The following is a 57,671-nucleotide window of genomic DNA, read 5'->3' as shown; positions in this document are numbered from 1 at the left end:
ATACGATGCATTAGTGGATAAGTACGGGTCGGTGAATGTCAAAACCGTTACCGAAGCGATAGCCAATAACGAGTTTTCTATGGGGTATACGGATCCCTTTGCCAGCTCAACAGGTTTGAACTTTCTCGTAACAGCGCTCAATACTTTCGATAGCTCTGATATCTTAGGAGAAAAAGCGGTTCAGGGGTTTGAGAAATTCCAAGCGAATGTGCCCTTCATTGCGTCTACTACCCTGCAAATGCGCGAAGCGGCTAAGTCGGGTATGTTAGACGGGTTTGTACTGGAGTACCAAACTTATGTCAATGCGGCGGACTTGAAGAGCGGCTATGTGTTCACTCCTTTTGGTGTAAGGCATGACAGTCCGTTATACGCTTTGGGTGATCTCCCTCAGGATAAATTAGACATCATTAAGAAGTTTGCGGACTTTGTTACACAGGATAAATATCAAGAATTAGCGCAGGAGAAGGGCTTCAACAGTTTGGAGGAATACGAGTCGGAGCTGGCCGTCGTTGACGGTAACCTTCTGTCATCCGCGCAGAAGCTGTGGAAAGAGAAAAAGAACGGAAGCAAACCTATTGCGGCTGTATTTGTAACCGACGTATCCGGCAGCATGGATGGCGAACCTTTGAACCGCTTGAAAGAGTCCTTATTGAAGGGTCAAAAATATCTAGGGAAAGACAATAGTATCGGTCTTGTCTCCTATTCAAGTGACGTAACGATTCATTTGCCTATTGGGAAGTACGATACTAATCAGCAGTCCATGTTCGTTGGTGCGGTGAACGGTCTCCACGCTAGCGGCGGTACGGCTACCTTTGACGGAATTGTTGTCGCGTTGAAATTGCTTCAAGATGAGTTAGCCGTTAATCCCAATATAAAGCCTATCATCTTCGTCCTGAGTGATGGGGAGACGAATGAGGGCTACTCGTTAAAGGACATCAGGGAAGTCGTAGAGACCTACAAAATTCCCATTTACACCGTCGGGTACAATGCCAATATTAAAGCACTTCAAAGTATTTCGAGTATCAACGAGGCGGCTAGTATTAATGCAGATACAGATGATGTTGTCTACAAGATCGGAAACTTGTTTAATGTTCAAATGTAAGTAAATGTAATTAGCCGAAGGGGGATTACCATGTCATTTTCGATGGAAGTAGCAAGTCCGGAAGAGATCAAGGTTGCAATAGAAGAGGCGGCTAAGCCCGTTCCAGAGGAAATGGCAAAGCTTAAAGAGGCAGCGGAAACAAATGTCGCAGCGATCATGGCACTAGAAATCGAGTCGCTGGAGAAGCGGAAGGAAATACTGCAATCCATCGACACCTTTGGTCTAAATACAATGAAATTATCCTCGGATAAAAATACTTTGCTTCAGGTTTCGGTAGGCAATCTCTCAAAAACGGGAGACGAGGGTGGTCAAGTAGCTAAGGGTTTAACCGAACTGCATACGCAATTGAAGGATTTGGACCCGAGCGTAATAGACTTTGCTAAGAGGGGTTTTCTCGGTAAGCTGTTCAATCCGCTGCGTGCTTACTTCCACAAGTATCAAAAAGCCGATGGCATGATTGCGGATATTGTTATCTCTCTAGATAAGGGTAAGTCGACCCTCAAGAACGATAACACCACACTGGAGATCGAGCAGCAGACGCTCCGGGATTTGACCAAAAGGCTACAAAAGGAAATTCAGCTCGGAGTATTGATGGATGAGTCCATCGAGTCGCAAATCGAAGCGGCAAAGCTGCGTAACGAAGACCTGGAGAAGATTCGGTTCATCACCGAAGAAGTGCTCTTCCCTCTGCGTCAGCGGGTTATGGACTTACAGCAGATGCTGGTCGTTAACCAACAGGGGATTATGGCCATCGAAGTGGTAATCCGAAACAACAAGGAACTGATTCGCGGGGTAGACAGAGCTAAGAATGTTACGATTTCGGCGTTGAAGATTTCCGTAACTGTAGCTAGTGCTCTTTACAATCAGAAGATTGTCTTAAAAAAGATCGAGCTCTTAAACCAAACCACGAACGAGCTGATCGCCAGCACATCCAGAATGTTGAAGAACCAAGGGGCTGAGATCCATAAGCAATCGCTTGAAGCTAGCATCTCGGTAGACACTCTTAAGCAAGCCTTTACTGAAGTGTTGTCGGCTCTGGATTCTATCAGCACCTACAAGCAGGAAGCCCTGCCTAAAATGCGTGAAACGATCAATCAGTTCCGGGAATTGGCTGATAGTGGCGAGAAGCAGATTCAGCGTCTGGAGAAAGGTCATAAGTTGGGTCTGTAATTGTTTATTTACCGTCGGATGATTTCCGGTTTTCTTCCGTGAATATGGCTAAATATTTTACCTGTGCTGACAACGGGATTACGAGGTGCTCTTCCAAGGAATTAAAGTATACGCCGTCTCCGGCATTCATTTCATATTCCAGATTGCCAACCCTGTATTTCATTTTGCCGGAGAGCACATAGATGAACTCTTCCCCTTCATGGGAAAACACGTGGCTCTTGACCTCATCTTTCTCTGCGACAAACATATACGGCTGCATAGTCTTGTCCCTTCGTCCAGATGCAAAAGCATAAAAGGAATAACCATTACTTGTCTTAATCCACTTATTAACGTCATTGTATTCCGCTGCAGTCGTAAACACGGTTCCATTGCTTACATCGGGTTCAAGCAGGTCAGAAACCTTCACGCCAAGCGCTCCGGCGATTTTCATGAGTGTCGCGACGGCTGGCATGGTGCTTCCGCTTTCGATCTTGGACAGCATGCTCTTCGTGAATCCGCATGCGGTGGCAATCTCACTTTGCGTGCGCTTCTGCTCCTTGCGGATCAAACGGATTCTCTTTCCTAATTCCATATCCATACCTCGCAACATAAAAGTTTATCGTCATTAAACTTTACCCATGTTAGTATAAAAAAGCTAGTCCATTAACGATTATCATGATTGCAGAAATTACTGGTCTATGTTATGTTGAAGTTAATTCAACCTAGTTGAATATAAGTAAATAAAATTGAACGAGGTGAATGGACATAAAGAAGTTTAAAGTCGGTTTGGTCGGGGCAGGCGGAGTAACAGAGCTGCATCTGGAGGGATACAAAGGCGATCCAGAACGTATAGAGTTTACGGCCATTTGCGATCCCAACGAAGAAATACTTAAATATCGAGCAGATAAATATGGTATTCCCCAGCGATATACGAATTTGGATGCGTTCATCAAGGAAAGCGGTGTCGATGTCGCAGTTGTCTGTACGCCTACATCGATCCGCAAGCAAATTGTTCTGCCGCTGCTAGAAGCCGGATTCCCGTTATTCGTGGAGAAACCTTTCTCCGACACGTTGAGCGATGCTGTAGAAATCACTGAAAAAGCTAAGCAGCTTGGTATCCCGGTTGCCGTGAATCAGAACTTCAGACGACATTATACATTCGATATCGTGAAGAAAATCGTTGCCGAGAATACGATTGGCAAAGTAACCATGATTACCTTCAACAATATGTTTTTCCGTCAAGACACCGGTTGGCGACTGGATTGTGAACGGCATGCGCTGTCCGTTATGGGGATTCACTGGTTCGACGGGTTCCGGCAGGTTCTCGGGTGTGAAGCTGAATCGATCGTCAGCTTGATGAGCTCTTCTGCAGCAATCGATTGCAAGGGAGAAACGGACGCGACCGTGCAGATTAAATTTGAGAACGGCGCCATTGTAACGTATACTCAAAGCTTCTCTTCGACGGTAGGGAGAACAGAGATGATCGTGATCGGCGAAACGGGAACCCTCCGCTGCGACCACGGCCTCGTTGAATTATTCCGTGTAGGCGACAAGGAGCCGTCTCAAAGATGGGACAACAATTGCTCCAGGGAAGAGAACAGTCTGGAAAATATCAAACAGCTGTTGTCTTGGATTGAAACCGGCGTAAAGCCGGCTAACAGCGCTGAAGACAACTTGAAGATCGTGGCTATGCTCGAAGCAGCTTATGTATCAGCGAAAGAGAGCCGGATCGTTCAGTTAAGAAACGGAGTATTGATATGACGCTGAAGTTTGCTTTTTCAAGGCCTACCGCAGCAGACGAGGAACGGAATCGGCTGTTTAATAACTTTAGGCCAGCTGGATACCAGGGCTTGCAGCTCAAGCACGGCCAATATGCACCCTATCTGAAGGAGCCAGAGCGTTTCCTGATGGAGTGGGGTCATCTGGATGGTGTAGGATCCGCCTTGATTACTGGAGGAAACCTGGATGAGACAGGATTGGAAGCGCTTCGAGAGATATTTCGTTTCGGCCGGAAAATCGGTACGGAATTAATCATATTCTGCCATGGTGTATCCAGGGGCAAGGTGACGGCGGCGGATATCCGGAAGTATGCAGATGTATTGTCGGATATGGGGGAGGAAGCAGGGCAGCATGGCTTAAAGCTTTCCTTGCATCATCATTATGATCAGCCTGTCATGTACCGGGTGGACTTTGACATTTTCTTCGATCGCGTGCGGGAGGGAAGCGTTGGTTTGACAATCGATACCGCACATTTGGTTAAGTCGGGACTCGACGATTGCGCGGAGCTCATCAGAAGCTTCAAGTCTGTCATTGACAACTACCATATGAAGGACTTCACAGAGGGCGAGTGGCAGATTCTTGGGCGGGGAAACATTGCATTCCAACCAATCTTTGAAGCGATCAGGGATACAGGGTACAGCGGATGGGTATCGGCAGACGAAGAAAGCGGCGGAGGGATCGAAGACGGATTGGCCGAATGCTTATCTTTTCTGAAAAGCGGATTTGGAATGCATACTTAGGAGGAGAATAGAAATGGCTACAATCACGGATTTGCGCAAGCAGGAAGAAGGCCGGATATTGCCGATGGACTGGGGAAAGATCCAGTGGCTGTGCGGTAAGGATATTGATCCGGATGCGGAAATGACGTTCGGCATGGTCTATATAGATGCTGGAAAAGCCAACAGCAGGCATATCCATCCCAATTGCGAGGAAATTATATTTGTATTAACCGGCGAATGCGACCATTCGCTTGGGGACGAGGTGTTCCACTTGGAGCCGGGAATGATGCTGAGGATTCCAAGAGGCATTCCACATCATGCCAAAGTGACAAGCTGGGAGCCCTGCCGTATGATTATTGCGTATTCCGCACCTGATCGACAAACGATCGGAGAATAGTGGAGAAGGGTTAATGATGTCTCTGCCACCGCTTCAATGAGAATACCGTGTGATACATAGCTAGATGAATACTTTGCAATATCAAGTAGATGGGGATCGAGTATAACAATTTGTAACCGTTTTTGTAGTGGAATAAACCGACCTTCACGCCCAACCATTCGATCAGAATAGCCATGCACGTCCATAAAATAATATATCCGATTGTCATAATCCCGTAAATTCGAAGCCGTTCTATCCCATAAATAAATAAGTATCCGTATGGTGCATACATCAGATAAGAGATAAAATCAAACATTTGATACGTCGATTTATCTCCAATATCGTACAGATCAAATGGCGGCACGAAGATCGTATGGTCAAAAATAAGCCCGAACGTTACGCCAATGAACATATTAAAGATCATCTGTAGAGGAGAAAATGTCCGCGGCAATAACCAAACCGCTGCGAAGCCTACAAACATTAGCCCAATAACGAACCACTCATTGCCGTTAAATTGATTGTCGTAAATGATTTCCATTATCGGATCCATCCTTCCTTTGAAGCCATTCGCTGAAAGATCCTCCCCCAAAGCAAAGTATAAGCCATCACAAATATGATCATGATGGACTCTTTGAGAAAATTCCATTCTTTATCAATAAGTACATGGTTCCAACGGAGTGCAAAGCCGACCAGTATCTGAAATAAGAACGTATAGATCGAGATGCCTATGCAAACGCTGGCTCTCTTGGTCGTAAGAAACACATTAGCAAAGGCAAGCAGGACGAACGTAACGGTGAAGTCATTGTGTAGAATTAAGGCTATAAAATGAGGTATGCTCATGTTAATTTTAAATATTTTAAGATTAATACTGCTAATAGTCAGTTTGTTAGTAAGTACGACTTCAATAGCCATAAATAAAAGGAAATTGACGACAAGCGGGAGCTTGCGAGGCAGACCTGTTAGGACGTGAATACAAAACCACGCGAATATTACAAATATAACAACGACCATAGGGGCCGCCCATCCTTCCTTATATAACTCTTAATGGTAACTTTCCCCTTGAACAAATATGATATCCGTGATTTTCATAAACCTGCATTTTAGTGGGATATGGGTTCGCAGATTGCGCTGTATAGAGGTAAAGAATAGTGGAGAGGATGGAGGTATCTTTAAGTATTTAAGGAGGCACTAAGCTCATGGGGTTTGTGGTCATCTTCGTTATGGCTTGGTTAGCTGTATTTATATTCTATACAATGGACAAAAGCTTATCGATTATTGAGAATGCGTTTGTCTATTTAATCATCTTAACGATCGGAATAAATATATCGTGGGTTGTCGCGGAAGAGCTCAAGCTAGTCGAGTTGACCAAGGATGGGCTGTTGTACGCGGGTTTTATTTTATATAGAAGTATAGTAATCCCGATGATCTTCGTTATTATGTTTAATGCGGTTTACAAAGTGAGATTCACTATACTAGTTATATTGTTAATGGGAGTGGCGTTAGGGACAATCCTTGCCGTGAATGGATTGATGCTTTTCTATGGGATATTCCATTATAAGCAGTGGTATCTATTTTACGACCTAATCCTAATCGTGCTGATGCAAGCGGCAAGCTTTGCGTTGTTAAAGCTCTATAGGAGAGTTATTCAAGGTGAGGTGAAAGTATCGTGATTTTATGGAAAAATTTCGATTGGAATGAATGGTTTGTGTTAGTGGTGCTGATCGTTTCTTATGCTGCTGTTATTAGGCTGCCAAAGAGAGTTCCTACGAGCTTGATGATCCTGGGTTTGGTTTGGGGATTTGCCAGTTCAACGTTATTCGACTTTACGATTGGCGGGGGTTTGATGGATTTCTATCGGGTGAATGACTCGAATCATTACGAATTAACCGACTTGTTTACATACTTCATGTTTGCGCCTTTTAGCTACTTCTTTATCTACTTCTACGAAGTGTTAAAGGTTAGCAAAAAGACGCTTATGTATTATATTAGCGGGTGGACCGTTGTGGGAGTTGCGTTTCAGTGGGCAGCAGAGTGGATGAGAATGACACATTACCAAAAAGGATACAAGCTCGAATATAATATAGCTGTTTTTCTAATTATTCAAACGATTACAGGATTGTTCTATATTTATATCAAAGGTCATCCAGGCATAAGCGGTGCTCGGGGCGGTATCCGTAGAAGGACATAAAAACCGGAAACACTAGCGCAGTCCTTCCACATGGGATAAGAAATCTTGCAATACAAGCTTCAATCCATCCGGGTTGCTAAGCATCGGTAAATGTCCGGTTTCCAGACTTTGCACCGATTGCGGCGAAAGATTCGAGATCATTTTATTTTGCAAGGACGGACTGAACTCCTTATCCTTGGTTAGCTTCACATATAGCTTCGGTACAGCCGGAGGGGACACATCGACGCGATCTGTATATACCCGAACGGACTCGGGAACGAAACCTCGTACAATCTCCGACGCCTGCTCGGGGGAAAGGTCATTGCATAAGCCCGTACGGATCGCGGACTCGGGAGGTTTCGTACCCATTTTCCGCAGTATAGCAGACATCAGGATCCTCTTGGGGAATGGCAGAATGGATAGGAATGACCCGCCTTTCTTCGGAATGGCCGCCCCAACAGCGACAAACCCTGCCAACCGATCGGATAGTTCGGATGCAAGTCTAAGAGCGAGAACTCCCCCAAGCGAATGTGCTACGATAACAAACCTCCGAGTCTCCCACTCATCCACCTGCCTTCTCATATGGGACACATAATCCGCCAAAGCAAGCTCCTTCCTCGATTCAACGGTACCCTTCCTAAGTGGAAAATCAATAAGTAAACAAGGATGATGAAGTCCCTCTTGAACTTTGCCCCAGATTCCGCTTTCCAGACCTGCTCCATTGACGAATACGAAACCCATCTTCTCTTGAATAAGCTCTTGTTTATTCAATTTTATCTCCTTTGAATATTCCTTGACTTGAATATTCCATATGGGGTATATTGTAAGTGCAAGTACGGTAAATACCAATCGAAACGAGGTGGCCTGATGTGACTAGAACAGGAAGAGGAGCCCATGCCGTACGCCATGTAAATATTCGATTCATTAGAAGAACACCCGAACCATGGATATAACGACATTTAGCGCACTGTCCGAACCGAACCGCTTACGCATTGTAAAGCTCTTACAAGATGGCCCCTTAACCGTAGGGGAGATAGCCGATCGGCTCGAGCTCCGCCAACCTCAAGCCTCGAAGCATCTGCGTGTCCTGCTGGAGGCCGGACTTGTCGAGGTGCAGGCTGTCGCCAATCGTCGGAACTATAAGCTCCGAATGGAGCCGTTCCAAGCAATGGACGCTTGGCTTGGAAGTTTCCGTGATTGCTGGGATGAACGGCTAGACGCTCTGGAGAATTACCTCCAGAAGCTGCAAACCAAAGAAACAAACAAACAAAACTAAATTTCAGGAGGATTTTCAATGTCGAATAAAATGATTTCCAGGGTAGAGGATCAGGAGCTTATTCTGGAGCGAGTTTTTGATGCACCGCGCGAACTTGTATTCAAAGCGTTCACAGAGGCTGATTGATGGGCGGGGGTTTAAGTAACCCATTGAACAAGCCATAGCTGCGGCTTCCAATCGGAATCAGTACAAGTAGTGCTGCCAAATCATTCGCGAGCTCATGAAGGCTGGTGGGGAACAGACTGCTAGGGATATCATTTCTAGTATTCGGCTTCGTTATCCTAACCGATCTGCTCTGATGGATGAATTAAATGCGATATGAGGAAGTTAGGGCAGAAAATAGAGCTTCCAAAACTCCTGTTACTATGGTAGATTAGGGTTAATATTCCAGAGGTAAAGCATACCCTGACTTGACGTCTATGACGTCCGGTTGGGGTTTTTTGTCGTTATCACCTCGGGAAATCTAAGGAGGTAAATGATGAGACCAGCACGTTTATACGATGCGCCTGAGCAATTCGCTGAGATGATGATGAAGCATCTGAGCGAGAGCATGAATGTCCTTGTTCAGAAGACGGAGGAGCCACTGTTGCTTGAAATCAACGTGAATCTCAATGATCCGCAGGAGAAAATACAAGTGAGTCTTCACAATACTTTCCGGACGTATATGGCCAGCGGTGATATGAATACGGCGATTGATTATTTGAACGACACCATTCGCTGTACGGAATTGATGCGTACGAAGAAGGACGATGTAGTAAAGCTTGACTCCGCCTACATTTATCCGGCCATTCGGGATACTCGTTATGTAGAGGAGGCCGGTAAGAACGTTAAGTTCATTTCAGAAGCTTATTTGCCGGGATTAAGCGTTATTTATCTAGAGATCAAGGATAGCTGCTCCAAGATTATCACAGAAGCTAGTCTGGAATATAACCCTCGGCTTACTGAGGAAAGGGTTAAGCATCTGGCGTATCGAAACTTACGAACTGCGGGCTGGCAATCATCTCGGCTTACCTTACAGAGTCCGTTTCGTGAATCGTGCTGCATCGAGGTATTTATGGATAATTCTCATCCCATTGAGTGTCAATTTCTACTCCCAGAGATGGCAACGAGCAATTTGCCGAAAAGTTGCCTCATCGCTTATACGAACAGAAAAACCGCGATGATCATGTATTCGAATGAGCGGATGGAGACTCTGTCGCAAGTGATGCGTTTAGCTGACAAATCAAGATTCAGGGACGTTGTGAAGCGAAGCTGCCTCTTTAGGCCTAATCCGGTTTCTGAGCAAATTTATTGGATTCATAACGGTGAAGCAAAGCTGTTGGAGGAAGTGTGATTCTCAAGAATGGGATGCAAAAGTCCGTTTTGTTGGGATGTGATGAATTCCTATTTTATGATCTATATGTTATAATTTATGCGCGAATACAGCTGGAACAAATCATTTACTGTCTGAACAGATTAGAGGATAAAGGTACACGTGCTGGAGAAAAGTTTACTAAGCGAATTAAAGGTGAAATTTGGGAGTTGCGACCAGGTAATAATCGTATCTTTTTCTTTGGCTGGAAAGGTAATCAATTAGTACTGCTACACCATTTTTCGAAAACGTCTCAAAAGACGCCCTCAAAGGAGATTGCAATAGCTGAGAAACGTATGGTGACTTGGTTGCGAAACATGCAGAAGGAGTGAGAATATCATGAAAAGCTGGAACGAAAAGAAAAAGGAATTGAAATCAATCGATTCTAATCGATTGAATGAGCTTGAAGCAGTTGCCCAGTTCGTTAATGCGATCCATAGAAGAAGGGTTGAGCTAGGTTGGACACAACAGGAACTCGCCGAAAAAGTGGGGCTTCATCAGGAGTCGATTGCTCGTATTGAAAATGGGGGAACAGTTCCTCGTTTGGATACAGTCCTAAAATTAGCACTAGCGCTTGGAATGAAATTGAATTTAGTTGGAAATGAAGAAGCTGTAGCTGCTACTATTGGATAAAAGCAAGCTGATTTCTCATGAAGCTTCTTTAGAAAGAGCTTAATTCTGAATCTAAATACCCCGGCCTGAAGCTGGTCACCGATAAAGTTGCTTCAGATGCGATCCAATTATTCAAGTTGGCAGCGGACAATCCGCCCGTTACGATAGCATATTCTCCCGTATCCGATCCTAAGGAAAATGCAGATCAGTATAAATTCTAAGATTCCTTCTTAAAAGTAAACCGGCCAATCTCCCTACCAGGCATCTGTGATGCAGGAGATTGGCTTTTTTTCTGCGTTTATTTTCCATTTCCCGCTTTTCCCCGTTATGTTTATGTTAGATATACTATCACGAATAAAAAATACATATTGACACAGGGCGAAACCCCAATTAAACTCAAGTAAATAAACAACAATACACATGAATCAACAATAAACAACTAAGAAGGTGTGGGATATTGGGGAAAACGATTGTTATAGTGTTGGACGGCCTTCGCTATGATGTTATGTTGTCTTCCATGGGATACATAAATCATCTAGTTGAAAAGTCGATCGCTGCGCTTTATAAAGTAAAATCCGAACTGCCGAGCTTGTCCCGCCCGCTATACGAAGTGTTGCTGACCGGCACGCCGAGCTGTATGAACGGCATCACTGCCAATCAGGTCGTCCGGTTGTCCCAATACGAGAGCGTCTTCCATTTGGCCAGAAAGAGCGGACTCAGAACGGCGGCTGCGGCTTATTACTGGGTGAGCGAGCTGTATCAGCGAGCGCCCTTCGATTACTTCGCCGATCGTATTCAGAACGACGACACCAAGCCCATACAGCGGGGTATGTTCTATTTCGACGATCGTTATCCGGATTCGGATTTACTCGCAGATGCAGAATATTTACGCAGGTCGTTCGATCCCGATTTCCTTTATATACATCCGATGAATATTGACGACACCGGGCATAAATTCACGTCCAATTCCGCCGAATACCGCGGAGAAGCGCTGAGAATGGACAGCTTGCTGGCACTGCTTCTGCCGGAGTGGATCAAGGAAGGATATCAGATCCTGATCACTTCCGACCACGGCATGAACGAAGACGGGCAGCACGGAGGAACGGGCGAAGGGGAAAGGGATGTAGGCCTTGTGGCTATTGGCCACAGCTTCAAACCAGGCGTATATACCGAGTCTTATCTGCCTCAATTGGCGATTGCACCTTTAATTTGCAGTCTGCTGGACGTTCCGGTGTCCAAAGAAATGGTTGGCATCCCGATTCCGGGTTATCGGCAATCGGTTTAACCATACAAACAATTTTTGCCGGTCTGAACGATATCGATTCCGGCAATATCATCGTCGGCGGCCGGGATATTACCGCGCTTTCCCCGAAGGACCGACAGGTAGGTATGGTATTTCAATCCTATGCGCTCTTCCCTAATATGACCGTATTCGACAACATCGCCTTCGGTTTGAAGATGGAGAAGATGAAGAAAGCCGAGTATACGCCGCTTGTGGAACAAATGATCGAGATCATCGACCTCAAAGGCAAGGAAAATCAATATCCCGCTCAGCTGTCGGGGGGACAGCAGCAAAGGGTTGCTCTCGGACGATCTTTAGTCAAACGTCCGAAGGTGCTGCTGCTCGATGAACCGCTCAGCGCATTGGATGCCAAGATTCGGCGTTCACTGCGCAATGAAATCCGGCAAATTCAGAAAAAACTGAACATGACAACGGTGTTCGTCACGCATGATCAGGAGGAGGCGCTGACCATTTCCGACCGGATCATCGTGATGAACCACGGCCATATCGAACAGGAAGGTATTCCGGAAGAAATTTATACGTCGCCCAAGACAGAATTTGTGGCGAGTTTTATCGGCAGTTATAATGTATGGACCGCACAGGATATGCAGCAGGCTGGTCTTACGCCCGTTCCGAATGGACAATTGATCGCCGTCAGGCCCGAAGTCATCTCTATCGTCCCGGAGACTGAAGCCGCAGGGGAAACCGCGGGATGTATCGTTGCTGCGGGTAAAGTGAAGCAATACGCCATCTTGGGCAACGTCATGCGTTATTGGGTGGATATTAACGGGTTGCAAGCAACGGTGGATGTATTGCATGATTCGGATATGCACCGGATTCAGGAAGAAATGGCAGTCCGTTTATCGATCCCAATCGAAAAATGCAAGCCTCTCAAAAAGATTTCATAGGTGGGTAAAGATCATGTCCTTATCGTATGAAGACCGAAAGAAGAAGATTCTGGAGCAGCTCTCGCTAGAGGAGAAGGTTCAAGTACCTGTCCTTGCGGATGTGCTTAGCGTATCAACCGAAACGATCCGCCGCGATTTGGAACGATTGGACAAGGAAGGCAAATTAAAAAAGGTTTATGGCGGCGCGGTCAAAGCGGGATCCGACTCGTGGGAGCCTCCCTTCGAACAGAAAACGGCAATGAACGCGAAGGAAAAACGGGCAATTGGGAAAATGGCGGCTTCGCTTGTTGAGGAAGGCGACAGCATTATGATCGGCAACGGGACGACTACGCTTGAGATCATCCGTTATCTCGGAAACAAGAAGAACGTAACGCTGGTTACCCATTCTACCCCGGCGATGCTTCTGGCGATGGAGCTTTTTCACGGACGTATTATTATGATCGGCGGCGAAGTGAACGTCAGCCAGAAATCGGCGAACGGGCCTCTTGCCGAATTGATGCTGCAGCATCTGAAGGTCAACAAAGCCTTTATTTCGGCTGGAGGAGTATCCAGCATTGACGGGATTACCGATTATGATTTGGACGAAGCGAATATTTCCCGGAAAATGGCGAGCCGTGCCGACGATGTCATCATTTTGGCGGATCATAGCAAAATGGGAAAAACGACTTTTGCGCATATTTGCGGGCTTAATGAAGTATCTGTAATGATTACCGACAAACATTGTCCGGAAGAATGGAAGCAAACATTGGCGAATAAAGAAATCGAACTGCTGATTGCGGACGAGGAGGCGACGTCTTGATTGTTGATTTCCATTTTCATCTTGAAGAAGGCCCCTATTCGATCGACTGGTTAAGGCGAACGGCGAAAACAATAGAAACACTGGAAGGAAAAGCAGGTGAATTAGCGAATCGTCCGCATTCGTTGGCATGGATCAACGAGATGAATGCGAAGCTCACGAGGCGACTGGAGCAAGGGTGTTTCTCTGCGGAGTGGCTTAATTATTATTTGGATAGGGGCAAACAACTCGGCATCCAGCGTTTCGGCATTGTGGATCATTTATATCGGTTTGACGAGTTTCGCGCTTATTATGAGAAGCATATGCTGCTCGACGATTCGGAGCTTGGAGAGCTGCAGCGGTATTGGCTGGACCGGGTGTGCATCGGATCGATCGAACCGTTCCTGGAGCTCGTTCGCCAATCGCAACGGGAAGGCAGCCCTGTTTCACTGGGAGTCGAAGCCGATTACTTTCCCGGCGGCGAAGAAGAGCTGCGGACATTGCTTGGAAGATACGAGTTGGATTACGTGATCGGGTCCGTACATTTCATAGACGGCTGGGGATTCGATAATCCGCAGACGCAGTACAAGTTCGAAGGACGGGATCTCAACGCAATGTACCGGAGCTTGTTCGATCATGTATTGGGAGCTGTCCGCAGCGGGCTTTTTGATATCATCGCCCATCCAGACAACCTGAAGGTGTTTAATTACCGTCCGGATGAAACTGTGCTGCTCCCTATGTATGAAGAGGTTGCGGCGGCAATGAAGGCCGCCGACGTTGCTACGGAGATCAATACGGGGCTTGCCTACCGTTACCCTGTTAAAGAAATGTGCCCAAGTCCGGCCTTCCTGGACATCATTTGCAAACACGGCGTTCCGATCACGCTAAGCTCCGATTCGCACTATCCGGACGATATTGGCACCATGCTTAAGCAAGCCGCCGATTTGGCCGTACGCACGGGCTACGAAGAGGTTGTTTACTTCGAACGCCGGGAGCGCAAAATTTTGAAGCTAAAGGGATGACCGACAATGGCACTAACTTTGAACCCCGATGTTTGGCATATCGATAATGTGGAATTGACGATTCGTTTGGTCCTAGCAATCATTCTTGGCGGGCTTATCGGACTCGAGCGGGAGCTTGGAGGACATTCGGCAGGGTTCCGCACGCACATTCTTGTTTGTCTCGGGTCGGCTTCCATCATGATATTGTCGATGTACGGTTTTTCCCAGTATGCCGACGAACCCAACGTCCGGATCGATCCGGCCCGTTTGGCCGCACAGGTGATCAGCGGCATCGGTTTTCTGGGAGCGGGTACCATTCTGCGCACGGGCATGACCATCTCGGGTTTGACAACAGCGGCGTCGCTGTGGGTCGTGGCGGCCATCGGTCTTTCGACCGGGGCTGGTTTTTACTATGGAGCATCTATTTCCGCTCTACTGGTGGTGATCAGTTTGTTTTTTCTGAATAAAGTGGAGAAGAACTTCTCCCGAACCAAAAAGGACAGGGAAATTATCTTTATACTGCATAGAAAAACAGCCAGTCTCCAGCAGATCGTGACACGTCTGAATCAACATGGCATTCAAATCTATAAGTTGATAATAGAAAATGGAGAGGCGGCAGATTCGTCTGCGGAGCCTTTAATCATACGCATAAACGTCAAGCTGAAAAAAGTGAAAGCTTTCGATGCCGCACTGCTTGAAATCGCCCAAATTGAAGGGGTAATCCGCCTGGAGACGGGGGGTGACGCCTTGTGACGGCGGCAGACGAAGCGTGTGACGAGTGGATCACGAGCGTCGGTATCGATCTGGGCACCAGCACGACCAAGATGATCGTCAGCCGGTTGCGGATCAGCCGGATTTCAAACGCATTTTCCATGCCGGCATTCACGATATCGGAACGCGCTCTGGCATACTGCAGCGAGATTTACACCACGCCATTGAAAAGCGGGGATGAGCTTGATTACGAGCAAATTTCCGGCATTCTTCGGCGGGAATACGACAAAGCCGGCATTCGGCTTGAGGATATTAAAACCGGAGCGGTTATCATTACCGGGGAGACGGCGAACAAGAAGAATGCCCAGCACATCCTGCACGAATTGGCTGAGAGGGCCGGGGATTTCGTGGTAGCTACGGCCGGGGCCCATTTGGAAGGAGTGCTCGCAGGCAAAGGCTCGGGAGCGGAAGCTCGTTCCTTGCATACGAGAAAGACGGTAGTCAACGTCGACATCGGCGGAGGGACGGCCAATGCGGCTTTTTTCCGGGAAGGAGCCTGCATCTGCACGGCTACGCTGAGAATCGGAGGCCGATTAATCCGGATCGATGCGCAGGGGAACGTGCTGGACGTGGCTCCATCGTTTGCTCCATGGCTTAAGGCCCGAGGGTATAAAATTGCGGCAGGCGGGAGAGTTAGCTTTGCCGATATCCGTGAAGTATCCGAACGGATGGCGGAAAGCCTGATGTCTTTCCTTGCCGGGGAGGGGGGCGACGAATTCGTCCATTTGCTCGTTGTCGGCGAGATGCCAGGCCCGCTTCCAGAGGCCGCAGAGCTGATGATTTCGGGCGGCATTGCCGACCTGCTCCAGTCGAGTGAGCCGCAATTGCTGGAGCAGGCGGCCTTACACGAAGACATCGGCCCGCTGCTGGCTCATGCGGTGAAGCGCGCGGCTGGCAAATACCCGTTCGCATGGGTGCCGGCCCGGCAAACGGTGCGGGCGACCGTTATCGGCGCCGGAATGCAATCGACGGAAATTTCCGGTGCTACGGTATATATCAGTCCCGGTGTGCTGCCGATCCGCAATTTGCCTGTCGTTAAGCTGCAGCTATCCGAATCGCTATTGGAGGATGAAACCGCATTGGGCGAGAGTGTGACGGGAGCGATGGAAACGGGCAAGAAGCTTCACTCTGAAGAGATATCGCTCCCGTTCGCGTTGTCGCTGTCCGGGATCGGGTACTGTTCCTATTCCCGGCTGCAGCGTCTAGCCGACGCGATTTGCGGCGGATATATCCGTTATTTCAAACAGAGCGGCACGATAGCTGTCATCTGCCATAACGACATGGCGCAAGCGCTTGGTCAGGCGATGGCGATCCGAATGGGAGGGAGCATCCGGATTGTGTGCGTCGACCAGATTGCGGTTGAACACGGCGACTATATCGATATGGGCGAGCCAATCGCGGGATCGCTCGTTCCCGTCATTATCAAGACGCTTGCTTTCTCGGCGCCTGTTGATCAGGCTATCGGTTTTGCAGACAAGGAGGGGCTGCCATGAATTTGAAAACATTGGCCCGCGGCCGCACGTATCAGTTCCGCGATCTGAAGGAACTGATGGCGAAAGCGAATGAAGTGAAGTCGGGCGATCAGCTTGCCGGTATCGCCGCGGAAGACGCGACCGAACGTGTTGCTGCCAAGATGGTTTTGTCGGAGCTCACGCTGTCGGAGCTTCGCGAGCATCCATTACTCCCGCCCGAGACGGATGAAGTGTCGCGCGTCATTGAATCCGGCATTCAGGAAGACGTGTATGCAGAGATCAGAAATTGGACGGTGGCGGGACTGCGGGAACGGCTGCTCCGCCAAGACTGCGGGAATGCGGAAATCCACAGAATCAGCCGCGGATTGACCAGCGAGATGATCGCCGCCGCTGCGAAGCTGATGAGCAACCTCGATCTCATTCAAGCGGCGGCCAAAATCGAAGTCATCACGCACTGCAACACGACCATGGGACAGAAGAGGGTGCTGGCGAGCCGAGCCCAGCCCAACCATCCATCCGACGATCTGCGGGGAATTCGGGCATCGCTGTACGAGGCGTTATCTTACGGCATTGGCGATGCGGTGATCGGTATCAATCCAGTTATCGATACGGCGGAAAGCGTCAAAAATATTTTGTCGCTTACGAAGGAAGTAATGAACCGCTGGGAGATTCCGACCCAGAACTGCGTGCTCGCTCATATCACCACGCAGATGCGCGCGATCCAGCAGGGGGCGCCTGCGGATTTGGCGTTTCAGAGCCTGGCAGGCAGCGAACTGGGTAACAAGGCTTTCGGCATTGACATCAAGCTGCTCGATGAGGCTGACGAGCTGATCCGCACGAAAGGCAGCGCTGCGGGACCGAACCGATGGTACTTCGAGACGGGGCAAGGCTCGGAATTATCCTCGGAAGCCCATCACGGCATCGACCAGGTTACGCTGGAGGCTCGCTGTTATGGACTGGCGAGGCATTATCGTCCGTTCATGGTCAATACGGTCGTCGGCTTTATCGGGCCGGAGTATTTGTACGACAGCAAGCAGGTGATCCGAGCCGGCTTGGAGGATCATTTCATGGGGAAGCTGCATGGACTGCCAATGGGTGTGGACGTTTGTTACACGAACCATATGCAAGCTGACCAGAACGACATGGATAATCTGGCTGTGCTGCTCTCGGCCGCAGGCGTCAACTTCATTATCGGCGTTCCGATGGCGGACGATTGTATGCTGAACTATCAATCGACCAGTTTCCACGATATCGCGACGCTGAGGGAAACGCTTGGTTTGCGTCCCGCTCCGGTTTTCGAACAGTGGCTGGAGCGGATGGAATTGATGCAGGACGGTAAGCTGACTGCCCGAGCCGGGGATCCAACCCTATTTGTGTAAGGAAGGAGAGGGACTAATGGAATCGTCTGATTCAACCCGCATAGAGGTTTTGGCCGATTTGACGCGAGTGACGCCGGCGCGCATTGGTGTAGGACGCGCCGGAACGCGTCCGACTACGGCAAAGATACTGCAGCTGCGGTTGGATCACGCGGCGGCGGTCGATGCCGTATACGGCGAGGTTTCGAAGTCGTTGTTGGATGAAATGGGTTTTTTCTCCGTGGAAACAATGTGTGAAAACAAGGAAATCTATTTGAAAAGGCCGGATCAAGGCAGAAGGCTCACGGAAGAAGGGGAGCTGCTCATATCCTCCGGATGTATCCTGGAGCCCGAAGTGCAGATTGTGGTTTCAGACGGTTTAAGTTCCGCTGCGATTGAAGCCAACATTCGCGATGTCTACCCGGCGCTGCTTGATTCCCTCCGCATATACGGGCTTTCGTGGGGGACAACTTTTTTCGTGAAAAACGGCAGGGTGGCTTGCATGGATCCCATTGGGAAAATCCTTCGGCCGCAGGTTCTTGTACTTCTGATTGGCGAACGCCCGGGTCTTGTGTCCGCCCGGTCCATGAGCGCTTATATGTGTTATCGGCCGAGAATAGGTATGATGGAGTCCGAGCGCAATGTCATTTCCAATATCCATATCGCCGGAACGCCCCCGATAGAGGCGGGAGCGCATATCGGCACAGTTCTTAAGGCCATGCTCGATCAGCGGACCAGCGGTACGAATCTTGTAATGGGTCTTCCATCGGATGCCGTTTAGCGGCATATCTGGTATAGTTGGCTCAAAGGGACCCTGGTTTGATTTGCCGACGGGATGAGGGAGATTTAATGGAACATGTCGACTTAACATGGCTGTTTATTATTATGGCTGGAGGATTTCTCGCCGCGTTCGTGGATTCCGTTGTCGGGGGAGGCGGACTTATCGCTTTGCCGCTGCTGCTGGCAACCGGAATGTCTCCGACGGCAGCGCTTGGAACGAACAAACTGGCGGGCACGATGTCATCTTTGACAAGCACACTTTCCTTCATCCGCTCGGGTAAAGTAAATCTGCGGCTCGTCCTTTATTTGTTCCCGCTTTCGCTGACAGGAGCCGTCGGCGGCACTTACGCGGTGCGGCATATCCCTTCCGATTTTTTGCGGCCTTTGGTTGTGGTTATGCTCATATTGGTAACGTTGTATACATTTTTCAAAAAAAACTGGGGACAGCTATCCACCTTCTCCGGCCTGAAAGCCAAATCAGCGGTCTGGATGGGGATTGCGGCGTTCGGTCTCGGCTTTTACGACGGATTTTTCGGTCCGGGAACCGGATCCTTTCTTATTTTTATTTTCCTGGCGCTCGGCTTTGACTTTGTCATGGCTGCAGGCAACGCTAAAGTGTTGAATTTCGCGAGCAACATCGCGAGCTTGGCCGCCTTCGTTTCTTTCGGTTTGGTCAATTATCAGTATGGGCTTCCGATGGGCGCGGCGATGATTGCCGGCTCCTTGATCGGCTCCAGAATGGCGATCCGTAAAGGCTCGTCGTATGTACGTCCGATGTTCATGGCGATATGCAGTTTGCTGGTCGGAAAGCAAGTGTGGGATTTGCTTAGTTAAGCGGACCAAGCAGCCGACTTAAAACCAATTTGCATCGTTTCATATTAATTACGAGCTAATTAATATTTCATCATATAAATCTTCATTATACTTTCCCCGCCATGCCATCCTTGAATCTTGAATTCCCAAATACACTGATCATCCTTGAAAATTCGAAATAACACGAGCTCGTCAGGAATTAATGGCCTATTTAGATGAGAAAAAACAACAAATGAACAATGTAGTAACCCCGCAAGTCGAACTTTCCAAACAAGATATTACACAAAATATGAATGCGATTATTAATGAGATCAAACAACATTTGGATCTGGAATTTGAGAAACAGCTAAAAGGGAACTGGAAACACTAGTCGATTCTCAAATTAAGGACTTGCTAGACCTATGAAGCCAATGGAAAGACATCTTCGTCTGGAGGTGTCTTTTTTCATTTATGTAAAAAGTATGAATACGGACACCTTTTCAGTGAAGGATAAGTAAACACTATAAAACTTGTTAGATGGGGATGGGCAGACCGATGAGTGAAGAAAGAAGGAAAGGTGTTTTTTGGGCTTGGGGCCTCTCCATTCATCGGAATCGCTGGATCGTAGTGTTGGTTTGCGCGGCGCTTTTCTTTGGTTTGGGTGTATATGCCCGGAAGGTGCCGGAGCTGCTCAATGATAACGGCTTTGCTCCTCGCGGCAGCGAATCCGACTATGGCTATACCCAGTTGCAAGACAAACTTGGGTTTCCCTCTTCGGCGATCACCTTGGTGTACACCAGCGATACGCTGGATTTGACGAGCCGTCGTGAAATCTCCGTCATTCTCTCTTCCCTTGATGAACTACAAGAAGTTCCATATGTCCGTAACGTCAAACTGAACGAAACGCCGCGTTTAAACGAGCGCAGAGGTGTTCAATCGGTCCACATCGAGCTTGCTCTAGGCAAATCCGAAGCCTTGACCAATTACCCGGAACTCCGAAGCCGGATCCGCGCACCTGCCGGGATGGAGGTGTTTGTAGATGGTCCGACGGCAATCCTTTACGATATTCAGCAGGCGACGAAGAAGGACTTGACCAAGTCGGAGATGCTGGGTTTGCCGGTGGCTTTGATTGTGCTGATTTTGATTTTCGGAACGTTATGGGCGGCAATCCTTCCCTTGATTGTAGGAGTAATGAGCGTTACCGTTACGTTGGGAGCGACTTATTTTTTTGCGGAGAAATACTCGTTATCGAATTTTATGCCCAATATGGTGACGATGATCGGGCTTGCGATCGGCATCGATTATGCGTTGTTTGTCGTCAGTCGGTTCCGAGAGGAGCTTGTGCGTCAGCGTGCGGTAAGCACGGCGGTGGCGGCGACTTGCCGGATGGCGGGCAGATCGATCTTCTTTTCCGGTTTTGCGGTCCTAATCAGCATGCTCGGCATGCTCTTCATAGATCTTCCGGTCATGCGCGCCTTCTGTTTGGGAGGTGTGCTGGTCGTTCTGGCTTCCGTGTTGTTATCAAATACCTTGCTTCTGGCGTTGCTCGGCATATTAGGCCCCAAAATCAATAGCCTGGCATTATTCCCTGCATTGCAGCGCAGACGGCGGAAATCCACAGCTTGGGAGCGTATCGCTTTCGCCGTTATGAAGCGACCGGTGTTTCTTGTCGTGCTCATGAGCGGAATTCTGGTTCTGCTGATGCTGCCGATTGGCGGCATGAAGCTGGGTGTCCCGAATGCCGAGGTGCTGCCGCCGTCTTATGAGTCCAGGCAGGGATCGGATTTGTTGAAGCAAACGTACGATAGTCGGGAGGCCAGCCCGATTCAGATCGTCGTCGAAGCACCGGGGTCTATATGGGGAACAGAAGCGGTCCGGGAAGTTGCGGCTTATTCGAAGCAAATTCGTTCTCATTCGGGTATTGTGAGTGTCAGAAGCTATATCACCGTTCTGGGAAATCGTTCGCCGGATCAAACGGCTGCGATGCTACAGAACGATTCTATAAAGGGGCAAATGGAGAGGCAGAAGCTGGCAAAAGGGAATACCGCGCTAATTGTAGCGGTTCCCAGGTCCGATCCGGAGTCAGCCGAAACCGCCGGACTGATAAGCGAGCTTCGAGGACTCGATTCGGGCGATCTCCATTCTTTCATTACGGGTGCGGCAGCTAATCGTTTAGACATCATGGATCGAATCGATCGCGGGCTCCCGGCTATGGCCGGATTTGTGATGGTGATCACCTATTTGGTTCTGTTAGTTGCCTTCAAATCAGTTCTCCTGCCGCTTAAAGCCGTGATGATGAACGTGCTCAGCCTTGGGGCCAGCTTGGGCATCGTCGTGATCATATTTCAAAACGGCTTGATGGCGGACCTGCTGAACATCACTTCCATTGGCTACGTGAGCGTTGTTTTACCTGTAACGATTTTCTGCGTGGTATTCGGTATTTCCATGGATTACGAGGTGTTCTTGATCTCGAGAATTAAGGAGGAGTACGAAAGGACGGGAGATAATGAGCGGAGCACAGCAGCCGGACTGACCAAAACCGGCGGGCTGATTACTAGCGCGGCGTTGATCTTGATCGTCGTCGTCGGTTCCTTCGTTTACTCGGACATCGAGATCACCAAAGCGCTTGGCGTCGGCTTGTTCAGCGCCATATTCATCGACGCTACGTTCATTCGCGTCATCGTCGTTCCGGCTCTCATGAAATTGCTCGGCAGCGCGAACTGGTGGGTTCCGGGTTGGAAGAGGTAAATTACGCTACATAAACTCTTCGGAGCTCTTTGTGAGAAAACGGCATCTGAATCAGCCGCTAAGATTGTCATCGCTGAATGTGCTTTGAATGGTTTTTAAACTCATGGTCTTTCTACGAATCACCCACAATCCATCTAATCCTTTTGTGTGTCCGTAATCTGTATGATTTTTCGAATAGAATAGTCGCGATAAGTGCCAAAGATGAGATTCTATACGATTTTTCATACAGATTTAACGATTTCACCATCTCAGGGAAATATCTATATGATTATTCATACAGAATGGCACGAATCGAGTGATGTACGCACGAAGTGAAGACTGGGGACTTCCATACGGGATCACCTGGGAAGAGAATGAACAGATGAATAACGATTATAGTCTGTTATCCTCTCCTAATCCCATAATAAACAAGCGTGTTGCGGTCTTCGTCCAATTCCAAAGAACTTCTTGCGTATGAAGAACCGCCGAATTCCACACTCTCATTCTCCGTAAAGGTCTTCTTTGGTGTAAACGACCGCGTCTTTAATGAAGAAATCACACCGCTTGCGGATTTCAATCTCGGTACGGCTGAGCTGGTCATAGTGAAAAATAGCCGTTTCATCCGTAAGTCGATACTCGAGGGTGTTCACTGATATTCCTCCAATGTTTTAATGAAATAAGTATAATGGAAATAATGATCTGATATACAGAGTTTAATGGCATCACTTTTAGGGAGAAATATAAACGAGGAGAGACAATGACTTGGAAAAAACAAAAAGGATTGTCAAGACGCTGCTCGCAGGTATGGTGGTCTCATCCATGACGGGTTGTGGGACACAAGCCGCCGCACCAACCGTACCCATGCCAACCGACCCAGGGTGCAACGAATGGGAATGGGAAGCAGATGACGGGGTATGGGAGTGCGACGATAAGAGATCATCTTATTACGGAGGATTTTTTTTCGCTGGAATGTACTACATGACCAAGAGCAAACTCCGCAGCAATCCTGCATATAAGAATTACTACAGCGGCTACAAGGGCGGCGGCTTCGGAAGTGGTAATAAAGGGGCTTCAGGCGGGTAAATAGTCGATGTCCAAGGAGCAAGGAATGATTAGAGAAAAACAGTTTAATGCAGTTCAACACTCGGTTGACCGTAATAATTTCTTTGCTGAAATTGATGCATTCTGGCCGGATCTTTATGACATGGAGTATGCACTCTACGATTGCCTTAAAGTAACCCGGAAAGATGTGGCTGAAATGAGGAAAATCGCGGAGAGAGCCTTTACGATCTTCCAGAAAACTGCCCATATGCTGCGTTCATACGCTTCAGATCCTCTTCTGGAGGAATTGGACTACCCGAGAAGTACACTTACCTACATACGTAAAAAAACGTTGTTATCCGATACAGTCATCGGTCGATTTGATTTCGTTAAAACAACCGAGGGGTTTAAGATCCTTGAATTGAACGCGGACACACCGACGTTTATCAAAGAATGTTTTGTTATTAACGGGAAAGTCGTAAACAAGCTTGGCTACGAGGACCCCAATGCTGGCACGGAAGCGGAGCTTGCTGCAGCGGTTAAATCAGCCATTCTCGAAACTGCGAGAGCTCGCAATCTTCGAAATCCGCACATCGTGTTTACTTCACATTCCGACCACGAGGAAGATTTGATTACGACAATCTATTTGCTGCAAAAAAGTGCCGTGAAAGCGAAATTTGTGCCTCTAAGTAGGTTAGTCATTGATGAAAACGGCTTATATGATGAAGAAAGCAACAGAATTGATATCCTGTACCGCCAAACCTATCCGATTGAACACCTCGCCAACGACTCCGACGAACATACGAAGATGAGAGTGGGTGAACAGCTCATCCAATTGGTCATAGAGGATAAGTTATCGCTCATCAATCCCCCTTCTGCGTTTCTTCTGCAGAGCAAGGCAGTGATGGCCATCATCTGGGGTCTAATGGAAGAGGATAGCGATGTTTATACAACAAATGAAAAACGCTGGATTCGTCAGTATTTCTTGCCTACCTATCTGGAGAAAGACACTTTTATCGCCGAAGGGGTAAGTTTTGTTGAGAAACCATCGTTTGGCCGTGAAGGCGACACGATAAAAATTTACGACGGAAACGGAAATATCCTAAATAAAAACGTAAATGAGAACTACTCTGATTCGACTCCAGTATTCCAGAAGCATGTGGAAATGCCTAAAATCAGCATCAAAACCGAAAAAGGCATTCAAGAGGCAAGACAGTTATTCGGTTGTTTTGTCATTAACGGCAAAGGTTCAGCTATCGGCGTTCGTGCGGGTGCGGAAATTACGGGTAATGAATCTTGTTTTATGCCAATTGGATACAAAAAATATCACACTAAAGGGGAACAACAAAACAATGGAAAACTTATATCTTAATTTTCTGCTTCACGCAGGCACTGCCCTGGTTATTCTAGCCGTGGTTATATTGCTGGTGGAGCTGTTCACTAAAAACAAACTATTTAACCTCATCAAAGCAGGAAATGTATCAGCTGGGATTGTCCTTTCGGGGAAACTCATTGGAGCTGCGATTACGATGGCGTTTGTCATTTCCAATTCCGTTGATTGGTTAGACATGGTCATATGGTCTGTTATCGGCCTTCTGGCACAAATTATCGCATTCTACCTGTATGAAGTGTTAACTCCGAAATTCAGCGTTTATCAAGCCATTGAAGACAATAACGTCTCCGCGGCAATCGTGTCACTGGGGATCAGCGTGGCTGTCGGTCTTGTGATTGGCGGCTGTGTGACGAACTAAGAACGTGAAATTTTCGTATACGTTTCGTTGTCGCAAATCACGAATAATTTAGCGTGCGGCGGAATCTTATCGTTTTTGCGCCTCGCGATAGTGGTATCTTTGCCGTCGGAAACCAAGATGGCACCGCTGCGAAGCATTTCTTCAAACGCGTCCTGATAGGTAACCCAATGAGCCTTCTTATCGACTTTATAGAGATCGCCATCTCCTTCTTTGCTTAGCAAATTCATGAAGAACTGCGATGAGCCTTTCTGAAGACAGGAATTGGCCAGTAAATGAGAAACGGATTGCTGACTTAATATAAACTCATCAACTTTCGCATGCTTGAAATTCTTCTGGTGATGTTCCTTCAGTATTTCTGCGATCGTGTAAATATTCGCACCTATGGATTCAGCAAAGCTTTCAATGGTCGTTGCAATGATTAAGGTATAACCGTCCGCTAGAATAGGTTCACTTACATTATCGGGTGCAAAAATCACGACACATTCGCAAGCGGCGGCGTTAGCCCTCTCAAGCGTATGATAATCCGTCGGATCTCCCTGAACATAATGAAAGCGGTCATGTTCGAATGGGCTCTTATCAAGGGTGTCAATGAGAACAACTTCGTTTACGGGGGCAGTTAAGATCTCTTCGATCGTATTTCTCGTTTTATGGTTGTTCCAGCCGATTAATAGGAAGTGATTAGTTCCTTTGTAGTTCAACTTTCCTTCCTCCTTCAGCTTCTTTAGCGATGTTAATTTTTCCGTGATCTTCCCAATTACCGCACCGATCAATACCAATCCCGTCAGGATGACGATGATGCCGTAGATCATGCCAATGGTGGTTACCGGGAAATAGTCACCGTACCCGACAGTAGTTGAAGTGACGACTACATATTGTACATAGAAAAGTTAATGGGCGTAATTATTATCCACCTTAAAATCAAGGCTTGTAATAATTTCGCCCATTATTCAAAAGGTTGAATTAGCTGTTTTCCTCTGATTTTTGTGGTTCTTCTTTTTTGTTGAACATTTCTTTAACTTGTTCCCTCAACGTTTTCGGTAAGAGGACATACAGTATATCGCCTGATTTGATAAGTGTCTGTCCTTTTGGAGTGATTATCTTCTCGTCCCGAACAATCGCAGTTACTAATGCTTCTTCGGGAAGGTTGGCATTTTTTATTTCCTTGCCCTCAACGGAAGACTGTTCTTCTACATCAATCTCAATTATCTCTGAATTCGTCTTCCCAATTGAAACAAGCTCCAATGTGTGAGGAACTGTTGCCTTTTTTCCACCCAATAAACCTAATTTTTCCGCTAATAATGAAATTGTTGAACCTTGAATCAACGCCGATGTAAGAACTACGAAGAATACGACATTAAATATTAGTTGGCTGTTTTCCAAGCCCGCTATCATTGGGTATGTTGCCAAGACAATCGGAACAGCTCCACGCAAGCCAGCCCACGATATAAAAGTGATTTCTTTAATGTTAAATTTCATAAAAATCATACTGACGAATACTCCAATAGGTCTGGCGACAAGCATAAGCAATACAGATAGTCCCAACCCTTGCCAAATGACAGAGAGCAACTGATTAGGGAACACTAACAAGCCGAGTAGAATGAACATCAAAATTTGCATCATCCAAGCGAAACCTTCATTAAAGCGGAATATGGAATGGCGGTATGTTAAGTCTGAGTTCCCAACCAATACAGCCATAACATAAACGGCTAGTAATCCGCTTCCTTGAAGCATCGCAGTCCCACTATATGTTAGAACAGCGAATGCTATTGATAGAACTGGGTATAATCCAGAAGAATCAAGATTAATTTTATTGATTACCCAAACAGAGATTTTGCCCAAGAGAAAGCCCATAACCAAGCCTAAACCCATTTGCCATAGGAATCCTAAAAACAAGGTTAAAAAGCTTGATTCAGGGTTTTGAATTAGCTCAATGAAGGAAATTGTTAGAAAGATAGCCATAGGGTCATTCGTTCCAGACTCAGCTTCAAGTGTTGCCGTTAGCTTTGGTCGGATATTTTTGTTCCCTAATACGGCGAATATAGCCGCTGCGTCCGTGGAGCCAACAATGGCACCAAATAACATTCCTTCGAGCCAAGACAACCCGAGAATGTACTTTGCAAGCACACCAATGATTGCTGTTGTAATTAATACGCCAACTGTTGCCAAGGTAGCGGAAGGTACGACAACCTTTCTCATATCCTTCCATTTTGTTTGAAGACCGCCTTCAAATAAAATGACAATCAATGCAAGGATACCGAATAATTGCGTTAAATAAGCACTATCGTAATAAAGGAATTTACTCAACAGCATCCCAACTGCAATAAAGAATACAAGAGAAGGAACACCTAACCGAGATGAAAATTTCGTTATTATGACACCAACGATTAGTAAAGTAGAGAAAAGTAATATTGAGCTATCCACAGTAAATTGCAAATCATTTTCCTCCTCACCATACCCAACATATATTTTAATTATATGCTGTTTTTATGCATATCACCAACGCTCAAAAGAAGTTATAATCGTCACCACGGGTGAAAGCGAAGATTCGTGCTGAGCGCCTTACATTTGAAATGCCCGATGCCGAAGAAATGCCAGATCGCCTAGACGCCGTGCTTGAAGCCATTTATGCCGCTTACGGCAGTGGCTGGGACGAGATAACTGCTGTAGATTCGCGTCGCAAGGGATTAACCGATGAAGCGATCTACCTGGGAAGGATGCTTGCACAATTCTTGCCAGCTGATCCAGAGGTTCACGGACTACTGGCACTCATGCTGCACTGTGAAGCGCGTCGTGAGGCCCGCCGCAAGGAGGGGGACTACGTTCCCCTCTCAGAACAGGATTGTGCGTTATGGTCTAGGAGCATGATAATGGAGGCGGAGAGTTGTCTAACTATTGCCTCGCAAGCAGGACGAATCGGACACTTCCAACTCTTAGCTGCGATTCAATCGCTGCATGCCCAGCGTTTATGGACTGGGCGAATTGAATGGGAGAAGATCGCGCTGTTGTATGAGGGTCTCGTTCGGATGTCCCCTACACTGGGGGCGTTGGTCAGCCGAGCCGCCGCGGTTGCGGAAACCTATGGAACGGAACGTGGGTTGGCTCTATTAGAAGCCATTCCAGCGGATGAAATTGTGAACTATCAACCCTATTGGGCGCTTGCCGCCCATTTGTACAAGCGGATGAACCGAAGTGAGGACGCCCGCTCTGCTTACAGCCGTGCCATTGGGCTTAGCGCGGATGTTTCGATTCGCGAATTTCTAAGGCGACAGGCATCTAACGTTTAGCGGTATCCGGAGCTAATGAAGCCGATGGGAAAGACATCTTCGTTTGGAGGTGTCTTTTTTCATTTGTGTAAAAAGTATGAATAGGACACCTATTCGGTGAAGGATAAGTACACACGATAAAACAAGCAAACCTCCATACAGTTTATGAGGATAAAAAAAAGCAAAGCAGCTCGGGGATCCCCGAGCTGCTTTGTGGTAATGAATGATGTTTATGCCGCTATATTCGTCTTCATGGTGAATTCGATTGCTTTCAGCAGCAAGTCTGCGAATGCCTTATCGATCTTTTTGCCGGATTGCGCCTTAACTTCGTTCGCCAAGGCTTGCAACGATTCCGATTTTACTTTCACAAGCAGGCTATTTACGATTCCCTCGTTCGTGATTTTTCCGTTATCCGACCCTGCTTGGATAAGCTCATCTAGATGAGCCGCATCCAATACGACCTCGATGTTAAAAGAGATTTCGCTCTTGTTGCCCGCATTGTCTTCTCCGGCAACCGTTACCTTGTGAGTTCCGAAGCTGAGAGCAAAGGGAGCGATCTTCAGCGGATTCACTGCAGCAGCGCCGTCCAACACCACTTTCAGGTCACGAACACCGCTTAAGTTATCGGTGGCGACGAATGATAGCGACACCTCGTCGTACGGATAAACCGACACGTTGCCCGGATTTTGGATCGCAGGACCACTCTTGTCGATCAAAATCAGCAACGAGTGAGTCGCTTCGATGTTGCCAGCTTTGTCGATGGAACGGAACTCTACCGCATTGCGGCCTTCCGTACTGACCGTAAACGTTCCGCCAACTGCCGGCTTCCAATCCCCGTTTCCGATCCGGTATTGCGATTCTTTGACCCCAATTCCTGTGCCGTCAGTAACCGTCAGCATTACTTTCACATCATTAACATTGTATGCGTCTTCCCCGCTCAATCCGTCGACTGCAGCCACGGTCAATGGTGCGACGAGATCCGTGCTGATTCTGCCTTCAGCTACATAATGAATGGGCGCGGTAAGGCTCTTGAAAAAATTAACGGTTCCCGTGATGTCTTCCGAACCTTGTACCACGTTTTTGCCATATTGCCCGAGCAGCTTGTATTTGGCACTGGTCTGGTTGTACATGAAGTTGTTGACCGTAAGCGAATAGGTGGCGGCCGGATCTGCAGGTTGGCCGTTCTCCAGCGTCAGACTTACAATCTTGTTCGTCGCTGTGTCCCAAGTATAGCGGCCCCCGCTTATAAAGGAGTCTGGACCGTATCGCGGGTCGATCATGGCGTTTAGAATTTCAATGAACTGTGCTCCCGTCACGTCGATTTTCACTAAGTTATTAGCGAACGGTTGGATGTTGAACAGCTCTCCCCATGTGACTGGACCGGCATCCAGATTGTACCTCACGCCGCCACCGTTCATCAGTGCGAAATCGCTATTCATTTCAAAGTTCATGCCGTCCGCGATCAAGTTGCCAAGCGCGTTGTCGCCTAACACGGCTTTCGTCGGATAGCCTTTGATCAACGCGATTTCGTTCGTTCCCACCACGGCATTCACTTTGGGAGCGACCAGATCCTCATACTTCTTCAGAATAGCCGCGATTTCTGCATCCGGCGTAATGCCGGATTGCACAACGTCGACGATCTCAGCCGATTTCTTCACGATGTCATGGGTTACTGGGTCGATTTCCAGATCGATGTCGAGAATGGCGTTTCCATACTCCCATGCCTGTACGATCAGTTTGTTGTCTACGACGGCATTGATCTTAACGTGATTATGCGCGGCATAAATGATATCGACGGCATCGTTCACTTGATTTGCCATGCCTGCGATTTCGCCTTTCGCGGAGGTGCCGTCCTGATCGCCGGGAACATGAGCCAGAACGACGATCGCTTCCACGCCTTGGGCTTGCAGCTCGGGGACGTATTTGTTGACCGCAGTTGATTCATCGGTAAATCGGACGTTCGCGATTCCGGTCGGCATGACGATGCTTGGTGTGGCCGTTGTCACGACACCGATAAACCCGATTTTAACTCCGCCGACTTCCTTGATGGCATAAGGGTTAAGCACCTGTTTTCCCGTATCCTTGTACTCCACGTTCGCCGCGACGACGGGGAAGTTCATGCCCTTGTAATTTTGCGTCCCGTTCGGATGGTCACCGCCGTTGTTCAGACGCAGCATTTCGTCTACACCTTCGTCGAACTCATGGTTGCCGGGGGTTCCGATATCGAAACCGAGCGTGTTCATGATTTCAACGGTCGGCTCATCCTGGAGCAGAGCCGATACCGGGGAGCTGCCCCCTACCATGTCGCCGGAATGCATGAGCAACGTGTTCGGATTGGTTGTCTCACGCTGGCGCAGATAGGCGGCCCAATACTCAGCGCGGCCGAACTTCAGACCCGGACGGGAGGACACCGTACTCGTCACATCGATCTTCCCATGAAGGTCGTTCATGCCCAGCAGTTGGACTTTCACGTTGTTGTTCGCAATATCCTGACTGACCGTTTCCGCGTGAACCATATTAACGGCAGGAAAAACGGATGTGATAATGAGGGCAGCAGTCATCAGCGACAGTGTGGACTTTCTTAGTATCCTTCTCATAATCTTCCTCCTCTTACATTTATGACTCTATAAAATAATAGAGGACCACTGTTAAATGGCCCTCTATTCTATGTAAACTATAAGACAAATCTATGAAACAAATGTAAATGGCCGGCATGACGGAAAGGAATGAACCACCCAATTGGCGTGTCCGCGATTTGGGAGCCACAAGGTACTACGTCATATTAGTACTAGTCAATTAATGCGGCTAAGTTGATAATGAGATGAATATCAGTAACTATTCATCTATGAGGTGTGACATGAATCCAGTCTATATAACAAGCATTGGCAAATTCCTGCCCGGCTCACCAGTTGGTAACGATGAGATCGAAGATTACCTCGGCAAGGTAGGCGGTAAAGTCTCGAAATCGAAACGACGCATTCTTGAGCAGAATCAAATTCGCTTTCGGCATTATGCCATCGATAAGGATCAGAAGAGCCTATACACGAACGCAGAGATGGCTTCACTAGCGATTCGTGATGCGCTTGAACGAAATGCAGAAGCGCTTGATGACCAGATTGGCTTTCTTGCTGCAGCTACAACGCAGGGTGATCTCCTAGTCCCCGGCTTCGCCAGTATGGTTCATGCTGAGACGAGGCTGCCTGTTATGGAAATTGCGACTCATCACGGCGTCTGCGCCAGCGGAATGCATGCGCTCAAGAACGCCTTTCTACATGTTCAATCCGGTGAGAACAGGACAGCAGTCTCCTGTGCCAGCGAGTTTCCGAGTCGTGCCTTCAAGCATACCCGATTCGAAGCGCAAGCCGCTTACATTGACCGTCCTATATCATTTGAAACGGATTTCCTCCGTTTTATGCTCTCGGATGGAGCCGGCGCGGCCGTTCTGCAGCACAAGCCTTCAGCAAAAGGCCTGTCGCTGCGCATCGAGTGGATCGACAACCAATCCTACGCGAACAAATACGACGTCTGTATGTATGCGGGAGTAAATAAGGAGAACGAGCATAGCAGCTCGTGGCTCGATTATCGGTCCATCCATGAAGCAGCGGATGACGGAGCTATTAATCTGAAGCAAGACATCCGGCTTGTTAATGAAATGCCGAAGGTCGGGGTAAATCGTTTCTTCGAGCTTGTTGAGGAGGGACGAATTGATCCTGCTGCGATTGATTGGATGGTATGCCATTATTCGTCTCATTTCTTCCGTGACGAAATCTTCCGGCTGCTTCAGTTAGGTGGGTTAAATATTCCTGAAGAGAAATGGTTTACGAATTTGTACACGAAGGGCAATACAGGAGCTGCTTCGATCTATATTATGCTGGAGGAGTTGATGAATACGGATCAGCTCTCAGCAGGTGAACAGGTACTATGCATGGTACCGGAAAGCGGAAGATTCCAAACCTCTTATATGCTGCTAACCGTCGTCGGTTCTTCGGCAGAAGAACAGGGGGAGGCTCATGAATTCGAGGAACGTCAGCCGATAGCGCCTCATCTCGAATACAATGCAGCAGATTCTGTACAGGAACAGCTTGTGCGGCAGCTTATACAAGTATGGATCGATTTCGAACAGAAGCTAGCTCAAGTCCCCATTATTCATAAGTTATACCGCAACAAATTTACGCTCGACGATTATAAAGCACTAATGGAGAATATCCGGCAGCAGGTCATCGACGGCTCGCAGTGGATCGCTCGTGCGGCCTCCTATATTGCGATTGAGCAGATTGATCTTCGCTCGACGTTTATTGCCCATGCTCGTGACGAACATCGGGATTTTCAAATTTTGGAGCGGAATTACGTCGCTGTCGGAGGCGACCTGGCAACCATTCAATCCGGGGAAAAGAATATAGGCAGCGAAGCTCTGTCCGCCTATTTGTTCCAACGGGCAAGCCGTGATAATCCGTATGATCTCATCGGCGCGATGTGGATCATTGAAGGACTTGGCTGTAGAATGGCACGTTATTGGGGAGAGATGATTCGTGATCAGCTCACTCTGAGCGACGACCAGGTATCGTTCCTGCTTTATCACAGTGACTCGGATGAGAAGCATTTCGAGCGGCTGGAGAAAGTCGTTCAGCATCCGATGCTAACGGCGGACATTGCTGCAAGAATGGTAAAGACAGCAAAGACCACAGCGCGCTTGTATCTTTTACAGTTAGAGGAGCTGGGTAACGTATGAGTGAAGCTGATTACTTCAAGAATATGCCTCATGATAAGAACGATCCCAATCCGTTCTTAGCAATCTATCTGGATCAGAGTATTCCCTTCAACGAAGAGGCGAAGGCTGCTTACCTCAGGGATTGTTCGAGCAAATCTCGGCAATTTTTACTACCTATTCTAAGACCTTTCGCGCGGTTGCTCATTATTTTGCTGCAAATTTACAAGATTATCATTCCTAAAGCCTTTACTTCTTCCAAGCTGCTACACCGCGTTCTCTATTGGGGGATGAAGAATTTCGTTAGCCCAAGCGCCAATTATATGATATTAAGGCACTTCTATCTCGGCTCCGAGGTGCTGCAATTTATCCGCGACAACGTCCCTGGCGTGCAAATAACAATGAATCCGCTTAAGCCGACGAGTCTTGAACCTGTGAAGGATGATCTATTCCTCATTCACGATCTGAACTTATATAATTTCGTCATTAATCTCAATCGCCAGCTGCGCGAAAATAATAAAGAGGTGACAAAGCAAGAGCGGCTAAATTTCGATGCGATTACTTCGACCTCGCTTCCGATTGAGCCGATGCCGCGCCGGTGGACCAATTTCCTTGATCTCACGACGGCTATTGAATGCTTCACACCGGTCTATCAAATGTTTCTAACGGATAATGACTTCTGGCGCGCGACCAATTCCTTGCAGCTTGATGAAACGATTGGCATTCTTGCTTCCAAGATTATCGGCAGCAATGATCGACTTGCACTTATTAATAACAAGCACCCGATGGTGCCGTTAACGACACTTAAGGCGGGGTTCCGCCTTGTGTTGCACGGGCTTGCTACGGAGCAGCTTCATGCTTTACTTGTTGAGTTGAAGGGGAAGCAGTTAAATAGAGCGTAGTATTCTCGTTGACTGTCTGGGAAAACGTTTGCCTAATCGAGCGGTTGCAATGCTTCAGAACGATTCCATTAAGCGGCAAATAGAGAGGCTGAAGCTGGCCAAAGGAAATGCCGCGCTAATTGTAGCGGTTCCCAGGTCCGATTCGGAGTCCAGATAACGCTACATACACTCTTCGGAGCTCTCTTTTTGGTACTAACGGCAGCGGAAATGCATGAAAAACTGGCACCTTATTTGAGGGAAAAAGACTCTATGAATTGTTGGGGTTGGAAAACAGAGAGATCAATTTGCAGACTACGACCTAAATTTATCCAGCCTATGTTATTATGAATAGTGGGAATATGGTGTGTCGTGGGAGGTCTAATAGAAATAATGAAAACTGAAATTGGAGAATATATAGTCGGAGCATATTTGAAATTAATAAAGAAATGTGATTTTATCGAGTATAATGCAAGACCTCCTGGTGGTGGGCTAGTAGGATTAAATGAACTTGATGTAATTGGATTCGACTTTAAAAGTAAAACTGTTTATTTATGTGAGGTCACAACTCATATTTCAGGGCTTTTATATGGGGATGGAAATAAATCTACCGTGGCAAAAATACTTGCAAAACATGAAAGACAAAAAGACTATGGTCAACAGTATTTATCAGATTTCAATACTAAGATTTATATGTTTTGGTCACCGAATGTTCCGAAAGGATATATTATAAATGAGTTGAAAACAGTATCAGAATTACAACTAATCATCAATAATGAATATACAAAGTGTGTTGATGAATTAAGGGAGCTTGCAAGAAAACAAACACATGATTCTGGGAACCCATTCTTTAGGACATTACAAATTTTGGAGCATTTGAAAAGATAGTCTCAACAAATCGCTACAGGGATGGGATCTTGAGTGTTTAAGAAAATCATGGATTTCTTCAAGAATAATAAGAGCATTCAAAAGCCCCAACCACTTAATAAGAAAGTTCCTTCATCCATTAGAGACAATAGTAAATCTATTCGAAAAGGTGAATTGGGCGAATACAAAATCAATATTCAACTTGATCAATTGCCGAAGGATTGTAAATATCTGAGCGACCTACTAGTATCAAATTCGAAGTCAAGAACGGGCTACTCTCAGATCGATCATCTGGTTATTTCACCGTATGGATTATTTGTTATTGAAACTAAAAATTACAGCGGCGAGATTAAAGGAAAGAGAGATGACAAGAATTGGTTCGTAAATAATAAGTTTAAAATGTTTAATCCACTAAGGCAGAATTATGGTCATGTGAAGGCGATTGAGAATATTACACAGTCTTATAAGAAGTTAAACTTCATCTCTATGATTTCATTTACGATGAGGTGCCGATTTAGTATTGATCCAGAGTTGAGAAAAATATCCTCTAACGAGTTAATCGTTTATGATGTTGAGCTATCTGAGTTTATTGGGCGGAAGCTCATTCGTTTAGCTGTCGAATATCCTGAACCCTTTTTAAATAATGAAGATATTATTCATATTTACAATTTGTTAGTCAAAGCGAATATTGTTGATCTGAAAATAAGAGTCGAACATGTTGAGAAGGCAAGCGGTAAGAAGGGTGACAGGGAGTCACTAGGGTGACATTAAATTTGTCACTACATCCGTAGAAGCACATGTGGAGTTGTCTTCGGGCAGGGGTTTGACTCCCCACGCCTCCACCAACCTTACTAAAAACGAACACAACATACTTACTTGGTGGATTTGCAGTAACAGTTTGGATTAAATAAATAAGAGGACAGTTAAGATAATATTTCTTAGCTGTCCTCTTATTTTAGTTTTCGATGGAGGAATTTGTTGGAATATGTAGAAAGGTTCAAGTAATAATTAATTTTGGTGGTGTTAAGATGCTCGATTTAAGTAATATGGAAAAATGGTTAGATTCACGACCAAATTGGGAACAACAAGTTTGGTTTTTTATAATTAAAGAGGGTAAGCTTGATGATGAAAAAATAGAGGAAATTTTCAAATTATTAATGGAGGACTACGTAAGTGAGAAAAAGCATGAGCGTACCCCAATTAATTTTAAAAGCATCCCTAAGACAAACATCTCAGAGGAGCATGATCAAGTAGTTTATCTTAAAGATGTAATTAATTTAAAGCATGTCAATGCATTACCTTCCGATCAAAAGTTAGCATTTGGAAAAAGCCTTACTTTAATATACGGTGAAAATGGGTCTGGTAAGTCTGGTTATTCACGATTGTTAAGCTCTGCTTGTTTCTCGCGTGGAGATAAGAGTATACTTCCAAATCTCAGAGAATCAAAGACTTCAAAATCAACTAAGGCTTCAGCAGATTTTAGGCTAACTATTGGGGAAGAGCAAAAAACAATAAATTATAAAGAAGATGAAAAATACGATATCTTGCAGAGATTTTCAGTATTTGATTCTTCCAGTGTTCAAATACATATTAATAGCACATCGAATGTAACGATTACTCCAATTCAATTAAAGGCTTTTGAATATGTAATCGAGGCATTCAATGATTTGGAAAAGAAATTGAATCACGAAAAAACGTTTCGTATGACGCAAAACCCAACAGTCGGCCGTTTCGAGAGTGAAAGTGTAGTAACTAAGTTTTGTAGTGAACTAGATCATAAGATAACATTAGAACAAATTAATCAATGGAATTATTCAGCAAGTGATGTTGAACGAACCGCAGTTATACAAGAAGAGTTAAAGAGTCTTCGGAAACTAGATGTTGAATCGAAGAAAAAACAGTTAAGCCTTGAGGTTAAGGAAGTCGAAGAGTTAGTTGAAAAGCTTGGTATTATTAATTCGATATTAAATTTGGATTATATAACCACTTCAATATCGTATATTAACGAAATTAATCAAAAAACGGATCTTTCGAAAAGGATAGGGGAAAGTTCGTTCAAAGATGAATTGTTCTTAGCTACTGGATCTGAAGAGTGGAAATCACTTATTAGCGCAGCTAAAATTCTACTCGACAATGAAAAGAAGCTTAATCCACAATTTGCTTTGACTAAATGTCCTCTTTGCAAACAAGGCTTAAGAAATGAGGAATTATCGCTATTCGAACGCTATTGGGTTTTTTTAGAAGGGAAATCTTTGAATGAGTTAAAAATTGCAAAAGAAAACTTAGAGAAGCATAAACAGCTACTCGGAAAAATTGAGTTTCCAAGATTCAATGTTGATTCTCCAGGTGCAAGAATTATTAAAGAAATAGATGAGGAATATTTCAATCATTTAAAAGAACAGATTGAGAACTCATTCGTTATTAACGAAAATATTAAGGAGAAAACAGAACGTCTTGAAGTAAGTGATTACCCGAGAATTGCACCATTATTTATTGAGAAATTAATTACAATGATATCAGAAATTAAAAAGCAAATTGAATTATTAGGTAATCCGGAGTTAGAGATCAAAAAATTAGAAGAAGAATTGATTCTACTTACGCATTGTAAGATATACACACAAATAAAAGAAGAAGTCATTGAGTATGTTAAAAACCAATCTTGGCTAAATTCATGTGAAAGAATAACATTTCCTAGGCGACAAATAACAACGAAACAAAGAGAACTATTCGATCAAATTGTTACTGAAGAATATAGGCGTAAATTTGCTGAAGAATGTGAAGTATTGGATTGTAACTTTGGAATATCCGTAACTACAAGAGGGACAAGTGGTTCAACGGTCAAAGAATTGAGGCTAAATATTTCTGCTGATCATAAAATGGGAAAGATATTAAGTGAAGGAGAACAGAGGGTTTGTGCACTGGCTGATTTTTTAACTGAGATTTCACTCGATAAGAGGAACAGTGGAATTATTTTTGACGACCCAGTGACATCTTTGGATCATGTAAGAAAGAGACAAATTGCTCACAGGCTAGTCATAGAAGCTGCAAGACGTCAAGTAATAATCCTCACGCATGATAAAGTATTTTTAAGTTATCTTGCTGATATATCTTCAGAACTTGACACTTCATATGAAGCTCATTGGATTCAGCGTGTTGGAAATCGCCCAGGGAAGATATCATTAAATAGCAGCCCTAAACTTTCTACTCTTGCAGTAATAATTCAAGAAGTTGATCGATTAATTGTTGAAGCAGGACTATTAGATGATCAACATCAGCAACAGCAACAAAAACTTATTGATAGTTTTAGTTTGCTAAGGAGTGGTTGTGAAGCCTTGATAGAGCAAGTTCTATTCAACAAAACTATCCAAAGACATGATGATTATATACGCGTAAGTAATCTCAACGAAGTGCCTTGGGACGAGATGAATGCGGGAAAAATAGTGGATATGCACGGTCAACTCTCTAGATTTATTGATGCGCATAATCGTAGTGATACAATGCGTGAAGAACCAATTACAATTGAGATTGTAAAATCGTTTCGAAAAAAGTTTTTTGAAATTAGAGATGAATTAAATACCATTAAAAAAACTAAAAAATCAGGACTAGAAAAACAAAAATCCAGTTCACCTTGGTAAGATAATCGACTGATTGATGGAATTGAAGTAATAATTTTTTTAACTAATAGAAGGACAGTTAGGGCGAATAAAGATACCTTAACTGTCCTTCTATTATATCTTTATGGAATCATTGTGTAGAATGGTGTACTATTTTAGGTGGTAAACACATAAAGGAACTTTTTTCTTAACATATGGAAGGTATTATGAATGATATTTCCACTAGTCAAAAATAATGAGTTGTGGCTAGGAAATGGTTTTCATGCTGGTAATGCATACTTTTTTACACCAAATACACGCGATTTCGCTTCGGGAGTATTCGATTCAACAACAGGTTTAGTGAAGTTCCGCAATGTTTGTTGGTTTACCAACCTCGACCATGGAAGGCGCCACCAACCATTGCCACTTATGACAATGAGCGACAACTTGAAATAAAGCAAACACAAAGGAATAAAAGGTCAAGAAGAGTATATTAAATATGACAACTATGATGCTATAGAAGTGCCATTTACTGATGCTATTCCGAGTGACTATAGCGGTGTAATGGGTGTGCCGATTAGTTTTTTAGATAAATATAGCCCGGAGCAGTTCGAGATTTTAGGAACAAGTGATAATGGTCTAGTTGATGACGAATTAAAGAAAACACCTGGTTTAACAAAAGAATTTGTTGATGATTATTATAAAGCTGGCGGCACAGGAGCATATAAGGAAGGTAATCCAACAGCCGGTTACCATGAAAATGGAGTTGCAAAGATGGCTTAAAAAAAGAATTTTTATTAAGCACAAGGGGAGCTAACATGAAAACAACTCTTAAAACTAGCATCTCTATCAAAGAAATTTGCGAAGGGTTCGTCTATAACGAACTTGAAGGTAAGGGGTTGTTTGGCTTGTCCGGCACGCTGACTATTCAGCCGGAGTACCAGCGCAACTATATATATGCGTCTGACGGAGGCAAAAGAGAAATGTTTGTCATTGACTCAGTCCTTAAAGGATACCCTATAGGATTGATTTATTTTAACAAAGTGAGTGACAGCAATTTTGAAGTTTTGGATGGGCAACAGCGTATCACCAGTATCGGACGATTTGTATCTAACAAATTTGCCATCAAAGATGAAAACGGCATGGAACAGTATTTTAGCGGAATGGCAAAAGACAAGCAAGATAAGATTCTGGATACGAAGCTACTCATTTACGAGTGTGAGGGTACCGAAAGTGAGATAAAAGAGTGGTTTAAAACAATTAATATTGCTGGAGTTCCACTAAATAATCAAGAATTACTCAACGCTGTATATTCTGGCCCATTTGTTACGCTCGCTAAAGCCGAGTTCAGTAATAGTCAAAATGCCAATATTCAAAAATGGAGTGCATATGTATCGGGTAGTGCTAACCGACAGGAATATTTAGAATGTGCACTGGATTGGGTAAGTAAGGGCAATATTAGTGAATACATGAGCCGTCATCGCACTGACGAAAATATAAATGAACTAAAACAATATTTTAATAGCGTGATTGATTGGGTATCCAGCGTATTTACTGATGTTGAAAGCGAGATGCGTGGACTTGAATGGGGTAGACTTTACGAAAAATATCATAATCAGGCGTATAGCCCTAAAAAAATATCTGATCAGTTAAAAGAACTTTACGGTGATCCATATATTAAGAACCGGAAGGGTATTTTTGAATATATTCTTGGAGGCTCACAAGATACCAAATTGCTTGAAGTTCGAGTATTTGAGGAAGCAACAAAGAAGTTCGTTTACATAAAGCAAACTAAAGAAACCGAGTCAAAGGGTAAGTCAAACTGTCCGCTATGTGCTTTAGGACATGATGCAAACAAAACAAAGATTTGGAAATTAAACGAAATGGATGCAGACCATGTTGCAGCTTGGAGTAAAAGTGGCGCAACACATGTTAATAATTGTAAAATGTTATGTAAAACTCATAACCGAGCAAAAGGGAATAAATAGTCTGCCATTATAGTTGAAATATGACGAGGCACTTCCGTTGAAGGAAGTGCCTCGAACTATTAATTTGCTTTTTTATTTGTGTTATTGGAAATAACTTCGATAAAATATCGCTTTCAATCTGATGTCCAAACAATTCAAATTTATGAATTCTTCTTTTCAAGGCAGCCTATGTGGCAGGTTGTTCGATCTTTATATTCGCATACTGCTGATCGAAGCTAATGTTGGATATGATATAGATCTTAGTGTAACAAGAGATTTTATTGGAATATCTACATGGCAGAGACAGAGGGTATCCGTCTAACAGGTTCAACATATCAGTTATTTTTAACTGAGAGTGGAACTCGTCAAAAATCACAACGTCTTCCCCAGCGTACCCATCCCATGGATGTGTGTAATCCGTAATGCGATAAACGTTTGAAAAACCGTACCTCTCCATTACACTTCTCGTCTTACCAATTCCTGTCTTACCCCACACGTAACTTACATTTAATTCTCGGAATTTATTTTTATATTCCTCTGCTTTAACGATCTGTCTTACACGTTCTATACGATCCGTGTGTAACAAGTACTCTGGGCATTGCTCCATAATCTCAAAGTTAGATGCACCAGACTTGATGAGGTCGTAGAGATCGGCTAGATCGCTTCTAGCGCCCGGTCTTTCGATAGGCATTTCTCCGAATTCTTCCTGCGTCCCAGGGATAGCCGTACCATGTTTCTTATCGTTTTCCCATTTACCGCTTTTGAAGATATAATCACGGTTTTGTTCAGAAGTCCCTTTAGCGATTTCTAAGTGGGCTATGGGGAACTTGTTTTTCAGTGTGCTGAAACGAACCGCGCTAGAACAAACGATATAAAGATGCGTGTGGTGGGTTTGACCTGCTTCGTCAGCCATGCAGTAATATACAAGTGACTGTAGTGCAGCTAGTACTTCTTTGATTTTGTTATGATCATAGCCCTTGTCCAGTGGATTGTTTATTGTGATCTACCATTTACAGGCTTGCTTGTCCTGAGACATTGTCTATCGCTCCTAACGTAAGGAAGTAATTTGCGACAAGCGACGGAGGATTGCTTAGGGTAGTACTTCCCTAAGCAAACGCCTCGCTTCGCGAGGCAGGCTGTGGACGAACGGCTTAGGGCTTTGCCCACGCCGCCGCCCACACGCCACATGAGGCTTTTGTAGGATAGTTTTCCAAATGTAACATTTTAGCGGCCTAGCCCCAAAAGGATATAATCTTCTAGTTTCTTGACGTTCTTGACTAATGGAACCTTTATGCTAAATAGTTTCGAGCCGTCTACTAGCATAAAACCAGAGCCCTGAACATGCTTTTCATCAGTCAATTCGCTAAATTCACTAAAAAGCATTTTCTTTCCCTCTTTTGATAAATTGCCAAGAGCTATAGTAGACATAGAATCACGAACTCCAGCATTAAATAAAGTGCTATCCGGTCGTTGTGTAGATAAAATTAAATGAAAATTTATAGCTCTTCCCATAAATATCATGTTTCCGATCATTGATTTAATTGCTTCTGATTCTTTCTTGTCGTAGTACGCTAACATTGAACCAAGTTCTTCTATTACTAGGAGACGGAATGAACGATCATTGTTACGGTGCAACCGATCCGTAAACTCCTGATAGGCTAGTTCTAGCCCTATTTTTACTGTGACAAATTCAAATAAGCGAGAACTCCCCCTAGCAAACGTATAATCATCCGCTTTGAAATCCAAAATAGTAATTTTCGAATCGTATATCTTTAATGCACATCTAGCAGAGATCAATTTGTTGAGGTATGACTTGGAGGTTTTTACCTGCTTAATGACGAATTTAAACAAGTAATGTCAAATGTCGATATGTTTAGAGGTATAGAAAATGAATGCTGAAGAACTGAAGAAAAAAATCTCCAATCTATCGATATGGAAAAAGAATGGGCAAAGGGCACCACATAAACCTTTGCTTCTTTTGTATGCACTGGGTCAACTTCAGCAAAATGTAATTCATCTGCCCTATGAAGAAGTTAGATTGAAACTAAGGAAGCTTCTCTTTGAATTCGGTCCTTCGAGGAAGTCCTATCACCCGGAGGAGCCATTCGTAAGATTGACGACGGATGGCATCTGGGAGCTGAATGTTCAGGTAAACAAGAGACAGTTTTCCGACAAGCAGTTAATAGATGATCATGCTAGAGGTGGCTTCTCAGATGATGTGCTCAATCTGTTGAAGGGGAACGGTAGACTCATTCAGGAAATTGCGGACCAATTGCTTAACGATCATTTTCCGGAGACGATACATCAGGACTTAGTGGAAGAGGTAGGTTTTCAGCTATTACTGGAAACAAAACGTAGACGAGACCCTGACTTTCGCAACAAAATATTACGTGCCTACGAATTTAGCTGTGCAATATGCGGATTCAATGTAAGACTAGGCCATAATCTGATAGCAGTGGATGCCGCACATATTCAATGGCATCAAGCAGGCGGACCAGATATAGAGGAAAACGGAGTTGCACTTTGCTCATTACATCATAAGTTGTTTGACCGAGGGGTATTCACTATAACGGGTGAAAGACAAATGCTTGTTGCAGAAGAGGCACATGGAACACAGGGGTTCGAGGAGTGGCTCATGAGGTTCCATGGGAAAAGAATTCGTTCACCAATACGCCCAGTTTATCATCCCAAAGATGCGTTTATTGAATGGCATATTCGAGAAGTATTCAGAGGACCTGCTAGATATAAAGTTAATGAAGGATAAATCAAACGTCGTTATTCGCAAGAGCAAATAGAAAGGAACATCCCCTTAATGAAACAAGGACTCTACGAGCAAGTCATCAACCAACTAACGGCAAAGCAACTAACCTCTCTAAATACATCCGAGTTCGAGATAGGCAAAGAAAAGCTCGACGTCGAAGAAGCGCGCAAGCTGCTTTCCAGCTATATCGGTCTGGTGACACGAAGAGCCTTGAAAATGGTGCGCGAGCAGACAAACGACGGCGAGGATCTCATTCTCGCTCAAGTACAAACCTGCAACGAGATGATCGCGACCCTGAAGAACAGTCTAGGACAGGAAGAGTGCGAGCTGTTGAAGCTCGATGAGCAGGGTGAAGTACTTACCTATATCTACTCGAAGATTAATCACATCCGTTCCTTCAAGGATGAGAAAGTCATCCGCCCAGCGACCCCTTTATCCCAGAGCTCCTTGTTCACCGGCTCCCACTCCGAGCCGAACATGCTGCACGAGCTGAAACATGAGATCGTGACCTCCGATCGGATCGACTTTCTCGTGTCATTCATCAAGTGGAGTGGACTTCGCATCCTGATGGAGCAACTGGAGGCGTTCACCTCTAACGGCGGCCAGCTTCGAGTCATTACGACGACGTACATGGAAGCTACTGATTATAAAGCGATTATCGAGCTGAGCAAGCTCTCTAACACTGAGATCAAAATTTCCTACGATACGGAACGGACGCGGTTGCACGCTAAAGCTTACGTTTTCAAGCGCGACACCGGATTTACAACCGCATATGTCGGATCCTCCAACCTATCCAATCCTGCACTTACAAGCGGCCTCGAATGGAATCTGAAGGTCACGGAAAAGGATTCCTACGATGTTCTGAAGAAAATCGAGGCGACGTTCGAAAGCTACTGGAACGATCGGGAATTCCGTAGCTTCACACCATCCGACACGGAGCACGAACAATTACTGCAGCAAGCCCTCCGCCCCAACAAATCAGGTGAGCAAGGCTCGCTTTATTTTCCGTTCGAGATTACGCCCTACGATTACCAGAAAGAAATACTAGAGAAGCTCGATGCTCAGAGAACGTTATATGGGCGTAATTATAACCTCGTGGTCGCAGCTACTGGGGTAGGCAAGACCGTCGTATCGGCATTCGACTACAAGAGATTCACCGAGAAACGACCGCAAGCCAGACTGCTTTTCGTCGCCCACCGGGAAGAAATTCTGAGACAGAGCCGAGATACTTTCCGCTACATCATTAAGGACCTTAACTTCGGCGAACTGCACGTGGGGAGCAACCAAGCACAATCGCTGGATCATCTTTTCATAAGCATTCAAAGCTTCAACTCGATGCGGTTAACGGATCGTACAACACCGGACTTCTACGATTACATTGTCGTGGACGAGTTTCACCACGCTGCAGCGCCTTCTTATCAGAAGCTGCTATCCTACTACAAGCCCCAAATTCTGCTCGGGCTTACCGCGACGCCGGAACGGATGGACGGCAAAGACATTCTCGGATATTTCGGGGATACGATTGCTGCCGAAATCCGCCTGACGGATGCAATCGATCGGAAGCTGTTGAGTCCTTTTCAATATTTTGGCGTGACCGATCAAGTCGATCTATCTCAGGTAAAATGGTCGCGACGCGGTTATGATCTTGCTGAGCTTGAGAACTTATACACGAACAATAAGATTCGGGCGATGCAGATCCTTAACAGCATGAAGAAGTATGTCACCGACATGGATCAGGTGAAAGGGCTTGGATTCTGCGTCGGTGTCGATCATGCGATCTATATGGCTAAAGTGTTCGGAGAAGCCGGACTACCAGCCATCGCGCTTCACGGTAAATCGAGTGATGAGGAACGCCGGCAAGCGAGAGCACGGCTCACGAGCGGAGAAATCAAGATGATCTTTGTCGTGGACCTCTATAATGAGGGAGTAGATATCCCGGCAGTTAATACGATTCTGTTCCTTCGACCTACGGAGAGTTTGACGGTGTTCCTCCAACAATTGGGACGAGGCTTGAGGCTCGCGGAAGGGAAGGAATGCCTGACCGTGCTCGATTTTATCGGACAAGCCCATCAGGATTATAATTTCCAGGACAAGTTCCGCGCTTTGATCGGGCACACGAAGCATTCGGTTCAGCATTATGTAGAGAACGGTTTCTCCATTCTCCCTAGAGGAAGCTTCATTCAGCTGGAGAAACAGGCCAAGGCGTATATCCTTAGCAACCTTAAACAAGCGATCACGAATCGCAGAAGCTTGATTCACAAGATGAAATATTTTGAGGATAATACTGGATTAAAACTTTCCATCGAGAATTTTGTACACTATCATGGGCTTAGCCTGTACGAGTTGTACGGTGGCAGGACTGGGAATCGCACGTTTAACGGACTGAAAGAAGAAGCAGGAGTTGTGGAAACCCGCGAGGGATATACTTGGAGCAATTCGGATTTCGTCGCCAAAAGGGTGCCCGCGCTGCTTAACCTAAATTCCCGGAGGCTATTGAAGTTCTTGCTGGCCTATCTGGAAGAGGGAATGCATCCGCGATCCGAAGAGGAACGACTGATGCTGAACGTTTTCTATTACACTTTCTACCGCTCGGAACCAACCAAGAATGGGTTCGCTGGCGTGGATCAAGCGATTCAAGAGACGTTGGCCTATCCCGCCTTCCGTGAAGAGGTCATCGAAGTACTGAAGTACAAGCTGTCGCATCTCGATTTTGTAGACAAGCCCAACGAGTTCCATTACGCATGCCCGCTGGACATCCATTGTAGCTACTCGATGGATCAGATTTTGGCAGCATTCGGTTATTGGAACGAGGAGAAGGCGCCAAGTTTCCGTGAGGGCGTGAAGTATTTCGAGGAGAAAATGACGGATATCTTCTTCATTACGCTCAATAAGTCGGATAAAGATTTCTCGCCTTCCACGCTATATGAGGATTATGCGATAAACGAGCGGCTGTTCCACTGGCAAACGCAAAGCCGAACTTCCGAGGACTCCAAGACGGCGCAACGTTACATTCATCATAAGCAACTGGGGACGCGAATCGCCTTATTCGTTCGGGAGTACAAGGAGGAGCACAACTATACTTCTCCGTTTGTTTTTCTGGGTGAGGCAGAGTACGTGAAGCATGAGGCGAACAAACCGATTAGCTTCATATGGCGGCTAAGGGTCGATATGCCTCCGGCAATGGTACCGGCAGCGAATAAAGTCATCGTGTAGGAAGGCGAAGTGAAGTGGATGATCGAAGTGGCTGCGGCTATTATTGAGAATGAGCAAGGGCAGATCCTGATCGCAAGACGGAGGATGGGGAAGTCCCAAGCTGGCCTGTGGGAGTTTCCCGGTGGGAAGATCGAGATGGGAGAGACTCCGGAAGCTTGTTTGGTACGGGAGTTGCGGGAAGAGATGGGGATTGAGATAGAGCCTTATGCTTGGTTTGGAGTTAATGAGTATGATTATGGGACAGCACGCATCAAGTTAATTGCCTACTTGGCAAAAAAATTATCTGGCACAATTCGCCTTGTGGACCATGATGCGTATCTTTGGGTGCATCGGAGCGAACTAAGCGAGTATGAGTGGGCTCAAGCGGATATAAGATTTGTCGAGATGCTATTAGGTAATAACAAACTCTAGTAGATTGTATTAATCATAATAACAAGGAAACAAGACACTGATAACGCAAAGTCAGTGTCTTTGTTTTGTTAAGACGTTTGGAGGAATCTAGGTCTTTACAATGTGGCTATATCAGTAAAAAAGGAAGGTTTTCCCTGAAGTTCGTCGAATTAACAAGATTATAGCATAGGTCTAAAGTTGAGGTATTTAATTACAGATTATGAGGTGACGATAGTGGCGAGAAGAAGCGGGTTTTCCGGTTTGGTGAATTCTATCGCAAGAGAGTATGCTAGGCAGTCAAGAATGACTGAAGCAGATAGGAAAAGGCGTGAGAAGGACGCTATCAGAGCCGACAGAGACAGGGAAAGAACCAAAGCGTTAATGCAGAAGGAAGCTAAGGCAATGGAGAAAGAAGCCAAAGCAGCGTATATAGAAGGACGAGTTGAAGAGGTCGAGGATTTAAACACTGATATTTCGGAGTATATTAGAGAATTAAGCGGCGTTCTTGCACACACTTTAAAAGTAAACGATAAGATTTCTTTTAATACTTTAAGAATATCGGAAAAATTTAAGGAGTTTCAAGTTCCTCAAGAGCTTGATAATCCACACATCAGGCCTCGGAAAGATGATTACTTGAAATCCGTCAAGGCCCCTGGAGTAGTAGGGAAGTTAGTTCCTGGTGCCGAGAATCGGTATAAGAAAGCGTTAGAAGTTGTTCAGTTGCAATATGAATTGGATTTTGCACAATATCAGAAGAACGAAAATGAAAGACTTCAAAAGTACAATAAGCTTAAGTCCACATACGATGAAGAGAAATCAAGGTTCGAGTTCAAGGTTAAAGAGCGTAATCTAGAAGTTGATCAATTCGAACAAGACTATCGAAATGGTGAACGCGAAGCAGTGATAGCTTATAATAACATGGTCCTTGAAAGATCGGATTATCCGGAAGGTTTCCCCCAAACTTTTCGTGTGGCGTATATTTCCGATTCTAAAGAGCTTGTCATTGATTATGAATTGCCTACCAAGGAAATCGTGCCGGCCGTAGAAGAATATAAGTATACAAAAAGTAAAGATGAGATAAGTGAGAAACCTAGGAAGCCCCAGGAAATTAAAGATATATACTTGGATATTGTGGCGGGAATAACGTTACGTTCCATACATGAGGTGCTCGAAGCGGATCAAGGGAATGTATTGGAAGTTGTCGTCTTTAGCGGATTCGTAAACACAGTCGATCCTGCTACCGGAAAGGATGTTACTCCTTATTTAATTTCTACAAGAGTAACGAAGGAAAAGTTTCTTGCTCTTGATCTGAGTCGAATTGATAAATCTGTGTGTCTGCGTAATCTTGGTGCTTCAGTGTCCGCGAGACCTGCTGAAATGCAGGCTGTTAAACCTGTTGTTGAGTTTGATATGGTTGACAGGAGATTCGTTGATCATGAGGATATGTTGGATTCACTAAGTAATGTTCCTAATTTAATGGATCTAAACCCTTACCAATTTGAAAATCTTGTAACCAGTTTATTTTCCAGAATGGGACTAGATGCTAAACAGACTCGTTCATCAAAAGACGGTGGGGTAGATTGTGTTGCGTTTGATACTAGACCAATTGTTGGCGGTAAAGTGGTCATCCAGGCAAAACGTTATAAAAATACCGTAGGCGTATCTGCAGTTAGGGATCTGTATGGCACTATGATGAATGAAGGGGCTAACAAGGGCATTTTGGTAACGACCAAGGGCTACGGCCCAGATGCACATGATTTTGCGAAGGATAAGCCTATCGAACTGATTGACGGTGGTGGTTTGCTATATTTGCTTGACCAGAATGGGATAAAAGCTCGTATTTTATTCGAGTAAAAAAAGGAGCAAATATTTGATTCTTTGAAAACTACAATCATCATTGTTTCGAAGTGGAAGGGTGCACAATGGACGAAAACAAACATCTGCTTATAGTCAAAGGCCAAGATAAAACCAATGAAATTGCATCTTATGAAGTTCAAGAATCTCTGTATAGGATCACATACCATAATTCATCCAAAGTGTATCCTTACCAACAACAAGACGTCACATTCTTGAAAGACCCGGTAATTAAAGAAATAACAGAGAGCATGGCCGTCTACAAGGACAATATTTTTTTATATAACGTCTGTCGCATTATGGATTTCGGCACTAAGATTCGAGTTAAATGTAATAATGGCGAAAGTTATATTTTCGATAAGGAATCGATACGAATTGATAATGATTTTAATAGCAGTGAAATGCCTAAGAGTTATCAAATCTTGAATTATTGGAGAAAAATCTCTCCACACGTCTTAAGTGGTGACGAGGACCCAGGCCAAGAATCTTTTTTAAAAAAGCAATACGATAGACTTTTTATTGTTGCTCCCGAAAGTGTGTTGAACACTTACCTTAACGGAGCCCCTGTGAGCAGAAATCCTCCTTTGGTTTCAGACACAATATTTCCATTTCGGTTTAACCTTAGTCAGAAGGAGGCACTTAAGAATGCCCTAGAAAGTCAACTCTCGATTATTGAAGGGCCTCCGGGTACAGGTAAAACGCAAACAATTCTAAATATCATTGCCAATCTTGTAGGCATGCAGAATATGAAAATAGCTGTAGTTTCGGGCAATAATGCCGCAGTCCAAAATGTAAGGGATAAGTTAGAGTCTGAACGTTATCATTTTCTAGTAGCATCGCTTGGGAGTAACGATAATAAAAAAGAGTTTTTTGCCAATCTCCCACAAAGGGATGTTTCGGAATGGATGAGCGATACAGAAGTAAGCGAGCTGGTATTAAAGATTCAGAGGCTAAATAGCCGTATTCATAATCTTATGGAGTTGGAGAATGAAAGAGCCATGCTCCAACAGAAACTGTCAGCGTATCGATTAGAGAAGGAACATTTTGAAGTTTATTATGATAAGCAGGATGTCGAGCAAATAAAAAAATTATCCTTTTACCGTCAAACGCCTGATAATATCTTGTCATTCTTAGTCGATAATCGAATTGTTGAGGGACGAGGGCGAATTGGTGGTTTTATTCATAACCTCAAACTCGTTTTTAAACATGGCTATTTTGACTTTAAGAAATTAAAAGATCAGGAAATAGATGTGCTTCTTAATTACCAAAGAAAGTACTACGAGTTGAAGATTAATCAATTAACTCAGCGAATTGAAGAGCTAGCACGAGAGTTGGATCAAGGATCATTTCAGCCTTTGCTACAAGAACACAAACAATATTCAGAGCAACTGTTTCGTCATAAATTGCATGTAAAATATCATGAGCTTGAACCGATTAAAGCAAACGCTATGTCATATAAAAACAATTTCGATGATTTTATTGATCAGTATCCTATCGTACTCAGCACGACGCATTCTCTCAGAAATTGCATTCCTGATGGATTTCTGTTCGATTATGTCATTATTGACGAGTCATCGCAGGTGGATCTACTTACGGGTGCTCTAGCATTATCATGCTGCAAGCACGCAATTATCGTAGGAGACACCAAGCAATTACCTCAGATTGTTAATCTAAAAATTAAAGAGAAATTGGGTACAGTTGATAGAGAAGTGGAGAAGGCTTACGATTATTTTAACCACAATCTTTTGTCGTCGTTGTTGGCGCTTTACGGTGATGAAATACCCAAAGTAATGTTGAAGGAACATTACCGCTGCCATCCACAAATTATAGAATTCTGTAATCAGAAGTATTATGACGGTAAACTGATCGCTTTTACAACGGAGAAGGAGGAGGATCGACCACTTCTGATCTATCGTACAGCCGCCGGTAATCATATGAGAGAAGTAACGCATGGTCGTAAAGGTAAGTTTAATCAGCGGGAATTGGATGTAATCACGCAAGAGGTGTTAGTGGATCTAGATTCAGCCGTATCGAAATACTCGGACATTGGGTTTGCTACTCCTTACCGCAAGCAGGTCGACAAAGCGATTAGTCAGTTGTACGAGGAAATCGAGAGTGATACCATTCACAAATATCAAGGTCGAGAGAAACCGATCATGATTTTCTCTACGGTACTGGATTCTACTCGAGCAGGTAAAATAGGAATGAAATTCGTGAATGATCCCTGCAAGATTAATGTAGCGGTTTCTAGGGCTCAACACCAATTCATATTGGTAACGGATAACGCTTTGTTTCGAAAATTTAATAGCGAAGTTGGAGATTTGATTCGATATATGGAATACAGTACTTTGGACGATAACATCGTCGAAAGTGAGATCGTTTCCGTATTTGATTTATTGTATAAGGAGTACTCAGAAAAGCTGAGAGAATTCAAAGGAAGGCTCTTTCAACGCTCCAAGTATGAATCTGAAAACATCATGACAACCTTACTGTACGAAATATTGCAGGAGGAACAATATAAGAGTCTTGAATTTGTGACTCAGATGTATCTTAAAAACTTATTGAATGGCACGGATAAACTAGATGAAAAAGAAAAGAGATATGTGCAGAATAGAGCTTCGGTGGATTTTGTTATTTATCACAAGCTAGATAAATACCCGATGCTTGTCATAGAAGTGGACGGATTCAAATTTCATGAGGATAGTCCTCAACAGACTGCGCGAGATCAATTAAAGGATGGAATCCTAGGAAAATACGGATTTCCTCCGCTTCGATTGCCTACAACTGGGAGTGGAGAATTAGATAAAATAAGAAAAAGGCTTGATGAAGTTTTACGGAAATAAGGTTTAAAGTAATGTGAACCAGATATTCGAGCGGGGGGGTTAACTCTAGTTAATGATCATCGTCATCACTTTCAATAAAATCAATAATATCTCGAATGTCGCCTATGCCAAGAGCATCGGCGATTTTTTCGATATGGGCAAAATTTATATTAGCACGTTTTCCGTTTGCAAGCTCGCTCAAGGCAGCGTGTCGCACATCTGACAAGCGGGAGAGTTCCCTCAATGAAATTCCGCGTTGCTTAATTAAATCGGATATTTTGACGATCACTTTTTTGGACAAAAGAATCACTCCAACTCGATATTGACTATACGCAAAAACGTACCATATAATAAATTGTGTCCTGGTACGCAATTACGTAACATATGAGTTGGGATTTAGGAGTGACATAAATGAACAAATGGATCAAGAAGTAATAATAAAGAGATACGACGCATTATCAGAGGGGGCCGAGAGAAAAGGGGAATTGATGACATTAAAAGAACAAGTCAATAAATATGAGAACTTAACTGACAATTGAAACTCAAGAAGTCTTGAACAAATGAATGGAAGTACATAACCAAATGGCTTCACTTTAGAAGCAATGGTTCTACATTAAAGGGTTTAAGATGGGTTACAGCTGTTGATTTTTCTGGAGAGAGGCTCTCGGTAGGCAGGTAAGATATAAGTTACATCAGAGGTGATATTCTGTGTTTATTGAACTCATCATGAGGAGCGCAGATAGACTTTATAATATCTTTATCGTCTTCGCTGCCTGGATAGCGGTATTAATACTTCTAGAAATGAGACATAGAAAACTAAAGAAGAAAGTTAAGTAGGCAGTTCTTTTGGCACCATTTTATTTTACAGACTCATAATTTTAATGCCCCTAATAAATATTTTCTATTTACATATTGACAATCACTCCCATACCCCTTAATCTAAACATTATCTTAAACAGGAAGGAGGCCGCTGGACATGACCAGACTTAATAATCGTCGTAATGCCGCACTGTCGCAACTGAATCGTCTGTTGATTGTCCATCGGCCTCTACGGGCCCAAGCAACGTAAAGACTAGGAAAGCGCCCCTCATCCATCGCGGTGGAGAAGGTGGACACCTGTTATTTCACATTGTGCGAAGACCGTAAGCGATTGGGCTTGCGGTCTTTTTGCGTTCTGATTTTCAATACTATTTTTACAATTAGAGAGGAAACGAACCCTTATATGAATTCAAACAACCAGTATTACCGGCGAATCGATCTCCCCGCGGGAGACTTACACGTATTCGCCCACGATGATCTTTATCATGCCATGGGGGCCAAAGTGCTCGAGATGGCGAACAACAATCTGCAAATTCCGAATATCCGGTATATGAGTTATACGCCCGACGCCCATGTCGGAGTTGGAACTTGTATAGGTACGACGGCGGTATGGGGGATGGAGGACGGTTTCGTGTCTCCGTCCATCGTCGGAAGCGATATCGGCTGCGGCATGAGACTGCACCTGACGAATCTGCAAGTGAATGAGCTCCAAGATGTGAAGCTCCGACGCAAGCTAGTCAAAGCCATCGAGAAACGAATTCCGGTGGAAAACCACGTGAGGGGTTACTTCTCCGATATCCGTCTGGAGGACGTGCTTCGTAAAGGGCTGCACGGCCTGCCAGGCAAGTACGTTCCGGATTCGTACACTCCGCGGAAAGCGACTTCCTTGACCCACGTCGAATGCAGCCGATTCCGATTTGACGAGAGTGTGCTGGATCGAATCCCGGAGCCGGTATGGCATCGGGCTCACCGACAGCTTGGCACGCTGGGTAACGGCAATCACTTCATTGAAATTCAGGCCATTAGCATTAATGAAGACAACCGCTCTATCGCGGAACGGTGGGGGTTGCAGGATGGCCAAGTTGCAGTGATGATTCACTCCGGTTCCCGCTCGTGGGGCGGTGCAGTAAACCAATATAGCGGCTCTGAAGTTGCGAAAACAATGAGTAAGCTAGGTCTTGGCACAAGCGATCCCAAGCTCGTCTATGCGCCGCTCGACAGCGATGCTGGTCAGACCTACACGAATCTCATGTACTCGGCGCTCAACTTCGCTGTTGCGAACAGGCACCTGCTTGCATTTGCCGTACGCGATGCGTTCCGGGAAACGTTCGGCTCCCAAGCGGAGACGCGAACGCTTTACGACCTGATGCATAACTACGCATGCGAGGAAAATCACGGGGACAAGTCCTTCCTTGTGCACCGCAAAGGAACGACTCGGGCGTTGCCAGCCGGACACGCCGGCAATCCAGAGCCGTACGCGGATACGGGGCACCCCGCTCTTATTCCGGGCTCAATGGGAACGTCCTCCTACTTGATGGTAGGTTCACCGGAAGGCGCGCGAAATTACCATTCCATCTGCCATGGCGCAGGTCGGGTCCGTTCGCGCAATGCGACGAAGCAGCTTGTCACCGTGGATGAGTTCGCTTCTTCCCTGCGCATTGGACAGGACGATGAGATCGTCGTTAACCACCGAGGACTCGAGTCCCTGATTGACGAATCTCCCCAAGCTTACAAAGACGTAGATAGAATCATAGAAAGCGTCGTCGAGGCGCGACTGGCTGCCGTAGTGGCTAAGTGCCGTCCCTTGGCGGCCGTGAAAGGAGTGTAAACGTAAAGATGACAATAACATTAAAGATCAATGGCCCTAAGTTCTTCGTTCGAGCTGATAACAATATCGAAGGTCACTCGCCGGATCCGCGCAGCTATTTCAACTACATCGCTACGGTTCAGGCCATCGTCGATTATCTGAAAGAGCGTTTCGGAGCCGAGTTTCGTCTCTACGAGCAGGACGACGGAAATGAAATATGGAGCGGGCTGGAGGAAGATGTACGTACCGAGTATGAAGGAATGGAGCATGCGGCCAGCTTATACGACTTGGTAGAAACAAGGGCGTTCGCCTACACGGCTGACCATGGACAGAACCGCGAGAGCTATGCTGTCCGGCCCGCCGTTCGCAATAATTTGTTTATCTATTCGAAGCATCGCGTTGCAATGGCCAGAGTTCCGAAAGAGGTGCAGCATGGCCTCGGCTACGAAGATCTTATTTTCAGTGAATCCGATGGCGGTCTCGTTCGGTTTCTGGAGGATATGCGTTCGCGGCAGCTTGCGGATCGGAAGATCATCGTCTTCACGGATACCCGGGACGGGCTGGAGCAATCGCGAGAATTAACGACAAGCCCTGTCGCTCGCGCTGAGGTATTCATGGATGAGGAGCTCAAGACGCAAATCTATCGTTCCATTGACGAATTTTTCTCCAAGGATCGCTCTTTTTTCCAAACGTACGGCATCCCTTACAAGAGAGGCATCCTGCTGTACGGTAAGCCGGGTAACGGCAAAACGACGTTAGTCAAATCCATCTCGGGCTCGATCAGGGCGCCTGTCGCCTACTGGCAGATTACTGAGTTTACCAACAGCGAGTCGATTCAAGAGGTATTCGCCGCCGCCAATCAAAGAGCGCCTATGGTGCTCGTTATCGAGGATATCGATTCTATGCCTGCCTCCTGCCGTTCTTATTTCCTGAACACGCTGGATGGGGCAACGTCGAAGGAAGGCATCTACCTCATCGGCACGACGAACTATCCGGAGAAAATAGACCCTGCGCTCATGAACCGGGCAGGCAGATTCGATCGGGCCTATGAAGTGAAGCTGCCGAACGAAGCGATTCGCCATTCCTATCTGATTCACAAAGGAATGGATCGCCTCGTAGATGAGGAATCGGTCGCTCGGGCCGCGCAAGAAACGGAAGGCTTCACGCTCGCCCAATTGAGCGAATTGTATGTTTCCGCCGCTTTGCAGCTGCATTACGACAGCGCTGTAAACCTTGGACAGCTGATTGCCGAGATGAAATCGGACTATTCGAAGGGTCGCAGCCGCGACTGGATGACCGACGGACAGCCCCGAAGGCTTGGATTCACGCTATCTGAATAGCAATAGAGCGCCGCACAAGAACTGTCCTTGTGGAGAATTTGTTATAAATTGCAACTTTTCTAAATGTAAACAAGTTAAATATGTGGGGGGGATTTTTATGAGAATAATAACAATTCAAATGATTTTAGCAATCATTATTGTAACAGGTTGTTCGACAAAGCAGGATATACCGTTAGAAATGAAAGTAAGCAAAATTGAAGTGTATAGTCTGTCAGTTAATCAAGAAAAAGAAAGGTTATCAACGATTACTGACAATGAAAGAATACAGGCAATTATAACTGAATTAAATAAACTGAACAAAACCGATTTTGCTCATTCCGAAAGTCCTGGAGACTTATACGAGATACATTTTATAAGTGAGGAAAAAGAAAAAGTATATCTTTATCATAATGTCGTTGGGATTGAAGGGAAAATATATACTCGATCATCAGCAAAGAACGATCTGGTTTGGAAAGTGTCCAATAAACTATCCGAATACTTGCTTAGAGTAAATCGATAACAAATAAAGAAAAGAGCAAGAGCGTCTCTGATAGAACGCTCATGCTCTCTTTGTTAGGAGTAAGGGGACAACAGGCAACCGAATGGCTTCCGCTTCTGCTTATTCCCCCCAGGTTTATAATTTTATGACAATCAGCCCGCAGAACATGAATACAAGCGCTAGAAGTTGTTTCTGCGATAATCTTTCTTTATAGATAAATATTGAACCAAGTGCAATGACCAAGCTATTGGTTGCAAAGATGGGTGCTATGATGCTTGCTTTTCCTTGATCGAGAGCGACCGCATACAACTGCAACCCGCCATAAGAGAACACGCCACAAGCCAATCCCCATAGCAGTCCAATTCGGGGTGCATGATCGGAGGCCGATTTGGCATTCGGATGACGCTTTGAAAGGAAAGCGGAAAAGAAAAACCAAACTGTAGATAAAATATAGGCAATAAATAATACTTGAGTGTTATTAAGTAATTGTTCTGAGGTAACCTTCAATCCTCCATTACGGAAAGTGAAAAGTAATATGGCCGCCCCGATAAGCAAGAACCATTTTTTCTCGGTAACCGTCCATGGTTCTTTACGAATTGAAATTAAGACAACAGCACCGAGTAAAAAGCTGATTCCGGCCCACTCGTTCCATTGAATGGATTCATGATAAACCCAAACAGACAAAAGAATGACGACTACGATATTCATGTTCATCAATGGTGAAGAAAGGCTGGCTGGGCCATACTCAAGTACTTTCATAAAAATAAGATTCCCCCAAGCCGCTCCCATTCCAACTAATAATCCACCAATCCAAAGCTTCCAGTCTAACCAATCCGTCGAACTTGTCCAAAATGCATGTATACCAAATCCGATGCTCCCCGATAAAAATAATCCGAATAACAGGTGAGAAAGAGACCCTCTCTGCATTTGACTTACCTTCATCAATAGACCAGACATTCCAAATAATAATGCGCTAAGTACCGCAATTAGCAGCCACATTTTAAAGCCCCTTTTTAATAAATTGGAGCTAGTATACCGCAACTTCTATGATAAATATAGTTGCAGCTAAGTAGAAGCTATTGGAGTGAGTTGGAAGATATCGCGAGGTTTTTTCCCGAATAGTGGGAAAACGAATAAAAAATACGAATTTTCTCACGATTCGGGAAACCGGGCTTCAGTGATTACGAATTGTTGAATACGATTGTCATAGAAGTTGACATCAACATAAAGCGAGGGAAAAGATATGGCGCAATTAACGGTAGAGCTTGGAAATCACCCATTGGAGCCGTTTGGCAAAGAGGAAATTTTGGCGGCTGTAGCCATTTTGAAAGATCAGAAGCAATTGAGCGCTGCTGATCGGTTCGTATCGGTCATGTTGAAGGAACCGAATAAGGAGGTTGTTCTCGGATTTGACGGGATGAGGCCCTTTGATCGGGAAGCATTCATTATCATATTGAACAGCGATGACAATGCCACTTATGAAGCTGTCGTGTCGCTAAGCCATAAGAAAGTCGTATCGTGGAAGCACATTCCAGGTGTTCAGCCTATGATCATGCTGGATGAGCAGGTGGAATGCGAGGCGGCGGTGAAAGCAAGCCCGGCATTCCTTGAGGCGTTGAAGCGGCTGGGTATTGAAACGCCGGAGCTAGTTATGGTTGACTTATGGTCTCCGGGTAATTGGGGCGCTGAAGAAGATGCAACAGTTCGTCTTGCCCGTCCCTTATGTTT

54 protein-coding genes and 3 pseudogenes (2 of these 57 cut by a window edge) are annotated in these 57,671 nt (G+C 45.2%); 44 read left to right on the top strand and 13 right to left on the bottom strand.

Annotation, left to right across the window (positions count from 1 at the left end):
* Positions 1-1,102 carry the 3' portion of a vWA domain-containing protein gene (locus ACESLK_RS08755; RefSeq protein WP_373228898.1) on the top strand. It extends 587 nt beyond the left edge of the window, so only the last 1,102 of its 1,689 coding nucleotides appear in the window; its start codon lies beyond the left edge, outside the window; it ends in the stop codon at positions 1,100-1,102.
* A 30-nt stretch (positions 1,103-1,132) separates the two neighbouring features.
* The gene (locus tag ACESLK_RS08750; protein WP_373228897.1) at positions 1,133-2,272 is read left to right on the top strand and encodes a toxic anion resistance protein; all 1,140 of its coding nucleotides are present in this window, start codon (positions 1,133-1,135) and stop codon (positions 2,270-2,272) included.
* Positions 2,273-2,276: 4 nt separating this feature from the next.
* Here the strand turns inward: ACESLK_RS08750 and ACESLK_RS08745 are convergent, their stop codons facing one another.
* A complete protein-coding gene (locus ACESLK_RS08745; RefSeq protein ID WP_373228895.1) occupies positions 2,277-2,843 on the bottom strand; it encodes a helix-turn-helix domain-containing protein in 567 nt (188 codons plus the stop codon).
* 167 nt (positions 2,844-3,010) lie between these two features.
* On the opposite strand from ACESLK_RS08745, the gene ACESLK_RS08740 reads away from it, so the two are divergent.
* Genes ACESLK_RS08740 through ACESLK_RS08730 form a run of 3 tightly spaced genes read left to right on the top strand, consistent with a single transcriptional unit; the run spans position 3,011 to position 5,146 of the window.
* Entirely contained in the window at positions 3,011-4,012 is a 1,002-nt protein-coding gene (locus tag ACESLK_RS08740) for a Gfo/Idh/MocA family protein (RefSeq protein ID WP_373228893.1), read from the top strand.
* On the top strand, positions 4,009-4,770 hold the full coding sequence (locus ACESLK_RS08735; protein ID WP_373228892.1) for a sugar phosphate isomerase/epimerase family protein: 762 nt from the start codon (positions 4,009-4,011) through the stop codon (positions 4,768-4,770). Before ACESLK_RS08740 ends, ACESLK_RS08735 begins: the two co-directional genes overlap by 4 nt.
* Positions 4,771-4,783: 13 nt before the next feature.
* Positions 4,784-5,146, top strand: a complete 363-nt coding sequence (locus ACESLK_RS08730) for a cupin domain-containing protein (protein WP_373228890.1) — start codon at positions 4,784-4,786, stop codon at positions 5,144-5,146.
* Between the two features lie 10 nt (positions 5,147-5,156).
* Here ACESLK_RS08730 and ACESLK_RS08725 read toward each other — a convergent pair whose 3' ends face one another.
* Positions 5,157-5,663, bottom strand: coding sequence for a hypothetical protein (locus ACESLK_RS08725; RefSeq protein ID WP_373228889.1), 507 nt, complete (start codon positions 5,661-5,663; stop codon positions 5,157-5,159).
* Entirely contained in the window at positions 5,663-6,136 is a 474-nt protein-coding gene (locus tag ACESLK_RS08720) for a hypothetical protein (RefSeq protein WP_373228887.1), read from the bottom strand. Before ACESLK_RS08720 ends, ACESLK_RS08725 begins: the two co-directional genes overlap by 1 nt.
* Positions 6,137-6,321: 185 nt before the next feature.
* Here ACESLK_RS08720 and ACESLK_RS08715 point away from each other — a divergent pair, with 185 nt between their 5' ends.
* A complete protein-coding gene (locus ACESLK_RS08715; RefSeq protein WP_373228885.1) occupies positions 6,322-6,795 on the top strand; it encodes a hypothetical protein in 474 nt (157 codons plus the stop codon).
* Positions 6,792-7,313: a hypothetical protein gene (locus ACESLK_RS08710; protein ID WP_373228884.1), complete on the top strand. Its 522-nt coding sequence runs from the start codon at positions 6,792-6,794 to the stop codon at positions 7,311-7,313. The genes ACESLK_RS08715 and ACESLK_RS08710 overlap by 4 nt, the downstream gene beginning before the upstream one ends.
* A 12-nt stretch (positions 7,314-7,325) precedes the next feature.
* On the opposite strand, the gene ACESLK_RS08705 is transcribed toward ACESLK_RS08710, so the two are convergent.
* Positions 7,326-8,063 (bottom strand): alpha/beta fold hydrolase, encoded by a 738-nt coding sequence (locus ACESLK_RS08705; RefSeq protein ID WP_373228882.1) that lies wholly within the window; start codon positions 8,061-8,063, stop codon positions 7,326-7,328.
* 172 nt (positions 8,064-8,235) lie between these two features.
* On the opposite strand from ACESLK_RS08705, the gene ACESLK_RS08700 reads away from it, so the two are divergent.
* The 16 genes and pseudogenes from ACESLK_RS08700 (at position 8,236) to ACESLK_RS08625 (ending at position 22,415) form a co-directional block, all read left to right on the top strand.
* Positions 8,236-8,568 carry an ArsR/SmtB family transcription factor gene (locus tag ACESLK_RS08700; protein WP_373228880.1) on the top strand — a complete coding sequence of 111 codons (333 nt, stop codon included), beginning with the start codon at positions 8,236-8,238 and terminating at the stop codon, positions 8,566-8,568.
* Between the two features lie 18 nt (positions 8,569-8,586).
* A pseudogene (locus ACESLK_RS08695) lies at positions 8,587-8,691 on the top strand (SRPBCC family protein); the annotation flags it as partial.
* 355 nt (positions 8,692-9,046) lie between these two features.
* Complete coding sequence (locus ACESLK_RS08690; RefSeq protein WP_373228879.1) at positions 9,047-9,901, top strand: DUF1444 family protein; 855 nt, start codon at positions 9,047-9,049, stop codon at positions 9,899-9,901.
* Between the two features lie 14 nt (positions 9,902-9,915).
* Positions 9,916-10,251, top strand: a complete 336-nt coding sequence (locus ACESLK_RS08685) for a type II toxin-antitoxin system RelE/ParE family toxin (RefSeq protein WP_373228877.1) — start codon at positions 9,916-9,918, stop codon at positions 10,249-10,251.
* A gap of 7 nt (positions 10,252-10,258) precedes the next feature.
* Entirely contained in the window at positions 10,259-10,552 is a 294-nt protein-coding gene (locus tag ACESLK_RS08680) for a helix-turn-helix transcriptional regulator (protein ID WP_373228876.1), read from the top strand.
* Between the two features lie 436 nt (positions 10,553-10,988).
* Complete coding sequence (locus ACESLK_RS08675; protein WP_373228874.1) at positions 10,989-11,816, top strand: alkaline phosphatase family protein; 828 nt, start codon at positions 10,989-10,991, stop codon at positions 11,814-11,816.
* Positions 11,741-12,721, top strand: coding sequence for an ABC transporter ATP-binding protein (locus ACESLK_RS08670; protein ID WP_373228873.1), 981 nt, complete (start codon positions 11,741-11,743; stop codon positions 12,719-12,721). The genes ACESLK_RS08675 and ACESLK_RS08670 overlap by 76 nt, the downstream gene beginning before the upstream one ends.
* A 13-nt stretch (positions 12,722-12,734) precedes the next feature.
* Entirely contained in the window at positions 12,735-13,520 is a 786-nt protein-coding gene (locus tag ACESLK_RS08665; RefSeq protein WP_373228872.1) for a DeoR/GlpR family DNA-binding transcription regulator, read from the top strand.
* Positions 13,517-14,518: a PHP domain-containing protein gene (locus tag ACESLK_RS08660; RefSeq protein ID WP_373228870.1), complete on the top strand. Its 1,002-nt coding sequence runs from the start codon at positions 13,517-13,519 to the stop codon at positions 14,516-14,518. The genes ACESLK_RS08665 and ACESLK_RS08660 overlap by 4 nt, the downstream gene beginning before the upstream one ends.
* 6 nt (positions 14,519-14,524) lie before the next feature.
* Entirely contained in the window at positions 14,525-15,250 is a 726-nt protein-coding gene (locus ACESLK_RS08655; RefSeq protein ID WP_373228868.1) for an MgtC/SapB family protein, read from the top strand.
* Positions 15,247-16,761 (top strand): ethanolamine ammonia-lyase reactivating factor EutA, encoded by a 1,515-nt coding sequence (locus tag ACESLK_RS08650; protein WP_373228867.1) that lies wholly within the window; start codon positions 15,247-15,249, stop codon positions 16,759-16,761. The genes ACESLK_RS08655 and ACESLK_RS08650 overlap by 4 nt, the downstream gene beginning before the upstream one ends.
* Positions 16,758-18,119, top strand: a complete 1,362-nt coding sequence (locus ACESLK_RS08645; protein ID WP_373228865.1) for an ethanolamine ammonia-lyase subunit EutB — start codon at positions 16,758-16,760, stop codon at positions 18,117-18,119. The genes ACESLK_RS08650 and ACESLK_RS08645 overlap by 4 nt, the downstream gene beginning before the upstream one ends.
* Positions 18,120-18,135: 16 nt before the next feature.
* Positions 18,136-18,876 carry an ethanolamine ammonia-lyase subunit EutC gene (eutC, locus tag ACESLK_RS08640; RefSeq protein ID WP_373228864.1) on the top strand — a complete coding sequence of 247 codons (741 nt, stop codon included), beginning with the start codon at positions 18,136-18,138 and terminating at the stop codon, positions 18,874-18,876.
* 68 nt (positions 18,877-18,944) lie between these two features.
* Positions 18,945-19,709 carry a sulfite exporter TauE/SafE family protein gene (locus ACESLK_RS08635; RefSeq protein WP_373228863.1) on the top strand — a complete coding sequence of 255 codons (765 nt, stop codon included), beginning with the start codon at positions 18,945-18,947 and terminating at the stop codon, positions 19,707-19,709.
* 181 nt (positions 19,710-19,890) lie between these two features.
* Positions 19,891-20,058, top strand: a complete 168-nt coding sequence (locus ACESLK_RS08630; RefSeq protein WP_373228862.1) for a hypothetical protein — start codon at positions 19,891-19,893, stop codon at positions 20,056-20,058.
* Between the two features lie 164 nt (positions 20,059-20,222).
* The gene (locus ACESLK_RS08625; RefSeq protein WP_373228860.1) at positions 20,223-22,415 is read left to right on the top strand and encodes an MMPL family transporter; all 2,193 of its coding nucleotides are present in this window, start codon (positions 20,223-20,225) and stop codon (positions 22,413-22,415) included.
* Positions 22,416-22,894: 479 nt separating this feature from the next.
* Here ACESLK_RS08625 and ACESLK_RS08620 read toward each other — a convergent pair whose 3' ends face one another.
* Positions 22,895-23,044 (bottom strand): hypothetical protein, encoded by a 150-nt coding sequence (locus ACESLK_RS08620; protein ID WP_373228859.1) that lies wholly within the window; start codon positions 23,042-23,044, stop codon positions 22,895-22,897.
* Between the two features lie 112 nt (positions 23,045-23,156).
* Here ACESLK_RS08620 and ACESLK_RS08615 point away from each other — a divergent pair, with 112 nt between their 5' ends.
* The 3 genes from ACESLK_RS08615 to ACESLK_RS08605 are packed head-to-tail and all read left to right on the top strand — an operon-like array spanning position 23,157 to position 25,186.
* Entirely contained in the window at positions 23,157-23,477 is a 321-nt protein-coding gene (locus ACESLK_RS08615; RefSeq protein WP_373228858.1) for a hypothetical protein, read from the top strand.
* Between the two features lie 7 nt (positions 23,478-23,484).
* The gene (locus ACESLK_RS08610; RefSeq protein WP_373228857.1) at positions 23,485-24,807 is read left to right on the top strand and encodes a glutathionylspermidine synthase family protein; all 1,323 of its coding nucleotides are present in this window, start codon (positions 23,485-23,487) and stop codon (positions 24,805-24,807) included.
* Positions 24,788-25,186: a DUF350 domain-containing protein gene (locus tag ACESLK_RS08605; RefSeq protein WP_373228855.1), complete on the top strand. Its 399-nt coding sequence runs from the start codon at positions 24,788-24,790 to the stop codon at positions 25,184-25,186. The genes ACESLK_RS08610 and ACESLK_RS08605 overlap by 20 nt, the downstream gene beginning before the upstream one ends.
* Here the strand turns inward: ACESLK_RS08605 and ACESLK_RS08600 are convergent.
* The 3 genes and pseudogenes from ACESLK_RS08600 to ACESLK_RS08590 all read right to left on the bottom strand — a co-directional run bounded on the left by ACESLK_RS08600 (position 25,183) and on the right by ACESLK_RS08590 (position 27,619).
* Positions 25,183-25,884 carry an NAD-binding protein gene (locus ACESLK_RS08600; RefSeq protein WP_373229008.1) on the bottom strand — a complete coding sequence of 234 codons (702 nt, stop codon included), beginning with the start codon at positions 25,882-25,884 and terminating at the stop codon, positions 25,183-25,185. The genes ACESLK_RS08605 and ACESLK_RS08600 overlap by 4 nt on opposite strands.
* Before the next feature lie 42 nt (positions 25,885-25,926).
* Positions 25,927-26,046, bottom strand: a pseudogene (locus ACESLK_RS08595) (ion channel); the annotation flags it as partial.
* 100 nt (positions 26,047-26,146) lie between these two features.
* Complete coding sequence (locus ACESLK_RS08590; RefSeq protein ID WP_373228853.1) at positions 26,147-27,619, bottom strand: potassium/proton antiporter; 1,473 nt, start codon at positions 27,617-27,619, stop codon at positions 26,147-26,149.
* 98 nt (positions 27,620-27,717) lie between these two features.
* Between ACESLK_RS08590 and ACESLK_RS08585 the strand changes: the two genes are divergently transcribed.
* Positions 27,718-28,470, top strand: coding sequence for an RNA polymerase sigma factor (locus ACESLK_RS08585; RefSeq protein WP_373228852.1), 753 nt, complete (start codon positions 27,718-27,720; stop codon positions 28,468-28,470).
* Positions 28,471-28,679: 209 nt separating this feature from the next.
* On the opposite strand, the gene ACESLK_RS08580 is transcribed toward ACESLK_RS08585, so the two are convergent.
* Complete coding sequence (locus tag ACESLK_RS08580) at positions 28,680-31,046, bottom strand: bifunctional metallophosphatase/5'-nucleotidase (RefSeq protein WP_373228850.1); 2,367 nt, start codon at positions 31,044-31,046, stop codon at positions 28,680-28,682.
* Between the two features lie 260 nt (positions 31,047-31,306).
* Between ACESLK_RS08580 and ACESLK_RS08575 the strand changes: the two genes are divergently transcribed.
* The 8 genes and pseudogenes from ACESLK_RS08575 to ACESLK_RS08540 all read left to right on the top strand — a co-directional run bounded on the left by ACESLK_RS08575 (position 31,307) and on the right by ACESLK_RS08540 (position 40,480).
* Positions 31,307-33,178: a beta-ketoacyl-ACP synthase III gene (locus ACESLK_RS08575; protein ID WP_373228848.1), complete on the top strand. Its 1,872-nt coding sequence runs from the start codon at positions 31,307-31,309 to the stop codon at positions 33,176-33,178.
* Entirely contained in the window at positions 33,175-34,056 is an 882-nt protein-coding gene (locus tag ACESLK_RS08570) for a DUF6999 family protein (protein ID WP_373228847.1), read from the top strand. Before ACESLK_RS08575 ends, ACESLK_RS08570 begins: the two co-directional genes overlap by 4 nt.
* 28 nt (positions 34,057-34,084) lie before the next feature.
* Positions 34,085-34,213 (top strand): hypothetical protein, encoded by a 129-nt coding sequence (locus ACESLK_RS08565; RefSeq protein ID WP_373228845.1) that lies wholly within the window; start codon positions 34,085-34,087, stop codon positions 34,211-34,213.
* 212 nt (positions 34,214-34,425) lie between these two features.
* Positions 34,426-34,920, top strand: coding sequence for a hypothetical protein (locus tag ACESLK_RS08560; protein WP_373228843.1), 495 nt, complete (start codon positions 34,426-34,428; stop codon positions 34,918-34,920).
* Positions 34,921-34,953: 33 nt separating this feature from the next.
* The gene (locus ACESLK_RS08555; RefSeq protein ID WP_373228842.1) at positions 34,954-35,664 is read left to right on the top strand and encodes a nuclease-related domain-containing protein; all 711 of its coding nucleotides are present in this window, start codon (positions 34,954-34,956) and stop codon (positions 35,662-35,664) included.
* A 200-nt stretch (positions 35,665-35,864) separates the two neighbouring features.
* On the top strand, positions 35,865-38,534 hold the full coding sequence (locus tag ACESLK_RS08550) for an AAA family ATPase (RefSeq protein WP_373228841.1): 2,670 nt from the start codon (positions 35,865-35,867) through the stop codon (positions 38,532-38,534).
* A gap of 189 nt (positions 38,535-38,723) precedes the next feature.
* A pseudogene (locus ACESLK_RS08545) lies at positions 38,724-39,275 on the top strand (adenine-specific methyltransferase EcoRI family protein).
* A gap of 35 nt (positions 39,276-39,310) precedes the next feature.
* Positions 39,311-40,480, top strand: coding sequence for an HNH endonuclease family protein (locus ACESLK_RS08540; RefSeq protein ID WP_373228840.1), 1,170 nt, complete (start codon positions 39,311-39,313; stop codon positions 40,478-40,480).
* A 166-nt stretch (positions 40,481-40,646) separates the two neighbouring features.
* On the opposite strand, the gene ACESLK_RS08535 is transcribed toward ACESLK_RS08540, so the two are convergent.
* Together ACESLK_RS08535 and ACESLK_RS08530 are read right to left on the bottom strand one after the other, a co-directional pair.
* Positions 40,647-41,417 (bottom strand): hypothetical protein, encoded by a 771-nt coding sequence (locus tag ACESLK_RS08535; RefSeq protein ID WP_373229006.1) that lies wholly within the window; start codon positions 41,415-41,417, stop codon positions 40,647-40,649.
* A gap of 266 nt (positions 41,418-41,683) precedes the next feature.
* On the bottom strand, positions 41,684-42,310 hold the full coding sequence (locus tag ACESLK_RS08530) for a hypothetical protein (RefSeq protein WP_373228839.1): 627 nt from the start codon (positions 42,308-42,310) through the stop codon (positions 41,684-41,686).
* Between the two features lie 37 nt (positions 42,311-42,347).
* Between ACESLK_RS08530 and ACESLK_RS08525 the strand changes: the two genes are divergently transcribed.
* From ACESLK_RS08525 to ACESLK_RS08505, 5 genes are all read left to right on the top strand, one after another.
* Positions 42,348-43,223 (top strand): phosphorothioated DNA-binding restriction endonuclease, encoded by an 876-nt coding sequence (locus ACESLK_RS08525; protein ID WP_373228837.1) that lies wholly within the window; start codon positions 42,348-42,350, stop codon positions 43,221-43,223.
* A gap of 48 nt (positions 43,224-43,271) precedes the next feature.
* Complete coding sequence (locus tag ACESLK_RS08520) at positions 43,272-46,433, top strand: DEAD/DEAH box helicase (protein WP_373228836.1); 3,162 nt, start codon at positions 43,272-43,274, stop codon at positions 46,431-46,433.
* An 18-nt stretch (positions 46,434-46,451) separates the two neighbouring features.
* A complete protein-coding gene (mutT, locus tag ACESLK_RS08515) occupies positions 46,452-46,844 on the top strand; it encodes an 8-oxo-dGTP diphosphatase MutT (protein ID WP_373229005.1) in 393 nt (130 codons plus the stop codon).
* Positions 46,845-47,057: 213 nt separating this feature from the next.
* Positions 47,058-48,677 (top strand): restriction endonuclease, encoded by a 1,620-nt coding sequence (locus ACESLK_RS08510; RefSeq protein ID WP_373228835.1) that lies wholly within the window; start codon positions 47,058-47,060, stop codon positions 48,675-48,677.
* Between the two features lie 68 nt (positions 48,678-48,745).
* A complete protein-coding gene (locus ACESLK_RS08505; RefSeq protein WP_373228834.1) occupies positions 48,746-51,520 on the top strand; it encodes an AAA domain-containing protein in 2,775 nt (924 codons plus the stop codon).
* A gap of 49 nt (positions 51,521-51,569) precedes the next feature.
* On the opposite strand, the gene ACESLK_RS08500 is transcribed toward ACESLK_RS08505, so the two are convergent.
* Positions 51,570-51,800 (bottom strand): helix-turn-helix domain-containing protein, encoded by a 231-nt coding sequence (locus ACESLK_RS08500; protein ID WP_373228833.1) that lies wholly within the window; start codon positions 51,798-51,800, stop codon positions 51,570-51,572.
* Between the two features lie 921 nt (positions 51,801-52,721).
* On the opposite strand from ACESLK_RS08500, the gene ACESLK_RS08495 reads away from it, so the two are divergent.
* From ACESLK_RS08495 to ACESLK_RS08485, 3 genes are all read left to right on the top strand, one after another.
* On the top strand, positions 52,722-54,146 hold the full coding sequence (locus ACESLK_RS08495; RefSeq protein WP_373228832.1) for an RtcB family protein: 1,425 nt from the start codon (positions 52,722-52,724) through the stop codon (positions 54,144-54,146).
* An 8-nt stretch (positions 54,147-54,154) separates the two neighbouring features.
* A complete protein-coding gene (locus tag ACESLK_RS08490; RefSeq protein ID WP_373228831.1) occupies positions 54,155-55,465 on the top strand; it encodes an AAA family ATPase in 1,311 nt (436 codons plus the stop codon).
* A gap of 97 nt (positions 55,466-55,562) precedes the next feature.
* Entirely contained in the window at positions 55,563-55,964 is a 402-nt protein-coding gene (locus ACESLK_RS08485) for a hypothetical protein (RefSeq protein ID WP_373228830.1), read from the top strand.
* A gap of 114 nt (positions 55,965-56,078) precedes the next feature.
* Here ACESLK_RS08485 and ACESLK_RS08480 read toward each other — a convergent pair whose 3' ends face one another.
* A complete protein-coding gene (locus ACESLK_RS08480) occupies positions 56,079-56,942 on the bottom strand; it encodes a DMT family transporter (protein ID WP_373228828.1) in 864 nt (287 codons plus the stop codon).
* 244 nt (positions 56,943-57,186) lie between these two features.
* Between ACESLK_RS08480 and ACESLK_RS08475 the strand changes: the two genes are divergently transcribed.
* Positions 57,187-57,671: the start of a primary-amine oxidase gene (locus ACESLK_RS08475; protein WP_373228826.1), read on the top strand. Its footprint extends 1,459 nt past the window's final position; only the first 485 of its 1,944 coding nucleotides appear in the window; its start codon is at positions 57,187-57,189; the stop codon falls past the right edge of the window.

This window comes from Cohnella sp., assembly GCF_041640265.1.
Taxonomy (GTDB): domain Bacteria; phylum Bacillota; class Bacilli; order Paenibacillales; family Paenibacillaceae; genus Cohnella.
The sequence above is the reverse complement of the archived record's forward strand: the minus strand, read 5'-3'. Positions and strand labels throughout refer to the sequence as shown.

Coding starts and splice junctions, on each gene's coding strand:
- ACESLK_RS08625 (WP_373228860.1), top strand. CDS start 20,223: ATGAGTGAAGAAAGAAGGAAAGGTGTTTTTTGGGCTTGGGGCCTCTCC.
- ACESLK_RS08680 (WP_373228876.1), top strand. CDS start 10,259: ATGAAAAGCTGGAACGAAAAGAAAAAGGAATTGAAATCAATCGATTCT.
- ACESLK_RS08540 (WP_373228840.1), top strand. CDS start 39,311: ATGAAAACAACTCTTAAAACTAGCATCTCTATCAAAGAAATTTGCGAA.
- ACESLK_RS08750 (WP_373228897.1), top strand. CDS start 1,133: ATGTCATTTTCGATGGAAGTAGCAAGTCCGGAAGAGATCAAGGTTGCA.
- ACESLK_RS08550 (WP_373228841.1), top strand. CDS start 35,865: ATGGAGGAATTTGTTGGAATATGTAGAAAGGTTCAAGTAATAATTAAT.
- ACESLK_RS08745 (WP_373228895.1), bottom strand. CDS start 2,843: ATGGAATTAGGAAAGAGAATCCGTTTGATCCGCAAGGAGCAGAAGCGC.
- ACESLK_RS08525 (WP_373228837.1), top strand. CDS start 42,348: ATGAATGCTGAAGAACTGAAGAAAAAAATCTCCAATCTATCGATATGG.
- ACESLK_RS08730 (WP_373228890.1), top strand. CDS start 4,784: ATGGCTACAATCACGGATTTGCGCAAGCAGGAAGAAGGCCGGATATTG.
- ACESLK_RS08635 (WP_373228863.1), top strand. CDS start 18,945: ATGGAACATGTCGACTTAACATGGCTGTTTATTATTATGGCTGGAGGA.
- ACESLK_RS08720 (WP_373228887.1), bottom strand. CDS start 6,136: ATGGTCGTTGTTATATTTGTAATATTCGCGTGGTTTTGTATTCACGTC.
- ACESLK_RS08685 (WP_373228877.1), top strand. CDS start 9,916: ATGCAAAAGTCCGTTTTGTTGGGATGTGATGAATTCCTATTTTATGAT.
- ACESLK_RS08735 (WP_373228892.1), top strand. CDS start 4,009: ATGACGCTGAAGTTTGCTTTTTCAAGGCCTACCGCAGCAGACGAGGAA.
- ACESLK_RS08580 (WP_373228850.1), bottom strand. CDS start 31,046: ATGAGAAGGATACTAAGAAAGTCCACACTGTCGCTGATGACTGCTGCC.
- ACESLK_RS08570 (WP_373228847.1), top strand. CDS start 33,175: ATGAGTGAAGCTGATTACTTCAAGAATATGCCTCATGATAAGAACGAT.
- ACESLK_RS08690 (WP_373228879.1), top strand. CDS start 9,047: ATGAGACCAGCACGTTTATACGATGCGCCTGAGCAATTCGCTGAGATG.
- ACESLK_RS08610 (WP_373228857.1), top strand. CDS start 23,485: ATGTCCAAGGAGCAAGGAATGATTAGAGAAAAACAGTTTAATGCAGTT.
- ACESLK_RS08520 (WP_373228836.1), top strand. CDS start 43,272: ATGAAACAAGGACTCTACGAGCAAGTCATCAACCAACTAACGGCAAAG.
- ACESLK_RS08560 (WP_373228843.1), top strand. CDS start 34,426: ATGAAAACTGAAATTGGAGAATATATAGTCGGAGCATATTTGAAATTA.
- ACESLK_RS08605 (WP_373228855.1), top strand. CDS start 24,788: ATGGAAAACTTATATCTTAATTTTCTGCTTCACGCAGGCACTGCCCTG.
- ACESLK_RS08630 (WP_373228862.1), top strand. CDS start 19,891: ATGGCCTATTTAGATGAGAAAAAACAACAAATGAACAATGTAGTAACC.
- ACESLK_RS08495 (WP_373228832.1), top strand. CDS start 52,722: ATGAATTCAAACAACCAGTATTACCGGCGAATCGATCTCCCCGCGGGA.
- eutC (WP_373228864.1), top strand. CDS start 18,136: ATGGAATCGTCTGATTCAACCCGCATAGAGGTTTTGGCCGATTTGACG.
- ACESLK_RS08740 (WP_373228893.1), top strand. CDS start 3,011: ATGGACATAAAGAAGTTTAAAGTCGGTTTGGTCGGGGCAGGCGGAGTA.
- ACESLK_RS08665 (WP_373228872.1), top strand. CDS start 12,735: ATGTCCTTATCGTATGAAGACCGAAAGAAGAAGATTCTGGAGCAGCTC.
- ACESLK_RS08715 (WP_373228885.1), top strand. CDS start 6,322: ATGGGGTTTGTGGTCATCTTCGTTATGGCTTGGTTAGCTGTATTTATA.
- ACESLK_RS08485 (WP_373228830.1), top strand. CDS start 55,563: ATGAGAATAATAACAATTCAAATGATTTTAGCAATCATTATTGTAACA.
- ACESLK_RS08575 (WP_373228848.1), top strand. CDS start 31,307: ATGAATCCAGTCTATATAACAAGCATTGGCAAATTCCTGCCCGGCTCA.
- ACESLK_RS08505 (WP_373228834.1), top strand. CDS start 48,746: ATGGACGAAAACAAACATCTGCTTATAGTCAAAGGCCAAGATAAAACC.
- ACESLK_RS08725 (WP_373228889.1), bottom strand. CDS start 5,663: ATGGAAATCATTTACGACAATCAATTTAACGGCAATGAGTGGTTCGTT.
- ACESLK_RS08490 (WP_373228831.1), top strand. CDS start 54,155: ATGACAATAACATTAAAGATCAATGGCCCTAAGTTCTTCGTTCGAGCT.
- ACESLK_RS08655 (WP_373228868.1), top strand. CDS start 14,525: ATGGCACTAACTTTGAACCCCGATGTTTGGCATATCGATAATGTGGAA.
- ACESLK_RS08645 (WP_373228865.1), top strand. CDS start 16,758: ATGAATTTGAAAACATTGGCCCGCGGCCGCACGTATCAGTTCCGCGAT.
- ACESLK_RS08480 (WP_373228828.1), bottom strand. CDS start 56,942: ATGTGGCTGCTAATTGCGGTACTTAGCGCATTATTATTTGGAATGTCT.
- ACESLK_RS08700 (WP_373228880.1), top strand. CDS start 8,236: ATGGATATAACGACATTTAGCGCACTGTCCGAACCGAACCGCTTACGC.
- mutT (WP_373229005.1), top strand. CDS start 46,452: ATGATCGAAGTGGCTGCGGCTATTATTGAGAATGAGCAAGGGCAGATC.